This is a genomic window from Micromonospora palomenae, from assembly GCF_007829925.1.
In the GTDB taxonomy this organism is placed as follows: domain Bacteria; phylum Actinomycetota; class Actinomycetes; order Mycobacteriales; family Micromonosporaceae; genus Micromonospora; species Micromonospora purpureochromogenes.
Genome location: NZ_VIXA01000002.1, coordinates 567,088 through 623,363, shown reverse-complemented (window position 1 = coordinate 623,363; position 56,276 = coordinate 567,088). Strand labels below are relative to the sequence as shown.

The 56,276-nt window shown below is 73.6% G+C and carries 54 protein-coding genes and 1 riboswitch (2 of these 55 only partly in view); of the genes, 36 read left to right on the top strand and 18 right to left on the bottom strand.

The genetic code is table 11. The features are described 5' to 3' along the window. The 6 genes from FHX75_RS13900 to FHX75_RS13875 all read left to right on the top strand — a co-directional run. Nucleotides 1-272 carry the 3' portion of an MFS transporter gene (locus FHX75_RS13900; RefSeq protein WP_154940076.1) on the top strand. 1,024 nt of this gene lie to the left of the window's left edge, so 272 of the gene's 1,296 nt are visible here — the last part of the coding sequence; the start codon falls outside the window, past its left edge; it ends in the stop codon at nt 270-272. Nucleotides 273-381: 109 nt separating this feature from the next. After that, on the top strand, nt 382-1,311 hold the full coding sequence (locus FHX75_RS13895) for an aldose 1-epimerase family protein (RefSeq protein WP_154940074.1): 930 nt from the start codon (nt 382-384) through the stop codon (nt 1,309-1,311). An 11-nt stretch (nt 1,312-1,322) separates the two neighbouring features. Continuing rightward, nucleotides 1,323-1,925 (top strand): nitroreductase family protein, encoded by a 603-nt coding sequence (locus tag FHX75_RS13890; RefSeq protein ID WP_154940072.1) that lies wholly within the window; start codon nt 1,323-1,325, stop codon nt 1,923-1,925. Between the two features lie 179 nt (nt 1,926-2,104). Continuing rightward, nucleotides 2,105-2,410: a type II toxin-antitoxin system VapB family antitoxin gene (locus FHX75_RS13885; protein ID WP_154940070.1), complete on the top strand. Its 306-nt coding sequence runs from the start codon at nt 2,105-2,107 to the stop codon at nt 2,408-2,410. Nucleotides 2,411-2,442: 32 nt separating this feature from the next. Next, entirely contained in the window at nt 2,443-3,606 is a 1,164-nt protein-coding gene (locus FHX75_RS13880; RefSeq protein WP_154940068.1) for an acyl-CoA dehydrogenase family protein, read from the top strand. Between the two features lie 98 nt (nt 3,607-3,704). Then, nucleotides 3,705-4,469 (top strand): DUF4230 domain-containing protein, encoded by a 765-nt coding sequence (locus FHX75_RS13875; RefSeq protein ID WP_154940066.1) that lies wholly within the window; start codon nt 3,705-3,707, stop codon nt 4,467-4,469. Between the two features lie 59 nt (nt 4,470-4,528). Here FHX75_RS13875 and FHX75_RS13870 read toward each other — a convergent pair whose 3' ends face one another. After that, nucleotides 4,529-4,732 (bottom strand): PspC domain-containing protein, encoded by a 204-nt coding sequence (locus tag FHX75_RS13870; RefSeq protein ID WP_154940064.1) that lies wholly within the window; start codon nt 4,730-4,732, stop codon nt 4,529-4,531. 454 nt (nt 4,733-5,186) lie between these two features. On the opposite strand from FHX75_RS13870, the gene FHX75_RS13865 reads away from it, so the two are divergent. From FHX75_RS13865 to FHX75_RS13820, 10 genes are all read left to right on the top strand, one after another. After that, entirely contained in the window at nt 5,187-6,557 is a 1,371-nt protein-coding gene (locus FHX75_RS13865; RefSeq protein ID WP_154940062.1) for an L-serine ammonia-lyase, read from the top strand. 58 nt (nt 6,558-6,615) lie between these two features. After that, complete coding sequence (locus tag FHX75_RS13860) at nt 6,616-7,443, top strand: ABC transporter permease (protein WP_154940060.1); 828 nt, start codon at nt 6,616-6,618, stop codon at nt 7,441-7,443. 1 nt (nt 7,444) lies between these two features. Continuing rightward, nucleotides 7,445-8,188 carry an ABC transporter ATP-binding protein gene (locus FHX75_RS13855; protein WP_154940058.1) on the top strand — a complete coding sequence of 248 codons (744 nt, stop codon included), beginning with the start codon at nt 7,445-7,447 and terminating at the stop codon, nt 8,186-8,188. Continuing rightward, nucleotides 8,185-10,137 (top strand): DUF5941 domain-containing protein, encoded by a 1,953-nt coding sequence (locus FHX75_RS13850; protein WP_154940056.1) that lies wholly within the window; start codon nt 8,185-8,187, stop codon nt 10,135-10,137. Before FHX75_RS13855 ends, FHX75_RS13850 begins: the two co-directional genes overlap by 4 nt. A gap of 17 nt (nt 10,138-10,154) precedes the next feature. Then, a complete protein-coding gene (locus tag FHX75_RS13845; protein WP_154940054.1) occupies nt 10,155-12,332 on the top strand; it encodes a bifunctional glycosyltransferase/CDP-glycerol:glycerophosphate glycerophosphotransferase in 2,178 nt (725 codons plus the stop codon). An 85-nt stretch (nt 12,333-12,417) separates the two neighbouring features. After that, on the top strand, nt 12,418-13,779 hold the full coding sequence (locus tag FHX75_RS13840; protein WP_425463492.1) for an ABC transporter ATP-binding protein: 1,362 nt from the start codon (nt 12,418-12,420) through the stop codon (nt 13,777-13,779). A 96-nt stretch (nt 13,780-13,875) separates the two neighbouring features. Beyond that, nucleotides 13,876-14,928 (top strand): hypothetical protein, encoded by a 1,053-nt coding sequence (locus FHX75_RS13835; RefSeq protein WP_154940052.1) that lies wholly within the window; start codon nt 13,876-13,878, stop codon nt 14,926-14,928. A 211-nt stretch (nt 14,929-15,139) separates the two neighbouring features. After that, nucleotides 15,140-15,607 carry a DUF4442 domain-containing protein gene (locus tag FHX75_RS13830; protein WP_154940050.1) on the top strand — a complete coding sequence of 156 codons (468 nt, stop codon included), beginning with the start codon at nt 15,140-15,142 and terminating at the stop codon, nt 15,605-15,607. Between the two features lie 59 nt (nt 15,608-15,666). After that, nucleotides 15,667-16,416 (top strand): beta-phosphoglucomutase family hydrolase, encoded by a 750-nt coding sequence (locus tag FHX75_RS13825; RefSeq protein ID WP_154940048.1) that lies wholly within the window; start codon nt 15,667-15,669, stop codon nt 16,414-16,416. Then, entirely contained in the window at nt 16,413-18,782 is a 2,370-nt protein-coding gene (locus tag FHX75_RS13820) for a glycoside hydrolase family 65 protein (protein ID WP_154940046.1), read from the top strand. Before FHX75_RS13825 ends, FHX75_RS13820 begins: the two co-directional genes overlap by 4 nt. Nucleotides 18,783-18,839: 57 nt before the next feature. On the opposite strand, the gene FHX75_RS13815 is transcribed toward FHX75_RS13820, so the two are convergent. Continuing rightward, a complete protein-coding gene (locus tag FHX75_RS13815) occupies nt 18,840-19,019 on the bottom strand; it encodes a hypothetical protein (RefSeq protein WP_154940044.1) in 180 nt (59 codons plus the stop codon). 193 nt (nt 19,020-19,212) lie between these two features. On the opposite strand from FHX75_RS13815, the gene FHX75_RS13810 reads away from it, so the two are divergent. Continuing rightward, nucleotides 19,213-19,872 (top strand): dienelactone hydrolase family protein, encoded by a 660-nt coding sequence (locus FHX75_RS13810; protein WP_154940042.1) that lies wholly within the window; start codon nt 19,213-19,215, stop codon nt 19,870-19,872. Between the two features lie 236 nt (nt 19,873-20,108). Here FHX75_RS13810 and FHX75_RS13805 read toward each other — a convergent pair whose 3' ends face one another. Next, a complete protein-coding gene (locus FHX75_RS13805; protein ID WP_246158030.1) occupies nt 20,109-21,257 on the bottom strand; it encodes an AI-2E family transporter in 1,149 nt (382 codons plus the stop codon). Between the two features lie 267 nt (nt 21,258-21,524). Here FHX75_RS13805 and FHX75_RS13800 point away from each other — a divergent pair, with 267 nt between their 5' ends. From FHX75_RS13800 to FHX75_RS13790, 3 genes are all read left to right on the top strand, one after another. After that, entirely contained in the window at nt 21,525-21,707 is a 183-nt protein-coding gene (locus FHX75_RS13800) for an antitoxin (RefSeq protein WP_154940040.1), read from the top strand. Between the two features lie 189 nt (nt 21,708-21,896). Next, a complete protein-coding gene (locus tag FHX75_RS13795; protein ID WP_246158027.1) occupies nt 21,897-23,105 on the top strand; it encodes a cytochrome P450 in 1,209 nt (402 codons plus the stop codon). A 43-nt stretch (nt 23,106-23,148) separates the two neighbouring features. Then, entirely contained in the window at nt 23,149-23,397 is a 249-nt protein-coding gene (locus tag FHX75_RS13790; RefSeq protein ID WP_154940036.1) for a ferredoxin, read from the top strand. 51 nt (nt 23,398-23,448) lie between these two features. On the opposite strand, the gene FHX75_RS13785 is transcribed toward FHX75_RS13790, so the two are convergent. After that, a complete protein-coding gene (locus FHX75_RS13785) occupies nt 23,449-24,351 on the bottom strand; it encodes an SMP-30/gluconolactonase/LRE family protein (protein WP_154940034.1) in 903 nt (300 codons plus the stop codon). Nucleotides 24,352-24,451: 100 nt separating this feature from the next. Between FHX75_RS13785 and FHX75_RS13780 the strand changes: the two genes are divergently transcribed. Then, complete coding sequence (locus FHX75_RS13780; RefSeq protein ID WP_246158025.1) at nt 24,452-24,913, top strand: Lrp/AsnC family transcriptional regulator; 462 nt, start codon at nt 24,452-24,454, stop codon at nt 24,911-24,913. A gap of 51 nt (nt 24,914-24,964) precedes the next feature. Here FHX75_RS13780 and FHX75_RS13775 read toward each other — a convergent pair whose 3' ends face one another. Beyond that, a complete protein-coding gene (locus tag FHX75_RS13775) occupies nt 24,965-25,564 on the bottom strand; it encodes a hemerythrin domain-containing protein (protein WP_154940030.1) in 600 nt (199 codons plus the stop codon). A 167-nt stretch (nt 25,565-25,731) separates the two neighbouring features. Between FHX75_RS13775 and FHX75_RS13770 the strand changes: the two genes are divergently transcribed. The 7 genes from FHX75_RS13770 (at nt 25,732) to FHX75_RS13740 (ending at nt 33,548) form a co-directional block, all read left to right on the top strand. Then, entirely contained in the window at nt 25,732-26,991 is a 1,260-nt protein-coding gene (locus FHX75_RS13770; RefSeq protein ID WP_154940028.1) for a cyanophycinase, read from the top strand. A 211-nt stretch (nt 26,992-27,202) separates the two neighbouring features. Then, nucleotides 27,203-28,630 carry a hypothetical protein gene (locus FHX75_RS13765; RefSeq protein WP_154940026.1) on the top strand — a complete coding sequence of 476 codons (1,428 nt, stop codon included), beginning with the start codon at nt 27,203-27,205 and terminating at the stop codon, nt 28,628-28,630. A 64-nt stretch (nt 28,631-28,694) separates the two neighbouring features. Next, a complete protein-coding gene (locus FHX75_RS13760; protein ID WP_154940024.1) occupies nt 28,695-29,573 on the top strand; it encodes a MurR/RpiR family transcriptional regulator in 879 nt (292 codons plus the stop codon). A gap of 91 nt (nt 29,574-29,664) precedes the next feature. Then, nucleotides 29,665-30,612 (top strand): transporter substrate-binding domain-containing protein, encoded by a 948-nt coding sequence (locus FHX75_RS13755; RefSeq protein WP_154940022.1) that lies wholly within the window; start codon nt 29,665-29,667, stop codon nt 30,610-30,612. A 118-nt stretch (nt 30,613-30,730) separates the two neighbouring features. Next, nucleotides 30,731-31,585 carry an amino acid ABC transporter permease gene (locus tag FHX75_RS13750; RefSeq protein ID WP_154940020.1) on the top strand — a complete coding sequence of 285 codons (855 nt, stop codon included), beginning with the start codon at nt 30,731-30,733 and terminating at the stop codon, nt 31,583-31,585. Then, nucleotides 31,582-32,388 carry an amino acid ABC transporter ATP-binding protein gene (locus FHX75_RS13745; protein WP_154940018.1) on the top strand — a complete coding sequence of 269 codons (807 nt, stop codon included), beginning with the start codon at nt 31,582-31,584 and terminating at the stop codon, nt 32,386-32,388. Before FHX75_RS13750 ends, FHX75_RS13745 begins: the two co-directional genes overlap by 4 nt. Then, a complete protein-coding gene (locus tag FHX75_RS13740; protein WP_154940016.1) occupies nt 32,388-33,548 on the top strand; it encodes a M20 family metallopeptidase in 1,161 nt (386 codons plus the stop codon). The genes FHX75_RS13745 and FHX75_RS13740 overlap by 1 nt, the downstream gene beginning before the upstream one ends. A 61-nt stretch (nt 33,549-33,609) precedes the next feature. On the opposite strand, the gene FHX75_RS13735 is transcribed toward FHX75_RS13740, so the two are convergent. The 8 genes from FHX75_RS13735 to eccB form a co-directional block, all read right to left on the bottom strand. Further along, nucleotides 33,610-34,263, bottom strand: a complete 654-nt coding sequence (locus FHX75_RS13735; RefSeq protein WP_154940013.1) for a C39 family peptidase — start codon at nt 34,261-34,263, stop codon at nt 33,610-33,612. Nucleotides 34,264-34,620: 357 nt separating this feature from the next. Then, nucleotides 34,621-35,040, bottom strand: coding sequence for a pyridoxamine 5'-phosphate oxidase family protein (locus FHX75_RS13730; protein ID WP_154940011.1), 420 nt, complete (start codon nt 35,038-35,040; stop codon nt 34,621-34,623). A 41-nt stretch (nt 35,041-35,081) separates the two neighbouring features. After that, nucleotides 35,082-35,423 (bottom strand): YkvA family protein, encoded by a 342-nt coding sequence (locus FHX75_RS13725; RefSeq protein WP_154940009.1) that lies wholly within the window; start codon nt 35,421-35,423, stop codon nt 35,082-35,084. Between the two features lie 85 nt (nt 35,424-35,508). Beyond that, complete coding sequence (locus FHX75_RS13720) at nt 35,509-36,306, bottom strand: hypothetical protein (protein ID WP_154940007.1); 798 nt, start codon at nt 36,304-36,306, stop codon at nt 35,509-35,511. Between the two features lie 133 nt (nt 36,307-36,439). Further along, nucleotides 36,440-36,784, bottom strand: a complete 345-nt coding sequence (locus FHX75_RS13715; RefSeq protein WP_154940005.1) for a hypothetical protein — start codon at nt 36,782-36,784, stop codon at nt 36,440-36,442. A 231-nt stretch (nt 36,785-37,015) separates the two neighbouring features. Then, nucleotides 37,016-38,293, bottom strand: coding sequence for a WXG100 family type VII secretion target (locus FHX75_RS13710; RefSeq protein ID WP_154940003.1), 1,278 nt, complete (start codon nt 38,291-38,293; stop codon nt 37,016-37,018). Then, nucleotides 38,286-38,600 (bottom strand): hypothetical protein, encoded by a 315-nt coding sequence (locus FHX75_RS13705; RefSeq protein ID WP_246158024.1) that lies wholly within the window; start codon nt 38,598-38,600, stop codon nt 38,286-38,288. The genes FHX75_RS13710 and FHX75_RS13705 overlap by 8 nt, the downstream gene beginning before the upstream one ends. A gap of 152 nt (nt 38,601-38,752) precedes the next feature. Next, nucleotides 38,753-40,225: a type VII secretion protein EccB gene (eccB, locus tag FHX75_RS13700; protein ID WP_154939999.1), complete on the bottom strand. Its 1,473-nt coding sequence runs from the start codon at nt 40,223-40,225 to the stop codon at nt 38,753-38,755. A 162-nt stretch (nt 40,226-40,387) separates the two neighbouring features. Between eccB and FHX75_RS13695 the strand changes: the two genes are divergently transcribed. Next, nucleotides 40,388-41,569 (top strand): type VII secretion protein EccE, encoded by a 1,182-nt coding sequence (locus tag FHX75_RS13695; protein ID WP_154939997.1) that lies wholly within the window; start codon nt 40,388-40,390, stop codon nt 41,567-41,569. On the opposite strand, the gene eccD is transcribed toward FHX75_RS13695, so the two are convergent. Next, entirely contained in the window at nt 41,553-42,950 is a 1,398-nt protein-coding gene (gene eccD / locus FHX75_RS13690; RefSeq protein ID WP_154939995.1) for a type VII secretion integral membrane protein EccD, read from the bottom strand. The genes FHX75_RS13695 and eccD overlap by 17 nt on opposite strands. A gap of 169 nt (nt 42,951-43,119) precedes the next feature. Here eccD and eccCa point away from each other — a divergent pair, with 169 nt between their 5' ends. The 6 genes from eccCa to FHX75_RS30760 all read left to right on the top strand — a co-directional run bounded on the left by eccCa (nt 43,120) and on the right by FHX75_RS30760 (nt 51,416). After that, complete coding sequence (gene eccCa / locus FHX75_RS13685) at nt 43,120-47,082, top strand: type VII secretion protein EccCa (protein WP_154939993.1); 3,963 nt, start codon at nt 43,120-43,122, stop codon at nt 47,080-47,082. A gap of 257 nt (nt 47,083-47,339) precedes the next feature. Continuing rightward, complete coding sequence (locus FHX75_RS13680) at nt 47,340-47,648, top strand: WXG100 family type VII secretion target (protein WP_154939991.1); 309 nt, start codon at nt 47,340-47,342, stop codon at nt 47,646-47,648. Between the two features lie 28 nt (nt 47,649-47,676). Then, nucleotides 47,677-47,955, top strand: a complete 279-nt coding sequence (locus FHX75_RS13675) for a WXG100 family type VII secretion target (protein ID WP_154939989.1) — start codon at nt 47,677-47,679, stop codon at nt 47,953-47,955. A 111-nt stretch (nt 47,956-48,066) separates the two neighbouring features. Next, on the top strand, nt 48,067-49,509 hold the full coding sequence (locus FHX75_RS31985; RefSeq protein WP_281290811.1) for a S8 family serine peptidase: 1,443 nt from the start codon (nt 48,067-48,069) through the stop codon (nt 49,507-49,509). Nucleotides 49,510-49,542: 33 nt separating this feature from the next. Continuing rightward, on the top strand, nt 49,543-50,100 hold the full coding sequence (locus FHX75_RS13665) for a hypothetical protein (RefSeq protein ID WP_154939985.1): 558 nt from the start codon (nt 49,543-49,545) through the stop codon (nt 50,098-50,100). A 17-nt stretch (nt 50,101-50,117) separates the two neighbouring features. Continuing rightward, nucleotides 50,118-51,416 (top strand): WXG100 family type VII secretion target, encoded by a 1,299-nt coding sequence (locus tag FHX75_RS30760; protein WP_170285369.1) that lies wholly within the window; start codon nt 50,118-50,120, stop codon nt 51,414-51,416. A 124-nt stretch (nt 51,417-51,540) separates the two neighbouring features. Here FHX75_RS30760 and mycP read toward each other — a convergent pair whose 3' ends face one another. Together mycP and FHX75_RS13650 are read right to left on the bottom strand one after the other, a co-directional pair. Then, nucleotides 51,541-52,779, bottom strand: a complete 1,239-nt coding sequence (gene mycP, locus FHX75_RS13655; RefSeq protein WP_246158022.1) for a type VII secretion-associated serine protease mycosin — start codon at nt 52,777-52,779, stop codon at nt 51,541-51,543. A gap of 247 nt (nt 52,780-53,026) precedes the next feature. Further along, the gene (locus tag FHX75_RS13650; protein ID WP_154939983.1) at nt 53,027-53,356 is read right to left on the bottom strand and encodes a helix-turn-helix transcriptional regulator; all 330 of its coding nucleotides are present in this window, start codon (nt 53,354-53,356) and stop codon (nt 53,027-53,029) included. Nucleotides 53,357-53,585: 229 nt separating this feature from the next. On the opposite strand from FHX75_RS13650, the gene FHX75_RS13645 reads away from it, so the two are divergent. After that, nucleotides 53,586-54,239: a carbonic anhydrase gene (locus tag FHX75_RS13645; protein ID WP_154939981.1), complete on the top strand. Its 654-nt coding sequence runs from the start codon at nt 53,586-53,588 to the stop codon at nt 54,237-54,239. A 65-nt stretch (nt 54,240-54,304) separates the two neighbouring features. On the opposite strand, the gene FHX75_RS13640 is transcribed toward FHX75_RS13645, so the two are convergent. Together FHX75_RS13640 and FHX75_RS13635 are read right to left on the bottom strand one after the other, a co-directional pair. After that, a complete protein-coding gene (locus FHX75_RS13640; RefSeq protein ID WP_154939979.1) occupies nt 54,305-55,324 on the bottom strand; it encodes a coiled-coil domain-containing protein in 1,020 nt (339 codons plus the stop codon). 4 nt (nt 55,325-55,328) lie between these two features. Beyond that, nucleotides 55,329-55,459: riboswitch (cyclic di-AMP (ydaO/yuaA leader) on the bottom strand. Between the two features lie 166 nt (nt 55,460-55,625). Continuing rightward, nucleotides 55,626-56,276 carry the end of a YibE/F family protein gene (locus tag FHX75_RS13635; RefSeq protein WP_154939977.1) on the bottom strand. It continues 687 nt past the right edge of the window, so only the last 651 of its 1,338 coding nucleotides appear in the window; its start codon lies off the right edge, out of view; its stop codon occupies nt 55,626-55,628.

The following is a 56,276-nucleotide window of genomic DNA, read 5'->3' as shown; positions in this document are numbered from 1 at the left end:
CCGACCTGGTCAGCGCGGTGCTGCGGCAGTCGATGCTGCTGGTCTACGCGCCGGACCGGATGCGCGGCCGGCTCCAGGGCGTCAACACGGTGGTCATCGCCGGCGGGCCGCGCCTGGGCGACCTGCGCGCCGGCGCGGTGGCGGCCGGGTTCGGCACCGGCGTGGCCTGGGTGGGCGGGGGCCTGGTCTCGGCGGTGCTCGCCATCGCGCTGGTGGTGGTCTTCCCGGCGCTGCTGCGCTACCGGGCCACCCCGGCCGCCGACCGGGAGTGAACCGTCCGGCGGGCGGGTCGCGGCCGACCGGGCGACCGGGCGACCGCTGGGCGGGAAGCGGCTCGGCGGGTCCGACGGGGGCGGGGGCGGGCGACTAAGGTCGCCAGACATGGAGAAGGCCGGAACCCGCCCGCCGTCCGGGACACAGTGGACCATTGCCGCCGACGGCCACGAGGCGGTCATCGTCGAGGTCGGCGGTGGGCTGCGGTCGTACCGGCACGACGGCGTGGACTACGTCGACGGGTACGCCGCCGACGAGATCTGCCCCGGCTCGGCCGGGCACGTGCTGGCGCCCTGGCCGAACCGGATCCGCGACGGGCAGTACACCTTCGGGGAGCGCTCGTTGCAGCTCGACCTGAGCGAGCCGGCCCGGCGCAACGCGATCCACGGCCTGGTCAACTGGGTGTCGTGGCACCTGGTCGAGCAGTCCGCCGACGCGGTCACCGTCGGGTACGACCTGCCGCCCAGCCCGGGCTACCCGTGGGCACTGCGGCTGCGGAACCGGTGGAGCGTCGGCGCGGACGGCCTGCGGGTCGAGCACGAGGTGACGAACCTCGGCGCGGAGGACGCCCCGTACGGCTACTCGATGCACCCCTACCTGCGGCTGCCCGGCGTACCGGTGGACGAGGTGTCGCTGCGCGTACCGGGGCGGATCCGGGTGCTGCTGGACGGCCGCCTGCTCCCCATCGCCGCCGCGCCGGTGGCCGGCACCGAGTACGACTTCACCGAGCCCCGCCCGATCGGCGACGCGGTGCTCGACGTGGCCTTCGGTGACCTGGTACGGGACGCCGACGGGGGCTCGGCGGTGACCCTGGCCGCCCCGGACGGCTCCGCCGCGGTGCACATCTGGGCGGACCGGGAGTTCGGTTGGTGGCAGGTCTTCACCGGGGACACGCTGACCGGGGAGCGGCACCGGCGGTCGGTGGCGGTGGAGCCGATGACCTGCCCGGCGGACGCGTTCCGCTCCGGCAAGGACCTGATCACGCTGAAGCCCGGCGGCACCTGGCAGGGCGCCTGGGGCCTGCGGCCCGGCGTCTGAGCGGCGGGGGCATGGAGTTCGGCGAGGTCGTCCGGCGACGGCGGATGGTGCGCAACTACGACCCGGACCGTCCCGTCCCGCCCGACGTGGTGGACCGGCTGCTCGACCACGCGGTGCGGGCGCCGTCGGCCGGGTTCGCGCAGGGCTGGGGCTTCCTGGTGCTGGAGACCCCGGAGGACCGGGAGTTGTTCTGGACGGCGGCCACCCCGGGCGGCGGCGGCCGGGAGCGCTGGCTGGCCGGGATGCGGCGGGCTCCGCTGATCGTGGTGCCGCACGCCAACCGCTCCGCCTACCTGGAGCGCTACGCCGAGCCGGACAAGGGCTGGGCGGACCGGGCGGCGGAACGCTGGCCGGTGCCCTACTGGTACGTCGACACCGGCTTCGCCGCGCTGCTCATGCTGCTCACCGCCGTCGACGAGGGGCTGGGGGCCTGCTTCTTCGGCATCCCGCCGCAGCGGCTGGACGCGTACCGGGAGGCGTTCGGGGTGCCCGAGGAGTACCAGCCGATCGGCGCGGTGACCGTGGGTTACCGAGCGCCCGACCACCGGTCACCGTCACTGCGTCGGGGGCGTCGCCCGGTCGGCGAGGTGGTCCGGCGCGGCCGGTGGAGTTGAGCGTGGTTCGTGGGGTCCCGGGTGGGTATCGGCGGTAGCGAAACCGACATGAGGGAGTAAAACGCAGTGTGGCGGAGGCGGTTAGGCTGGCACGGTCATCGGTGCCGCACCCCGCGGCACCACGGCGTGACCCGGCTCCGCGCCGTCGGTCGGCCCGGCCACGGGGAGGGGAGCGTGCCGTGATCTTCAGAGCGGTCCGGGACGGGCGTCCGTACCCGGAGCACAACTTCACGCTCAAGCAGTGGGCGGAGATTCCGCCGCGCCCGCTGCGGCTGGACCAGCTCATCACCACCAAGCGGGAGCTGGCGCTGGACAAGCTCCTCGCCGAGGACTCGACCTTCTACGGCGACCTCTTCCCGCACGTCGTGCAGTGGAACGGCGGGCTCTACCTGGAGGACGGGCTGCACCGCGCGCTGCGCGCGGCGTTGCAGCAGCGCAACCAGATCCACGCCCGGGTGCTGGTGCTCGGCGGCCAGGAGGGATGACGCCCTCCTGACGACTCGTTAAGGTGGCCCCCATGACCGCACCCCTGGACCTGCTCGACGTGGATGCCTCGCTCAGCGAGGAGGAGCGGCAGATCCGCGCCGTCGTGCGCCAGCTCATCGACGACCGGGTCCGCCCGCACGTCGCCGACTGGTACGAGCAGGGCCAGGTGCCGGCCCGCGAGCTGGCCCGGGAGTTCGGCAAGCTCGGCCTGCTCGGCATGCACCTGACCGGGTACGGCTGCGCCGGCGCCTCGGCGGTCGCGTACGGGCTGGCCTGCCTGGAGCTGGAGGCCGGCGACTCCGGCATCCGCTCGCTGGTCTCGGTGCAGGGCTCGCTCGCCATGTACGCCATCTGGCGCTACGGCAGCGAGGAGCAGAAGCAGCGTTGGCTGCCGGCGATGGCGGCCGGCGAGGCGATCGGCTGCTTCGGCCTGACCGAGCCCGACCACGGCTCCGACCCGGCCTCGATGGCCACCCGGGCCCGCCGCGACGGCGACGACTGGGTGCTCAACGGCGCCAAGATGTGGATCACCAACGCGCCGATCGCCGAGGTCGGCGTGATCTGGGCGCGCACCGACGAGGGGGTACGCGGTTTCGCCGTACCCATGGACACGCCGGGGGTGACGGCGCGTGAGATCCGGCAGAAGATGTCGCTGCGCGCCTCGCTGACCGGCGAGATCGCCCTCGACGACGTCCGGCTGCCGGCGGACGCCCAGCTGCCCGGGGCGATCGGGCTGAAGGCCCCGCTGAGCTGCCTGACCGAGGCCCGGCACGGCATCGTCTGGGGCGCGCTCGGCGCGGCCCGCGACTGCCTGTCGACGGCGCTGGACTACGCGACCACCCGGACCCAGTTCGGCCGGCCGCTGGCCGGCTTCCAGCTCACCCAGGCCAAGCTCGCCGACATGGCCGTCGAGTGGAACAAGGGCTACCTGCTGGCGCTGCACCTGGGCCGGCTCGCCGACGCCGGAAAGCTGCGCCCGGAGCAGGTCAGCGTGGGCAAGCTGAACAACGTGCGGGAGGCGTTGGCGATCGCCCGCCAGTGCCGGACGATCCTCGGCGCGAACGGCGTCTCGGGCGAGTACCCGGTGATGCGGCACGCCAACAACCTGGAGAGCGTGCTGACCTACGAGGGCACCTCGGAGATCCACCAGCTGGTCATCGGGCAGAAGCTGACCGGGGTCTCCGCCTTCGCCTGAGCGGCGCTTCACCCGATCGGGTCGCTCGACGGGCGGGTGTCGTATCCGGCACGTACCGTCATCGCTAGACGACGTGTCTGACGAGGACGGTGAGGGCCATGGCCCGCGACGGTGACATCAACGAGCCCACCAGGGAGTTCCCCGGCTACCCGACCGCCGACACCCTTCCGGCCCGGTCGGACGACACCGCCCCGCCGCGACCGGGCGGGTCGGCACCCTCCGGCGCGCCCGCCCGGGGGCTGCTCATGGTGCTGGGCGCGGCGGCGCTGGCGGTGGTGGTGCTGCTCGGCGCCCAGGCGACCGGGATCTTCCCCGACTTCCGCAATCCCTTCGCCAAGGAGCAGACCGACCGCAGCCAGCCGCCGCTGCTCAAGTCGATCCAGGACCTCAGCCGCTACGTCGCCGCCGAGGGCAACTTCCAGGTCGTGGTCGACCTCCAGAACGACCGCAACAACGTGCCCGATTTCCTGCTCAACCAGCGGACCCTCTTCGTCGGGGCGGGCAGCGTGGAGGCGTACGTCGACTTCACCAAGATCTCCGAGGGGGCGGTGGTCGAGTCCGCCGACGGCAAGTCCGTCGAGATCAAGCTGCCGGCCCCGCAGCTCGGCAAGACCAACCTCGACCTGCAGAAGAGCTACGTCTTCGCCGAGGAGCGCGGCCTGCTCAACCGGCTCGGCGAGCTGGTCAACGGCGACCCCAACCGGCAGCAGCAGGTCTACCAGCTCGCCGAGGAACGGATCACCGCGGCGGCGCGCGACAGCGGGCTGACCCAGCGTGCCGAGGAGAACACCCGCAAGATGCTGGAGGGCCTGCTCCGCTCGCTCGGCTACGAGAAGGTCACCGTCACCTACGCCGCTCCCTGACTCTGAAACCGGCAGCGCCCGCCCCGAGATGTCGGGGCGGGCGCTGCCGTGCGGGGAGGTCAGTAGCGGGTGGCGGCGCGGTCCTCGTTCGGCATCAGCACCCAGAGGACCAGGTAGACGATCACCTGGGTGCCGGGCAGCAGCAGCGACAGCAGGAACAGCAGCCGGATCATGAACGCCGAGGTGTTGAACCGGCGGGCCAGGCCGGCGCAGACGCCGGCGAGCATGCGCCCCTCGCGGGGCCGGACCAGTTTGCGACTCATCGTCGTACTCCCACTCTGCGGCGATCCGCCGCTCTGCAACCAACGGTAGGAAGGGGTGGCCACCGCGCCCTCCGTCCGAAGACGGATCCGGCGGCCCCGTACCCGTAGGTGGTTACCCGCGCCGCCCCCGCCCGACGCAGCACCGCGCCCGCGTCCCGCCGCGCCGCCGAGGCCGGCCCGCGGCTCGTCTCACCGTTTGGGGCGTGTCGGGGTGTCCCGGCCGGCGGTCACCGCGACTCGCCGCAAACCGCGCCGCGTCCCGGTGAGGGCGGCGGAGGTGGCGGGATGTGTCGTCACCTGCGGCGGAAGGGCGGGAGGTGCGGCGGGCGGGTAGGCTCGCCGGTCGGATGCCGCCCACCACCCCGGGCGGTGCCGACGGCCGCCGGAGACCCCGGCGGGCGGAACCCGGGTCGGACCCGGCACCACCGGGCGCGACGGCGAGGAAAGTGCAGCCATGATCAGTGTTTTCGACCTCTTCAGCGTCGGCATCGGGCCGTCCAGCTCGCACACCGTGGGCCCGATGCGGGCCGCGCGGACGTTCGTCGCCGGGTTGAAGGGTGACGGGCTGCTCGCCGACGTCGTCCGGGTCCAGGCCGAGCTGTTCGGGTCGCTGGGCGCCACCGGGCACGGCCACGGCAGCGACCGGGCCGTGCTGCTCGGGCTGGAGGGCGAGGCGCCGGAGACGGTCGACACCGGCACTGTCGGCCCCCGGGTCGCCGCGATCCGCGCCGAGGGCCGGCTGCACCTGCTCGGCGTGCAGGAGATCGACTTCGACCCGGACCGCGACCTGGTGCTGCACCGCCGCCGGTCGCTGCCGTACCACCCGAACGGGATGACCTTCGCGGCCTACGACGCCGCCGGAGCGCAGGTCAGGGCCCGTACCTACTACTCCGTGGGCGGCGGCTTCGTGGTGGACGAGGCGGCCGCCGGGGCGGACCGGATCAAGCCCGACACGACCCGGGTGCGCTACCCCTTCTACACCGGCGCCGAGCTGCTCGACGTGACCGCCGCGACCGGGCTGTCGATCAGCGAGGTGATGCTGGCCAACGAGTGCTCCTGGCGCAGCGAGGCCGACGTGCGGGCCGGCCTACTGGAGATCTGGCGGGTGATGCGGGAGTGCGTGGCGGCCGGCTGCGAGCACGACGGCGTCCTCCCCGGCGGGCTGAAGGTCCGCCGCCGCGCCGCCGAGCTGCGCCGGAGCCTGGAGGCGGAGACCGACACCACCGACCCGCTGCGCGCGATGGACTGGGTGACGCTCTTCGCCCTCGCCGTCAACGAGGAGAACGCCGCCGGCGGTCGGGTGGTGACCGCCCCCACCAACGGCGCGGCCGGCATCATCCCGGCGGTGCTGCACTACTACACCCGGTTCACCCCGGACGCCGACGAGGACGGGGTGGTCCGCTTCCTGCTGGCCGCCGGCGCGATCGGCGTGCTGTTCAAGGAGAACGCCTCGATCTCCGGCGCCGAGGTCGGCTGCCAGGGTGAGGTCGGCTCGGCCTGCTCGATGGCCGCCGCCGGGCTGGCCGAGGCCCTCGGTGGCACGCCGGCGCAGGTGGAGAACGCCGCCGAGATCGGCATGGAGCACAACCTCGGGCTGACCTGCGACCCGGTCGGTGGGCTGGTGCAGATCCCGTGCATCGAGCGGAACGCGGTGGCTAGCATCAAGGCGATCACCGCCGCCCGGTTGGCGCTGCGTGGGGACGGGGTGCACGCCGTCTCGCTCGACAAGGTCATCAAGACCATGCGGGAGACGGGTGCCGACATGAAGGTCAAGTACAAGGAGACGGCGCGCGGCGGCCTGGCCGTCAACGTGATCGAGTGCTGAGGGGCGTTCGTTCACCGACTGCTAACCTGTCGTCCGTCCTGGGAGGCGGGAGGCGACGGTGACCGCTGGCGTCGCGGCGTTGTGGTCGCACCGCAACTCGCTGCGCATCCTGGTCAAGCGGGACCTCGCGGTGAAGTACCAGCAGTCGGTGCTCGGTTACTTCTGGTCGCTGATCGAGCCGCTGGGCATGGGGGCGATCTACTTCTTCGTCTTCGGCGTGCTCTACTCCGGCGACACCGAGCGGCACCTCGGGCAGGCCGCCGAGTCGTACCCGCTCTTCCTGATCACCGGCATCTTCGCCTGGATGTGGACCAGTTCGGCGCTGAGCGAGGCGACCAACGCGCTGACCGGCCAGTCCCGCCTGATCACCACGATGAACGTGCCCCGGCAGGTCTTCCCGATCGGCCGGGTCACCGGCCGGTTCGCCGAGTACGCCGCCGGCCTGCCCATCCTCTTCGCCGTCGCCGCCGTCTACGCCGCGCACGGCAAGATCCACCCCGGCTGGTCGCTGCTCGCCCTGCCGCTCGCCGTGCTGGTGCAGGCCACCCTGCTGGTCGGGCTGTCGCTGCTGCTCTCGGCGGTCAACGTGCTGATGCGCGACGTCGAGCGCTTCATGCGGCTGATCATCCGGGTGCTCTTCTACGCCACGCCGATCATCTACCCGCTGAGCCTGGTCCGGGAGTCCGGGATGCCGGGCTGGGTGAAGGTCGTCTACGAGCTCAACCCGCTGGTCGGCATCTTCCAGCTCCAGCACGCGATCTGGTACCCGGACGAGTTCCCCGACGCCCGGCTGCTGGCCACCACGGTCGCCGGCAGCCTGCTGCTGCTGGTCGCCGGCTGGTGGGCGTTCCGCCGGCTCGAACCCGCCGTGCTCAAGGAGCTGTGAGGTGGCGCCGATCATCGAGGCCGAGGGCCTCGGTATCCGCTTCGTCCGCAACCGCCGGCGGCAGCTGCGGCTGCGTGAGCTGTTCATCCACCGGGGCGGGCGGGGTGCCGCGTCCGGGCAGTTCTGGCCGCTGCGGGACGTCTCCTTCACCGTCGAGCCCGGCGAGACGGTCGGGGTGATCGGGCGCAACGGCACCGGCAAGAGCACCCTCCTGCGGCTGATCGCCGGGGTGCTCATCCCCGACGAGGGGCGGATCCGGGTGCGCGGCGACGTCGCGCCGCTGCTGGAGCTCTCCGCCGGTTTCTCCAACGACCTCACCGGGCGGGAGAACCTCTACCTCGTCGGCGGCCTGCACGGGCTGTCGTCGGCGTACCTGAAGCGGAACTTCGACGACATCGTCTCGTTCGCCGGCGAGCAGGTGGAGCGGGCCATCGACACCTCGGTCCGGCACTACTCGTCCGGGATGAAGGTCCGGCTCGGGTTCGCCATCATCTCCCACCTGCCGCACCCGATCCTGCTGATGGACGAGGTGACCGCGGTGGGCGACGCGGAGTTCCGCAAGAAGTGCTATTCGACGATCGACCGACTGCTCGCGGAGGGGCGCACCTTGGTGCTCGTGTCACACAACGAGAAGGACCTGACCCGGTTCTGTCGTCGGGGGCTCTACCTCGACGGCGGGCGGCTGACCGTGGACGGCACGGTCGCCGAGGCGCTCGACGCGTACCACGCCGCGGTCCCGCGGTGACGCTCGCGATCGTGCTCGCCGCCGGTGCGCCGGCCGCGGGCCTGCCCACCGGCGCCGGGGAGACGCTCGCCGACCGGCTGGCCGCCCAGTGGCGCCGGGCCGGGGCGGACGAGGTGCGCGCCGCCGCCAACCTGGAAGAACTGGCCGCCCTGGTGGGCGCCGCCACCGGCCCGGTGATCGTCAGCGGGGCCGACCTGGTCGCGCACACCGCCGTACTGAAGCACCTGGCGACCAGCCCGGTCGGCCCGACGGTGGCCCTGGTGCTCACCGACCCGCCGGCCCCCGGCCGCACGGCCGTGCGCGAGGAGCGCGGCCAGGTGGTCGAGGCCGCGCCGGAGCTGGCCGACGCCACCGGCGTCTTCGGCGGCGCGCTGCGGGTCGGCGTGGAGGACCTGCCGGCCCTGGCGGCCGCCGCCCGGGCCGCCGCCGCCCGGCCCGTGACCGGGCCCGCCGTGGACGGGCTCTTCGCCGCGCTCACCGCACTCGGCACGCTGACCTTCGCCCACCGGGTACGCCTGCTCGTGGCGCACCGGGTCGGCGACGCCGCCGGGCTGCACGCCGCCGAGGCGGCGCTGGCAGGGGTGAACGAGGACAAGGCCGAGCTGCGGCTCTCGGTCAAGGAGCGGGACGACTTCTTCACCACCTACTTCGTCAGCACCTGGTCGCCGTACGTGACGAAGGCGGCGGCCCGGATCGGCCTCGGCCCGACCGCCGTGACCATGCTGTCGGTGCTCTTCGCGGTCGCCGCGGCGGTGCTGTTCGGCGTCGGCGGCCGACCCGCGCTGGTCAGCGGAGCGGTGCTGCTCTACCTCGGCTTCGTGCTCGACTGCGTGGACGGCCAGCTGGCCCGCTACACCCGGCATTTCAGCGCCTGGGGCGGCTGGCTGGACACGATGGCCGACCGGGCGAAGGAGTACGTCGTCTACGCCGGCCTCGGCTACGGGGCGACGCACGCCGGCTTCCGGTACGGCTGGGCCCTCGCCATCGCCGCGATGACGCTGCAGACCGTGCGGCACATGACAGACACCTGGTACGGCGTGCTGCACGACGAGGCGGCCCGCCGGCCGAAGACGGCGGTGGGCGGCGGCGGTGGCGGGATCGGTGACCGGCTGAACGCCGCCTCGACCCGGGTGCAGGCCGACACCGGCTCGGTGTCGTACTGGCTGAAGCGGACGGTGGTCTTCCCGATCGGCGAGCGGTGGGCGCTGATCGCGCTGACCGTGGCGCTGTTCAACCCGCTGGTCAGCCTGGTCGCGGTGCTGGTCTGGGGGACGCTGGCGTTCGCGTACACCGGGGCGCTGCGCACCTTGCGGGCCCGCTGGATGTGGGTGCCGGTGCTGGACACGGTCGACGCCACGCTGCACCGCGACGACGGTCCGCTGGCCGCGCGGCTGCCGGTGGTCCGCCCGATGGGCCCGCTGACGCTGGCGGTGCTGGCGGCGCTGGGTCCGGCGGCGCTGCTGGTCGCGGCGCTGCTGACCGACGACGGCGGACTGCGCTGGTGGGTGCCGGCGGCGCTGCTGGTGCTGCTGGTCGGCGGGCTGGGGGCCGGTGCGGCGCACAACGGGCCGCTGGACTGGCTGGTCCCGGCTGCGCTGCGGGCCGGGGAGTACCTGTTCGCCATCGCCGTCGGGGTGGTCGGCGGCGCGCCGGCCTGGCTGGTCTTCGGCTACGTTCTCGTGCTCACCCTGCACCACTACGACCTGACCGCCCGGCTGGAGAAGCGGCAGGCGGCCCCGCCGCTGCACCGCTGGACGCTGGGCTGGGAGGGGCGGTCGGTGCTGCTGGCGCTGGCGGCGATCGCCGGAATTGTGAGTATCGGTCTGGCTACACTCGGTACGTACCTTCTCGTGGGATTCGTGGCGAGTGTCGTCCTGGCCTGGGTCGTCCTGCCGGCCCGCGCCGCGCGGATGACGGCCGTTCCGGTCGGAGGCGGTTCGCCGGGCTGACCAAGGGGGCGGCCGGGATGACCCTGATCAGCTTCGTCGTACCGGCCTACCGGGTGCAGGGCTACCTGCGCGAGTGCCTGGACTCGATCCTCGGGCAGCCCTTCGACGACCTCGAGGTGATCGGCGTCGACGACGCCTCGCCGGACGCCGTGGGCGACATCCTCGACGAGTACGCCGCCCGCGACCCCCGGGTCCGGGCGCTCCGGCTGCCCCGCAACGTCGGCCTCGGTCCGGCCCGCAACGCCGGGCTGGACCGGGCCGGCGGCGAGTACGTCTGGTTCGTCGACGGCGACGACTGGCTCGCCCCGGACTGCCTGCCCGAGGTCGCCGACCGGCTGCGGGCCGCCCGCCCGGACGTCCTCGTGGTGGACCACGTCCGGGCGCACTGGAACGACACCGCCACCCGCAGCGCCATGGCCGAGGTGTTCCCGGAGCCGCCCGGCGAGGCCACCTTCCGGCTGCGGGACCGGCCGGAGACCCTGCACCTGCTGCACACCGCCTGGAACCGGGTGGTCCGCCGGGAGTTCCTGGTCGACCTCGGCCTGCGCTTCGCCCCCGGCTGGTACGAGGACGTCTCCTTCACCTATCCGGTGCTGCTGGCCGCCGAGCGGATCGCCGTGCTCGACCGGGTCTGCGTCAACTACCGGCAGCGGCGGGCCGGGGCGATCACCCGGACCCGGGGAGACCGGCACTTCGAGGTCTTCGCGCAGTGGCACCGGGTGTTCGCGCTGATGGACCGCTGGGGGCCGGCGGTGGCCGAGCTGCGGCCGGCGGTCTTCGAGCGGATGGCCTGGCACCACCTGACCGTGCTCGGCAACGGCGAACGGATCGCCCCCGCGCTGCGCCCGGCGTTCTTCGCCCGGATGACCGCCGACCACCGGCGCTTCCGGCCGCCCGAGGGCTACCCCGCGCCGGCCGGGCTGGAAGGGCTCAAGCACCGGCTGGTCGCGGCGGGACGGTGGCGGACGTTCAGCGCGTTGCGCGCGGCGAACCAGGCCCGGGCGACGGCCCGCGGCACCGCCCGGCGCGCGCTGCCGGTGGCCCGGCGTACCGCGCGGCTGACCCGGGACGCGGTGCTGCGCGAGTACTACCGGGCCGAGCTGCGCCGGCCGATCGACCCGACGCTGGCCGTCTACGCCGCGTACTGGTACCGCGGGTACGCCTGCAACCCGGCCGCCATCCACGCCGCCGCCCGCCGGCTGGCCCCGCAGATCCGGGGGGTGTGGATCGTCCGGCGGGACCGGGTGGACACACTGCCGCCCGGCACCGAGTACGTGGTCGCCGGCACCCCCGGCTACTACCGGACGCTGGCCCGGGCCCGGTGGCTGGTGAACAACGTCAACTTCCCCGACTTCGTCCGCAAGCGACCCGGCTCGGTGCACGTGCAGACCCACCACGGCACGCCGGTGAAGGTGATGGGCCTGGACCAGCAGCGCTTCCCGCTCGGCGCGGGCGGGATGGACTTCGCCGGGCTGCTGCGCCGGGTGGACCGCTGGGACTACAGCATCACCTCGAACAGCTTCTCCACCCAGATGTGGGACCGGGCCTACCCGGCCTCGTACGCCACGTTGGAGGTCGGCTACCCGCGCAACGACCGGCTGGTCACCGCCACCGCCGGGGAGGTCCGGGAGATCCGGGACCGGCTCGGCATCGGGCCGGACGAGCGGGTGGTGCTGTACGCGCCGACGCACCGCGAACACCTGCCCCGCTACCGCCCGCCCTTCGACCCGGGGCGGCTGCTCGACGTGCTCGGGCCGTCGGGACGGCTGCTGATCCGCAGCCACTACTTCCACGACCGGGCCGGCCGGGCCCGCCGGCGTACCGGGGGCCGGGCGGTCGACGTCAGCGACCACGGCTGCGTGGAGGACCTCTATCTCGCGGCCGACGTGCTGGTCACCGACTATTCGTCGGCGATGTTCGACTACGCCGTCCTGGACCGACCGATCGTCGTGTACGCGCCGGACCGCGACGCGTACGCGCTGGCCCGGGGCGTCTACTTCGACGTGACCGCCGAACCGCCCGGCGCCGTCGCCCTCACCTTCGCCGAGCTGCTGGAACTCTTCCGCTCCGACGCGGTGACCGGGGCGGAGGCCCAGCGGGCGCGGCAGCGGTTCCGGGGGCGGTTCTGCGCCTTGGACGACGGACACGCCGCGGAGCGGGTGGTCCGTCGGGTCTTCCTCGACGATCCCGCCTGACGCGGTGGTCCCGTCCACGGGGCCGCTGCCGGTAATAGGACCGTCATGACCGCAACATCGCACGTTTACCCGATGTGCTGATCCGATGATGCTCGTCACAGTCAAGCGGGGTTCGGCCGAGCTGGGGGAGGAGACGGTGACCACCGTCGCGCTCAAGGATGTCACCAAGGTGTTCCAGGACGGGACGGTCGCGGTCGACAGCGTCAATCTGGACGTCAACGACGGCGAGTTCATGGTGCTGCTCGGTCCCTCGGGCTGCGGCAAGTCCACCGTGCTGCGGATGGTCGCCGGCCTGGAGGACCCGAGTTCCGGCGCCGTGATGCTCGACGGTGAGGTCGCCAACGACCTGCCGCCACGGGAGCGCAGGATCGCCATGGTCTTCCAGGACTTCGCGCTCTATCCGCACATGACCGTCGGGGACAACATCGCCTTCCCGCTGCGACTGGCCGGTGTGGAGCCGGCCCCGCGCGGGGAGCGGGTGCAGGACGTCGCGGGCGCGCTCGGCATCGGCGACGTCCTCGGCCGCAAGCCGAGCCAGCTCTCCGGCGGCCAGCGGCAGCGGGTGGCCATGGGGCGGGCGATAGTGCGCCGGCCGGGGCTCTTCCTGATGGACGAGCCGCTCTCCAACCTGGACAGCGGCCTGCGCGCCGAGCTGCGCGCGGAGATCTCCGGGCTGACCCGGGAGCTGGGCGTCACCACCATCTACGTCACGCACGACCAGGCCGAGGCGCTGACCATGGCCGACCGGGTCGCCATCATGCGCAAGGGCGTCCTCCAGGACGTCGGCACGCCGACCCAGGTGTACGGGCGGCCGGCCACCCTCTACGTCGCGGCGTTCCTGGGCAGCCCCCGGATGAACCTGCTGGAGGCGTCGGTCTACGTCCACCTCGACCGGTACGTCACCCTCACCCTCGGCGAGCAGGCGCTCTACCTGCCCTGGGACGACATCCGCAGCCGGGCGGTGGCGCACTACCACGGTGAGCGGATCGTGGTCGGGATGCGGGCCGAGGCGCTGACGCCGGTCGCCCCGGACACTCCCGGCGACGTGCTCCAGGGCCGGGTCCGCTACCTGGAGCACCACGGGCACGAGTCGCTGGCCTTCCTCGACATCGGCGCCACCGCGATCGTGGTGGACGAGATGGGCGCCACGGCCGACGACGCACCGGCCGGGCAGCGTGGGCTGCGCCGGTTCGGGCAGGTCATGCAGCGGCTCACCGGCCGGGCCGGCGAGCTGGAGCCGATCTCCGCCCCGACCGGCGGGGGCGGCAACCGGACCAGCGTGCTCCCCGACCCGGGGCGCCACCACCGCCGTCCCGCCGAGCTGGCGGTACGCCTCGCCCCGTACCCGGCGATCTCGGCGGGTCACCCGATGTCGGTCGCCGTACGGATGGACGCCCTGCACTTCTTCGACGAGCGCGGCGACCGGATCGACGTCGGCTGGCGCTGAGCCGCCCGGCTCGGGCGGGGCTGCGGGCGACCGCGCCCATGCCCTACGGTCAGCGCACCCATTCCATTGAGCACCGCCTGTAGAGAGGGGCCCGTCGTGTCGGGTGACCGTCCGAGCCCGCTCGTGATCGAGCGGATCCTGCGTGACCGGCAGGGCATCTGGCAGCAGATCGTCGCCGACGACGACCTGAACGCGCTGACCGGGCGGATGCTGGCCAGCTCCGCCGTCGCACTGGCCTGCTACGGGGCGGTGCTCGGCGCGTTCCACGGCGTGCTGATGGCGTTGACCTCGGCGGTCAAGCTGCCGTTGCTCTTCCTCATCACCCTGGCCATCTGCCTGCCCACGCTCTACCTGTTCAATCTGGTGTTCGGAGCCCGGCTGTCGGTACGCCAGTCGGTGGCCCTGGTGATGGTGGCGATCACGGTCACCTCGATGCTGGCGGTGGCGTTCGCCCCGATCAGCCTCTTCTTCCTGATCACGGCGCCGGACTACGGCTTCTTCAAGCTGCTGAACGTGGCGATCCTGACGCTGTCGGCGGTGGTCGGGCTGCGCTTCCTCACCGGCGGGATGCAGGTGCTCAACGCGCACGGCCTGCTCGCCCCGTCGACCGCCGCCGCCAATGGCACGCAGGCCGCCGTGGCCGCCCCGGCCGCGCAGGCCGCCGTACCCGCCCAGCCGGCGGCCGGTGAGCCGGTCGCGGAGCCGGTGGCCGTGGGGGCGAGCGCGAACGGCGCGGCGGGCGCGAACGGCACCACCACGCCGGCCGCCGAGGCGCAGCCGGTGTCCGTCGTCCCCGCGCAGCCGGCGCCCGGCGTCCCCGTGCAGCCGGCCGCCGGCGTCCCGGCGCAGCCGGTCGTGCTGGCCGGCCACCCGATGGCGGCCTTCCCGCCCGGGATGGTGCCGCCGGGGTACGCCGGTGCGGGCCGGCCGTGGGCCACCCCGCCGGTGCGGCGCGGCGAGTCGGAGCAGCGGCCGGCCAGCATGACCCTGCTGTACGTCTGGATCCTGCTCTTCGGCTTCGTCGGCACCCAGCTCGCCTGGACCCTGCGCCCGTTCGTCGGCAGCCCGGGCGAGGACTTCGCGCTGTTCCGCAGCATCGAGGGCAACTTCTACGCGGAGATCCTCCGCACCATCGGCAACCTGTTCTGACACGTCGCCGGGGCGGGCCGCCCCGGCGCGACCGGGTGACGTCCGCACCACCGTCATGCCCGACCGGGAAAGTCGCCGGTCGGGCATGACGCCTTCCGGGGCGTCGCGCCCCGGTCCACCGCCGACCAGGTGACCGAGCGCTGCCCGCACCGCTGAAATTCCTGGTCCGTCGCGTCTTGCCGGAGAAGTTACCGGCTAGTAACGTCGGGGCATGTCCATCGACTCTCGCCAGGTGGCGGCCGGGATGCTCCAGGCCGTGCCGTTCGCCCGTACCCTCGGCTTCGAGTTCGTCGAGGTCGCCCCGGAGACCCAGGGCGGGGTCCGGGCCGTGGTCCGGCTGCCCGACACGCCGGCCACCCACAACCACGTCGGCGGTCCGCACGCCGGAGCCATGTTCACCCTCGGCGAGACCGCGTCCGGCACGGTGGTGATGGCCGCCTTCGGCCACCTGCTCGACCGCGCGGTGCCGCTCGCCGTCCGGGCCGACATCGCGTACCGGAAGCTGGCCATGGGGCCGGTGCTGGCCACCGCCCGGCTCGGCCGTACGCCGGCCGAGGTGGTCGCCGAGTTGGACGCCGGACAGCGGCCGGAGTTCCCCGTGGAGGTCGAGATCGGCACCGAGGACGGCACCGTCACCGGCACGATGACCGTCGTCTGGACGCTGCGCCCCAACCGCTGACCGGACCGGCACCTGACGAAACGGGTTTGTTCGGGCGGTGGGCTGGATAGATTCGTACCGTGCTGGGCCTACCTGCTCATGTGTCCGCCTGTCTCTTCGATCTGGACGGTGTGCTGACGCAGACCGCCAAGGTGCACAACGCCGCCTGGAAGCAGACCTTCGACGCGTTCCTGGCGCGCCGGGCGGCGGCCACCGGTGAGCCGTTCAAGCCGTTCGACCCCGGGCCGGACTACAACCGGTACGTGGACGGCCGGCCCCGCGCCGACGGCGTCCGGTCCTTCCTCGCCTCCCGGGGCGTGGTGCTGCCGGAGGGCAACCCCGACGACCCGCCCGAGGCGGACACGGTCAACGGGGTCGGCAACCGCAAGAACGTCGTCCTGCTGGAGCGGATCCACCACGACGGGGTCGAGGTCTACCCGGGCTCGGTGACGTACCTGCGGGCGGCCGTCGCGGCCGGGCTGCGCCGCGCGGTGGTCTCGGCCAGCGCGAACTGCCGCGACGTGGTCGCCGCCGCCGGCCTGGAACCGCTGCTCGAGGCGCGGGTCGACGGTCTGGTGGCGCGGGCCGAGGGGCTGCGCGGCAAGCCGCACCCGGACACTTTCCTGGCCGGCGCGAAGTTGCTCGGGGTCGACCCGGTCAATGCCGCGGTCTTCGAGGACGCCCTCGCCGGGGTGGCCGCCGGGCGGGCCGGCGGCTTCGGCTACGTGGTCGGCGTCGACCGGGTCGGCCAGGCCGACGAGTTGCGCGACCAGGGCGCCGACATCGTGGTCACCGACCTCTCCGACCTGCTGAAGGGGACGGCGGCATGATCCGCGAACGCGCTTATCCGGTCGAGCCCTGGCACATCCGGGAGACCCGGCTCGACATGGACGTGCTGGCCCAGTCCGAGTCGGTCTTCGCGCTCTCCAACGGGCACGTGGGGCTGCGCGGCAACCTCGACGAGGGGGAGCCGCACGGCCTGCCCGGCACCTACCTCAACTCCTTCTACGAGCTGCGCCCGCTGCCGTACGCGGAGGCCGGCTTCGGCTTCCCCGAGTCGGGCCAGACCATCGTCAACGTCACCAACGGCAAGCTGATCCGGCTGCTGGTCGACGACGAGCCGCTCGACCTCCGGTACGGCGAGCTGCTGAGCCACGAGCGGATCCTCGACCTGCGCGCCGGCACCCTGCACCGGGAGATGCACTGGCGCTCCCCGGCCGGGCGCGAGGTCAAGGTCCGCAGCACCCGCCTGGTCTCCTTCACCCAGCGGGCGGTCGCCGCGATCAACTACGAGGTGGAGGCGGTGGACGGGCCGCTGCGCCTGATCCTCCAGTCCGAGCTGGTCGCCAACGAGACCCTGCCCGCGCAGAGCCGCGACCCGCGGGTGGCCGCCGTGCTGGAGTCGCCGTTGCAGGCCGAGGAGGAGCTGACCACCGACGACGGCGGGCTGCTCATCCACCGCACCAAGGTCAGCGGCCTGCGGGTGGCCGCCGAGATGGGCCACGACGTGTTCGCCCCGGCGAAGTTCACCGTCGAGTCCGAGGGCTACCAGGACTGGGTGCGGACCACCATCGGGTGCGTGCTCAAGCCCGGCGAGACGCTGCGGGTGGTCAAGTACCTCACGTACGGCTGGTCGAGCAAGCGGTCGCTGCCGGCACTGCGCGACCAGGTCGGCGCGGCGCTGGCCGCCGCCCGGCTGGACGGCTGGGAGGGCCTGCGCCGGGAGCAGCGGGAGTACCTCGACGAGTTCTGGGACGCCGCCGACGTGCGGGTCGAGGGCGACCCGGAGGTGCAGCAGGCGGTCCGCTTCGGGCTGTTCCACGTCCTGCAGGCCGGTGCCCGGGCCGAGCGGCGACCCATCTCGGCCAAGGGCCTGACCGGCCCCGGGTACGACGGGCACGCGTTCTGGGACACCGAGATGTTCGTGCTGCCGGTGCTCACCTACACCCAGCCGTCCGCCGTCCGGGACGCGCTCTACTGGCGGTACTCGACGCTCGGGCAGGCCCAGGAGCGGGCCCGGACGTTGAACCTCCAGGGCGCCGCCTTCCCCTGGCGGACCATCGAGGGCCCCGAGTCGTCGGCGTACTGGCCGGCCGGCACCGCCGCCTTCCACATCGCCGCCGACGTGGCCGACGCGCTGCGCCGCTACCTGCTGGTCACCGACGACGACGAGCTGGAGCGGGAGATCGGCCTGGAGCTGCTGGTGGAGACGGCCCGGCTCTGGCGCTCGCTGGGCCACCACGACCGCAGCGGTCGGTTCCACGTCGACGGGGTGACCGGGCCGGACGAGTACACCGCCGTCAAGGACGACAACATCTACACCAACCTGATGGCGCAGCGGAACCTGCTCACCGCCGCCGACTGCGCGATGCGCTACCGGGACGAGGCGATCGACCTCGGGGTGACCGAGGAGGAGGCGGCCCAGTGGCGGGACGCCGCGAACGCCATGTACATCCCGTACGACAAGGGGCTGAAGGTCCACCAGCAGGTGGAGGGCTTCACCCGGTTGCAGGAGTGGGACTTCGAGCACACCCCGCCGGAGAAGTACCCGCTGCTGCTGCACTACCCGTACTTCGACCTGTACCGCAAGCAGGTGGTCAAGCAGGCCGACCTGGTGCTGGCCATGCACTGGCGGGGTGACGCCTTCACCGCCGACGAGAAGCTGCGCAACTTCCTCTACTACGAGCGGCGTACCGTCCGGGACTCCTCGCTGTCGGCCTGCACCCAGGCGGTGATGGCGGCCGAGGTCGGGCACCCGGAGCTGGCCCACCGCTACCTGCGCGAGGCCGCGCTGATGGACCTGCACGACCTCAACGAGAACACCCGCGACGGGGTGCACATGGCCTCGCTGGCCGGCGCGTGGATCGCGTTGGTCTCGGGTTTCGGCGGCCTGCGCGACCACGACGGGACGCTGTCGTTCTCGCCGCGCCTGTCCAGTCGGCTCAGCCGGCTGGAGTTCTCGTTGCAGTGGCGCTCGCTGCGGCTGCGGGTGGACGTCCGGCCGCACCAGACCACGTACTCGCTGCGCAACGGCGGGCCGGACACGGTGCTGGAGCTGCGTCACCACGGCGAGAAGATCACCGTGACCAGTTCCCTGCCGGTCACCGTCCCGGTGCCGACGCCCGATCCGCCCGGCCCGGCGCCCGAGCAACCCCCGGGTCGGTCCCCGCTGCTGCACCTTCCCGAGGAGGGCTGACCAGACCGACCGGCCACGAGGTCGGCGGCGTACCGCCGACCTCGTGGCCGGAAAGGGTCAGAACTGGCGGCCGTTGGAGGGACGGCCCCCCGCGTCGCGCGGAGCCATCGCGGCCGGGTCGTCCGCCGTGCGGGCCCGGGCCGCCTCGTCCGCCCAGTCCCGGCCGCGCTCGGCGTCCTGTTCGCGTTCTTCCTGCTCGGCCGTCCGGGTCTGCTGCCTGGACTTCTGCTTAGCCATGGCGATCCTCGCGATCCGTCGGGGCGCCGGGCACGCCGGCGCCGTCGTGCGGTCACCCTGCGGCTTCCCGAGGCCGTCGGCGGCAAACGCCGGGGCGACCGCCGCAGCCCGTCGGGGCCGCCCCCGCTTGGGTACCGGCGGCGCGGGTAAGACCGCCGGGCCGGTGCGAATCCGACGGTACGGAGGGGTGCAGATGCGGACAGGAAGCAACGAGGTGACCATCCCGGTGGCCGGCGTCGGGCTCCCGGCCGACGTGACCGTCCCGGAGGGCGCGAACGGCGTGGTGCTCTTCGCCCACGGCAGCGGCAGCTCGCGGCACAGCCCTCGCAACACGGCGGTGGCCGGGGTGCTGCGGAGCCGGGGTGCCGCCACCGTGCTCGTCGACCTGCTCACCCCGGAGGAGGACGCGGTCGACGCCGTCACGGCCGAGCTGCGCTTCGACATCGGCCTGCTCGCCGACCGGCTCGCCGGCATCGTCGACTGGCTGGGCACCGAGCCCACGCTGGGCCGGCTGCCGGTGGGCCTGTTCGGGGCGAGCACCGGTGCGGCGGCGGCGCTGGTCGCCGCGGCGGGGCGGCCGGACCGGGTGGCGGCGGTGGTCTCCCGGGGCGGACGACCGGACCTGGCGGGCCCCGCGCTCACCGGGGTACGCGCGCCGACGCTGATGCTGGTCGGCGGCCTGGACGAGCAGGTGATCACGCTCAACGAGCTGGCCGCCGCGGCGCTCACCGCCCCGCACGAGCTGCGGATCGTGCCCGGCGCCACCCACCTCTTCGAGGAGCCCGGCGCGCTGGAGCAGGTGGCGGCCGACGCGGCCGACTGGTTCGCCGCCCACCTCCGCGTCCCCGCCTGACCCTCCCCACCCACCCCGCTCCGAAGCGCGGCCCGCTCGGCGAGCGCGCACCGCTCGGCGAGCGCGGGCCGCTCGGCGAGCGCGCCCACTGCGCGAGCGCGCACTTTCACCGAAAGCGTGGCTATCCGGCGCGCGATAGCCACGCTTTCCGTGAAAGTGCGTGCCCCGTGCCCCGTGCCCCGTGCCTCGGCCTCGGGCCCGTGCCCGCCCGTGTCCGGGCATCGGGCGGGGTGGGGTCAGGCGGGGGTTGGGGGCGACGAGGGGCGCGGGGTGGCGCGGCTGGCGGCGAGCCGTTCGCGGTGGCGCTGGACGGTGTCGATCACCCGGTAGGCGACGGCGGCGATCGGCACTGAGACGAAGGCGCCGGCGACCCCGGCGATCAGCGTGCCCGCGGTGACCACCACCAGGATCACCGCCGGGTGGAGCTGCACCTGCCGCTTCATGATCAGCGGCTCCAGCAGGTTGCCCTCGATCTGCTGCACGGCGATCACCGCGAGCAGCACCAGCAGCGCCGTCGTCGGACCCTTGGCGGCGAGCGCCACCAGCACGGCGACCGTACCGGCGACGGTGGCGCCGATGATCGGCACGAAGCCGCCGAGGAAGGTGATCAGCGCCAGCGGCAGGGCGAGCGGCACCCGCAGCAGCACCAGGGACAGCCCGATGCCGATCGCGTCGATCGCCGCGATGATCATCGTCCCCCGGCTGTACGCGCCGAGGGTGTGCCAGCCGGCCCGGCCGGCCTCGGCGGTCAGCTCGCGGTTCGGGCCGGTCGTCCGGCGCAGCACCCAGTGCCACATCGTCCGGCCGTCCTTGAGCAGGAAGAAGAGCAGCACCAGGGCGAGCAGGGCGGAACCGACCACCTCGGCTGCCGTCCGGGCCCCGCCGACCGGGTCGAAGCCCCCGCCCATGCCGGAGCGCACCTGCTGGATCAGCTTGTCCAGCTGCGCGTCGCTGACCGGCAGGGTGGAGGTGACGAAGTCCCGGCTGCGCTGGACGCCCTCGCCGAGTTCCTTGCTCAGCTCGCTGAACTGGGCGGCGGTCAGGTTCCACACCAGCACGCCGACCCCGACCAGGATGCCCAGCAGCAGCAGGAGCGACAGCAGGGCCGCCAGCGCGGACGGCACCCGCAGCCGGCGCAGGCGCAGCAGCACCGGATCGAGCAGCGCGGTGAGGAAGAGCGTGACCGCCACGGCGATCGCCAGCGGCGCCAGCAGCACCGCCACCCGACCCAACAGGTAGAGCGCGAACACCACGACCACCAGGCAGGCGCTCCACACCACCGCCGTGCGAACCAGCCAGGGCAGCGCCGCCCAGGCCTGCCGTGGCGCCGGCCGGGCACCCGCCGCCGTCACCTCGGGCGTACGCCCGGCACCGTCCTCGTCCACGTCGATCCTCCTCGGTCTCGGCGGGATCGATACCCGTACGGCCACGCTCCGACACCCGTCGGTGGATCAACGCCGTCCCGGGCAGGTGGTTCCGCTCTGGACAGTCCCGGCCCTGAGACTCGACAACCGCCGCTGGGCATCGCCAGCGAGAAACCCTCGCCCGCGCCGGCCACTGCGGCCGAGGTGACGTGGGCGTACGACAGGGGCCGGGGTGTTTGCGGCCGGGACCGGAGGGAACGCAGCAGGTACCGAGCGAGGAGGACCGTGGTGAGTGACTTCATGGACAAGGCCAAGGACACGGCCGACAAGCACGACAAGCAGGTCGACCAGGGCCTGGACAAGGCCGGCGAGGCCGCCGACCAGCGCACCGGCGGCAAGTACGACGAGCAGACCGACAAGGCCGTCGACATGGCGCAGGCGCGCACGGGTGAGGGCGACCAGAGCCGCTGACCTCGCGTTTCCGCTGCCGGACCGCCCTCGGGTGGTCCGGCAGCGGTGTGTCCGGGGAGGGGCACGGTCTGGTCAGCATCGACCGGGCTCGCTACGATCCGCAGTCGTGGCATGACTCACCGTGGAGTCGTGCGGAGCGGACGGCCCCGCCCGGCGCGGCGGGCCGCGGACCAGAGGGAGCCACCCCCGGTGACCGAGACTGCCCAGCCGACCATCCCGCAGCCCTACCCGTTCAGCGACCCCCACCGGCTCGACATCGACCCCCGCTACGCCCGGCTGCGTCAGGAGCAGCCGTTGACCCGGATCCGGATGCCGTTCGGCGAGCCCGCCTGGCTGGCCACCCGGCACGCCGACGTCCGGACCGTGCTCGGTGACCCCCGGTTCAGCCGGGCCGCCTCGGTGGGCCGCGACGAGCCCCGCAACAGTCCACGACAGACCGACACGGGCATCCTCCAGATGGACCCGCCGGAACACACCCGGCTGCGCCGGCTGGTGGCGAAGGCGTTCACCGCCCGCCGGGTGGAGGAGCTGCGCCCGCGTACCCGGGCGGTCGCCGAGGAGCTGGTCGAGGCCATGGTCGCCGCCGGGCCGCCGGCCGACCTCGTCGCCCATCTGGCCACCCCGCTGCCGATCCGGGTGATCTGCGACCTGCTCGGGGTGCCGGTCACCGACCAGGACCGCTTCCACACCTGGTCGGAGGCGATCGTGTCGACCACCTCGCTGCCGCCCGAGGTGGCCGAGAGCTACGTCGAGCAGCTGCTGGGGTACATGGCCGGGCTGATCGCCCAGCGGCGGGCCGCGCCGACGGACGACCTGATCGGCGCGATGGTCCGGGCCCGGGACGAGCACGCCGACCGGCTCAGCGAGGAGGAGGTCGTCCGGCTGGCCGCCGGCCTGCTCGCCGCCGGCCACGAGACCACCGTGACCCAGATCCCCAACATGGTGTACGTCCTGCTGACCGAGCCGGACGGCTGGGAGCGGCTACGGGCCGACCAGGCTCTGGTGCCGACGGCGGTCGAGGAGCTGATGCGTTTCATCCCGCTCGGCGCGACCGCCGCCTTCCCCCGGTACGCCTTGGAGGACGTCGAACTCGGCGGCGAACTGGTCCGGGCCGGCGAGCCGGTGGTCGTGTCGATCCACTCGGCCAACCGGGACGAGCGGGTCTTCGCCGACCCCGACCGGCTGGACCTGGGCCGGGAGGTCAATCCGCACGTCGGGTTCGGCCACGGCGTGCACCACTGCGTCGGCGCGCAACTGGCCCGGATGGAACTCCAGGTGGTGCTGGAGACCCTGCTGCGGCGTACCCCCGGCCTGCGGCTCGCGGTGCCGGAGTCGGAGCTGACGTGGAAGAGCGGCCTGCTGGTCCGGGGCCTGACCGCGATGCCGGTGTCCTGGTGAGCGCGGAGCGGGGTCCGGCGGTGGCGGCCGGCGGGTGGCGTTGGTGAGCGCCGGGCGCGCGGCGGGCGACGCCGCCCGCTGGCGGGTCTTCGTCGACCCGACCCGGTGCATCGGGTCGGGGATCTGCGCGGGAGCCGCGCCCGCCCACTTCGTGCTGGTGGACGGGCTCTCCCGCCCGCTCGGCGAGCGGATCACCCCGGCGGATGAGGTGCTGGACGCCGCCGAGTCCTGCCCGATGGAGGCCATCATCGTGTCCGACGCCGAGGGGAGCCGGATCGCGCCGGAGCCGTGAGCGCGGCGCGCCCGGGTGGCCGGCGGCACCGACCACCCGGACGCCGACCGGTCACCAGCCCGGGTAGCGGACGCCGCTGATGTTGACCCGCAGCGTGTAGAGCGAGCTGGAGGCGCAGAGGTAGAGGTGGTTGCGCTTCGGGCCGGCGAAGGTGAAGTTGGCGACCACCTCCGGCATGTGCAGCTTGCCGAGGAGGGTGCCGTCCGGGTCGAAGCAGTGCAGGCCGTCGTGCGCGGCCACCCAGACCCGGCCGGCCTCGTCCAGGCGTACGCCGTCGAAGGAGCCGGCGTCGCAGGTGGCGAAGACCTCGCCCCCGGCGAGCGTGCCGTCGTCGCGGACGGCGAAGCGGCGCAGGTGCTTGTGTCGGGTGTCGACCACGTACAGGGTGGACTCGTCGGCGCTGAAGGCCAGGCCGTTGGGTTGCCCGAAGTCGTCGGCGACCCGGCGCACCTCGCCGCTGGTCGGGTCGACGCGGTAGACGTGGTTGCCGCCGATCTCCGACTCGCCCCGGTTGCCCTCGTAGTCGCTGTCGATGCCGTAGCTCGGGTCGGTGAACCAGATCGACCCGTCGGAGTGCTCGACCACGTCGTTCGGGCTGTTCAGCCGCTTGCCACGCCACCGGTCGGCCAGCACGGTGTCGGAGCCGTCCGGCTCGGTGCGGGTGATCCGGCGGTTGCCCTGCTCGCAGCTGAGCAGCCGGCCGCGCCGGTCGACGGTGTGCCCGTTGGCGTACCCGGCGCTGTGCCGGAACACGCCCACCGCGCCGGTGGTCTCGTCCCAACGCAGCACCCGGTCGTTGGGGATGTCGCTGAAGAGCAGGTACCGGCCGGCGGGGAACCAGGCCGGCCCCTCCAGCCACCGCCCGCCGGTCCACAGGCACTCGACCCACTCGTCGCCGTTGACCCGCCGGAACCGCTCGTCGCACACCTCGAACCGGGTCCTGAACCTGTCCACCGCCTGCCACCCCCTGTGATCGTGTTCGGCTTGACGCTAACATGACCGAACCACAATCGGTCAGACCATGACGTGGCCGGATGGCATTCGAGGAGGCTCGGTGGACGACATCGACCGCGCGTTGCTGGCGGCCCTGCAACGGGACGCCACCCAGTCGTACGCCGCGCTCGCCGCGACGGTCGGTCTCTCCACCGGGGCGGCGCACGAGCGGGTCCGCAAGCTGCGGGAGCAGGGGGTCATCCGGCGTACGACGGTGGACGTCGACCCGGCGGCGGTGGGGCGGGGCGTGCTGGCCTTCGTGATGGTCGAGGCGAACGCCTGGATGGGGGACTCGCCCACCCACGAGGCCCTTTCCGCCCTGCCCGAGGTGGAGGAGGCGCACGTGGTGGCCGGCCCCGCCTCGGTGCTCGTGAAGATCCGCGTGGGCACCCCGGAACAGCTCCAGGCCAGCCTCCGCCGGCTGTTCGGCGTCGAGGGGGTCACCGGCACCCGGACCATCGTCGTGCTGGAGACGTTCTTCGAGCGCCCGCTCGATCCCCGCCCGCCGACGGCCGCCCCCTGAACGACGCGACGGCCAGGCCCGGTCGGGCCTGGCCGTCGCGAGACGATCGGGTCAGTGCTGCTTCTCGCGCAGCTCCGCCATCGAGGTCGGCCGGCCGCTGAGCGCGTCGCGCATCCGGTCCACCAGGCCGGCGCCGGGGGCGAGCAGCTTGTTCGCCGGCGGGCGGTCCGGGGCGGCCGGGTGCGGGCGGGTCGGCGCCGACTTCTTCGCGGCCTGCACCTTGCCGGCGAGCTCGACCAGTTCCTCGCGCGCCACCGCGGCCCGCAGGCGCGGGAAGAGGTCGGCCTCCTCGTCCTTGATGTGGTGCCGGATCGTGCCGGTCAGGTGGGCGAGCAGCTCGTCGAAGCGGGGGTCGGAGGGGTCGACGGACTCCAGGTCTTTCATGGTCCGCTCGGCGTCGGCGTGCTCGGAGATCTCGTGCTCGGCCACCCGGTCGCCGTCCGGCAGCGTCTTGCGGGCGGTCGGGTAGACGTACGCCTCCTCGGCGACGGAGTGCCGGACCAGCTCGGCGATCACCACGTCGGCCAGCTGGCGGCGGTGCTCCGGCGTGCCCCGGCGGCTCTCCAGCTCGACGAAGATCGACTCGACCTCGCGGTGGTCGGCGATCAGCACGTCCACGACGTCCTGGTGGCTCTTCTCGTGATGGCTCATCTGGTGCCCCTTACCGGTTGCGGACGGTCGGTTGTGGGGCTGGTACCCCTTTGCCGCCGACCGAATCTCCTCCGGCGGATCCGGTACGGATCGGCCGTTGTCGCGCCGGCACCGCGGGCGTACGCTTCTCCCCGGCCCGCCCTCACGGTCTCCAGTGAGGAGCAGTCATGCCCTTGAACCGCCTGCTGACCATCGGGGTCAGCGCAGGCGCGGCGGTCGTGCTGAGCGTGCCGGCCGTCGCCGCACCGGCCTCGGCCACCCCGTCCCACCACCGCGCCGGTGGCAGTCTGGTGCTGGTCGGCGGTGGTCTCGCCGACGACAACGCCACCATCTACGGCGACATCGTCCGGCTGGCCGGCGGGGCCGGCAAGGCCCGGATCGGCATTTTCACCGCCGCCGCCCCGGTGCCCTCGGAGGACCCGGACGCCGACACCCCGGACTGCAACAACAGCGTCTGCAACGGCGACTACTACGCGAAGCTGTTCACCTCCTACGGCGCGGCCGACGCGCAGTGGATCCCGATCGACCTGGACCACCCGCAGGCCGCCGACGACCCGGCGGTGGCGAAGCAGATCGAGTCGATGACCGGCTTCTTCTTCGGCGGCGGCGACCAGTACCGCTACGTCACCACGATGACCCGGGGCGCCGCCCAGCGGGACTCGGCCGCCCTGGCCGCCGTGCGGCGCAAGCTGCGTTCCGGCGCGGTCGTCGCCGGCACCAGCGCGGGCGCCCAGATCATGGCCGGCAAGGACATGATCACCGGCGGCTCCACCGAGCCGGGTCTGCGCGACGGCGCCAAGCCGGGCTACTTCGAGGATCCGGGCGTCCTGGGCTACCTGCCCAAGGGTGGCTTCGGCTTCTTCACCGAGGGTCTGCTGGACACCCACTTCTCCCGGCGTGGCCGGGAGGCCCGCTCGATCCGGCTCGCCGCCGACACCGGCAACGACCGGGTCTTCGGGCTGGACGAGAACACCGCGTTGGAGGTGACCGGGGTCGGCGGCCGGCACCGCTCGCTGCGGGTGATCGGCCAGCGCGGGGTCAGTGTGCTGGACCTGCGCCGGGCGCGGGTTACCGACACCGGCGGGGTGTGGGGCGTCGAGGGCGTCCGGTGGAGCCGGCTCACCGAGGGCGACCGCTACCGGGCCGAGCGCTGGCAGCCGGTGATTGCGGCGGGCAAGGAGAGGGTGATTCCGGCCGCCGGGCCGTGCACCGTGCCGCCGTCGGACGACGTCTTCTACGACTACGCCCTGGTGAGGCTGGCTGAGGGCCTGGTGGACCAGGCGGGTTGCGGCGCGGCCTCCGGCACCTCGTACGAGAAGGACCCGCAGTTCGCCGCCGAGGTGACCCGGGGCCGCGGCTTCGCCGGGTACCGGGCGGGGTCGACGACCTCGTTCGTCAACGCGGTGATCGGGATCCGGCCCGCCTGACGGGTCCGGGCCGCCCGGCCCGGCTGTCATCGCGAGCGTGATGACTCTGAGGTATCACAATGCCCCGGAGTCATCACGCTCGTTCCGGCGTGCGGCACCTCAGCGGTACCGGCGGGGACGTCACTGGTGTGTAACAGAAGTTACGTATTGAGCAACGAACTTAATGGATGTAACTTCTGTTTCATCGATCCGTGGCCCCTCGGAGGTGCCCATGTCCCCTTCCCGCAACCCCCGCCGGCTCTCGGTGGTGGCCGCCACCGCCGTCCTGATCACCCTGGCCCCGATCGGCGTGGCCGCCGCCCAGGCCCAGGTCACCCGGATCCGCCAGGGCAGCAGCACGGACGTCAGCCGGACCGCCTGGTCCGGTCCGGCGTACACGATGAACGGTTCGGGCGGCATCGTGACCGCGACGATGACCCAGGCCGTCAACGCCATCCGCGGCGGCACCGGCTCCATCGACGTGGTGGTCCTCGCCGGTTCGGGCACCACCACCCCGGAGTGCGACGTCATCACCGGCCTGGCCGGGGTGAACTCGTGCACCACGCTCACCCTCACGGCGGCCCGCGACGGCGACAACGCGCAGGTCAACACCGACATCCGTAACGCGGAGTTCGTCTACTTCGCCGGCGGCGACCAGTGCCGGTACGTGGCCTGGAAGGGCACCGCGCTGGAGGCGTCCGTCGAGTCCGTCGTGGCCAAGGGCGGCGGCGTCGGCGGCGGCAGCGCCGGGCACCACGTCAACAGCGACATCGTGTACGACGCCTGCGCGGCCAGCACCACCTCGGCGATCGCCCTCGACGACCCGTACGACCGGTCGCTGACCTTCACCACCGGCATGTTCCGCTGGCCGAACTACGCCAACACCATCAACGACTCGCACTTCGTCACCCGGGACCGGATGGGGCGCACGATGGCCTTCGTGGCTCGGGCGATCAAGGACGGCCGGACCAGCGGCGGCAAGGCGTGGGGCGTCGGGGTCGAGGAGGGCGCCTCGCTCTACATCGACCGCAACGGGCTGGCCACGCTCAGCGGGCCGAGCGCGTACGTCGTCCTCGGCGACCACCAGCCGGAGATCGCGGTGGCCGGCCAACCGCTGACCTACTCCAACTTCAAGATCTGGAAGCTGACCAGCGGCCAGACCTACCATTTCGCGAACCGTCCCACCTGCGGCTACTACCTCCGGAGCGTGAACGCCGGCGTGCCGAGCAGCAGCCTCTACAGTGGCACCCCGGTCACCGACTGCTCGACCACGCCGCCCCCGTCGGGCGGGAGCAGCTTCGCCGAGGTGGAGCCGAACGACTCGCGCAGCGCCGCCAACGACGTCTCCGGCAACACGTACCCGCTGACCGTCACCGGCGACATGAAGAGCTCCACCGACCGGGACTACTTCGCGCTCACCCTGAACAGCCAGCAGACCCTGTCGGTGAGCTGCGCGGTGCCGACCGCGTACGACGCCGACATCTACCTGCTGGACTCGGCCGGCAGCACGGTGACCCGCTCGGTCAACGACGGCGCGGGCGCCGACGAGTCGGCCAGCCTGACCCGCAGCGCCTCCGGCGCCGCGACCTACTACCTGGACGTGGAGGCGTACTCCGGCTCGGGCACCGCCGACTACACCTGCACCGTCACCAAGTCCTGACCCGCACCCCCCATCGGGCGCGGAGCGGGGAAACCCCCGCTCCGCGCCCGGCTACGCTCAGCGCGTGTCGAACCCCGATGAAGAGCCGCACGGTGTCGGCGTCGCCGCGCTGATCCGCCAGCGGCTCGGCGAGTGCAGTCCCGCCGAGCGCCGGGTGGCCCGGGCGTTGCTCGCCTCGTACCCCGCCGCCGGTCTGGGCACCGTCGCCTCGCTCGCCGAGCGCGCCGAGGTGAGCGCCCCGACCGTGCTGCGCTTCCTGGCCCGGCTCGGCTTCGGCGGGTACCCGGAGTTCCAGCGGGCGCTGCGGGAGGAACTGGCCGAGCGGGAGACCTCGCCGCTGTCGGCGTACCGGGCGGCGGAACGCACCGGCGCGCCGCCGGAGGGCGCGCTGCCGCGCGCCGCGGCCAGCCTGCCGGAGGCCGTCGCCGGCACCCTGGCCGAGCTGCCGCAGGGCGAGCTGGACGGGGCGGTCCGCCTGGTCGCCGACCAGCAGCTCCGGGTCACCGTGGCCGGCGGGCGCTTCTCCGGACTGCTCGCCCACTACCTGGTGCTGCACCTGATGCAGGTGCGCGGCGGCAGTCGGCTGCTCCCGGCCACGCCGGTCGAGCGCACCGACATGCTGGTCGACGTCGGGCGCAAGGACCTGTTCGTGCTCTTCGACTTCCGCCGGTACGAGGAGCCGACCCTCGCGCTGGCCCGGGAGGTGACCGCCCGGGGCGCCAAGGTGGTCCTCTTCACCGACCGGTGGCTCTCGCCGGTCGCCGGCCTGGCGGAGGTGGTGCTGCCCAGCCGGGTCGAGTCGCCGTCGGCGTACGACAGCTTCGTGCCCGCGTTGGCCCTGGTGGAGACGCTGGTCGCGGCCGTGATCGACCGGCTGGGGCCGGTGGCCGGCTCCCGGCTCAAGGCGATGGAGGCGGCGCAGCAGACGTTCGGGGGCGCCTGACCCGCGTTACAGAAAATTGTAACCTCGCCGAGATCGTAACGTGCGTTACAGTCCGAGGGCTGGTTCGTTCTGGCCCCCGGAAGGACACCTCATGCGCATCCGTCAGTTCGCCCTGGTCGGCGCGACCACGGCCCTCCTTGCCGCCACCGCCGCCTGTGGCGGCAACAGCACCACCGCCGCGGGCTCCGGCGACGAGGTCACCAAGGTCTCGGTGACCATCGACGGCGTCGGCGCGGTCGACACCGACCCGGCCCTGGCCAGGAAGGTCCCCGTCGACCTGCGCGGCAAGGGCACGATCACGGTGGCGACCAACGCCCCCTACCAGCCGTTCATCGACTTCAAGGTCGAGGGCAAGAACGACGAGTTCAAGGGCCTCGACTACGACCTCTTCCAGGCCGCCTCGGCCCGGCTCGGGCTGAAGGCCACCTTCAACCAGCAGCCCTTCGACGGCCTCGTCCCCGGCCTGCAGGCCGGCAAGTACGACGCCATCGCCGGCGGCATCACCGACAAGAAGGAGCGCCAGCAGGTCGCCACCTTCGTCGACTACTCCGCCTCCGGCACCGGCTTCCTGGTCAGGACCGGCAACCCGCTCGGGGTGAAGACCGTGGCCGACCTCTGCGGCCGCAAGGTGGCCGTGCAGAAGGCCAGCAACCAGGCGAAGAACCTCGCCAGCTACTCCAAGGACAACTGCGCCGGCAAGGCCGTCGAGGTCAAGGAGTACCCGGAGAACCCGCAGGCGGTGCAGGCCCTGATCGCCGGCAACGTCGAGGTGGTGGCCGCCACCAAGGTCAACCTGGTGGACACCGCCGCCTCGCTCACCGGCAAGGCCGAGCTGGTCGACGACCCGACCGCGCCCAACGGCTGGCTCGCCAGCCCGAACGGCTTCGGCTTCCTCAAGGCCGACAAGGATCTGGCCGAGGCGTACCGGGCGGCCGTGCAGTCCCTGATCGACGACGGCACCTACGGCAAGATCCTCGCCCACTGGAAGCAGACCCCGATCGCGCTCAAGCAGGCCACGGTCGACCAGGCCATCGACTGACCCTGGCGGACCACCACCCCTTGGACCGCGGTCGCCGGGCGCCCTCCGACTCCGTGAGGGCGGGCCCGGAGTGGCGCCCGGCGACCGCCGCACCATCGCCTGATCGGGAGGCACCGCAATGACGAGCGACACCGAGACCGTACGGGTGGTCCCCGTACGCCACTACGGGCGCTGGGTGACCGCGCTGCTGGTGGTCGGGCTGACCGTCCTGTTCGCCCGGGCCCTGCTGGACAGCCCCAACCTCGAACCCGGCACGATCCGCGAGTACCTGTTCAAGGACTACGTCCTCGACGGCGTGGTCACCACGCTCTGGCTGACCCTGCTGGCGATGGTGCTCGGCACCGTCGGCGGGGTGCTGCTCGCCGTGATGCGGCTGTCGGCCAACCCCGTGCTGCGCGGCGTCTCCTGGGCCTTCATCTGGGTCTTCCGGGGCACCCCGCTGCTCGTGCAGATCATCTTCTTCGGGTTCCTGGGGGCGCTCTTCCCCCGGCTCACCCTGACCGTGCCGTTCACCGGCACCGTCCTGTTCGACCAGCCGACCAGCGTCGTGGTGACCGGCACGGTCGCCGCCGTGCTGGCCCTGTCGCTCAACGAGATGGCGTACGCCGCCGAGGTGATCCGGGGCGGCATCCTCGCCGTCGACGCCGGCCAGACCGAGGCCGCCGCCGCTCTGGGGATGAGCCCCACGCTCACCCTGCGCCGGGTGGTGCTCCCGCAGGCGATGCGGGTGATCATCCCGCCGATGGGCAACGAGACCATCACCATGCTCAAGTCCACCGCCCTGGTGTCGATCATCGCCGGTCGTGACCTGATGACCGCCGTACAGACCGTCTACCAGAACAACTACAAGGTCATCCCGCTGCTGGTGGTGGCCGCCATCTGGTACCTCGCCCTGGTCAGCCTGCTCTCGGGCGGCCAGTGGCTGATCGAGCGGCGGTTCGGCCGCGGTTTCGCCCGGGGAGGCGTCCGATGACGGTGACGGAGAAGGCGGCCGCGCCGGCTGCGGAGCGGGCCGGCAGGCCCATGGTGCGCGCCGAGGGCGTCACCAAGCGGTACGGCCCAATCGAGGTGCTCAAGGGCATCGACCTGACCGTGGCCCCCGGCGAGGTGACCTGCCTGCTCGGCCCCTCCGGCTCGGGCAAGTCCACCTTCCTGCGCTGTATCAACCACCTGGAACGCATCGACGGCGGCCAGCTCTGGGTGGACGGCGACCTGGTCGGCTACCGCCGCCAGGGCGACCGGCTGCACGAACTCAAGGCCCGCGAGGTGGCCCGCCGCCGCCGGGACATCGGCATGGTGTTCCAGCGGTTCAACCTCTTCCCGCACCTCACCGCCCTCGGCAACATCATCGAGGCACCGGTGCGGGTGCTCGGCACCCCTCGCGAGGCGGCCCGCGCCGAGGCGATGCGCCTGCTGGAGCGGGTCGGGCTGGCCGAGAAGGCCGGCAGCTATCCCGGCCAGCTCTCCGGCGGCCAGCAGCAGCGGGTGGCGATCGCCCGCGCGCTGGCCATGCACCCCAAGCTGATGCTCTTCGACGAGCCGACCTCCGCGCTCGACCCGGAGCTGGTCGGTGACGTGCTCGACGTGATGAAGGGGCTCGCCGCGGACGGGATGACCATGGTGGTGGTGACCCACGAGATGGGCTTCGCCCGCGAGGTCGCCGACAGCGTCGCCTTCCTGGACGGGGGCGTCGTGGTGGAGTCGGGGACGCCGGCCGACGTGCTGGGCGACCCCCGCCACGAGCGCACCCGCGCCTTCCTGGAGAAGGTGCTCTGATGGAGGCACTGCTCGCCACCGCCGGGGACCGGCTCGGGGCGTACCACGAGCGGTTGGCCCAACTCGTCGCCGTCGACTCCGGCTCCGGCCAGGTCGACGGGTTGCGCGAGGCGGCCGACCTGGTGCAGACCTGGTGCCTGGCGGCGGGGCTCGCGGTCGAGCGGGAACCCGTCGCCGACCCGTCCGGCACGCCGCTCGGTGACGTGCTCGTCGCCCGGCGGCGCGGCCGGGGAGAGCGCCGGATCCTGCTCGCCGGCCACCTCGACACCGTCTTCCCGCCCGGCACGGCCGCCATCCGGCCGTTCCGGGTGCACGACGGCCGGGCGTACGGGCCGGGAGTCTGCGACGACAAGGGGGGCCTGCTCGCCGGGCTCGCCGCCGTCGAGGTGCTGGTCGCGCTGGGCCGCGAGGAGTACGGCGAGCTGGTGCTGGTCTGCACCCCGGACGAGGAGATCGGCTCGCCGGGGAGCCGACCGCTGCTGCGTACCCTCGGATCCGAGGCCGACGTGGCCCTCTGCCTGGAATGCGCGCGCGACAACGGCGACCTGGTGTCGGCGCGCAAGGGCGTCGCGGACCTGGAGATCGTGCTGCGTGGCCGGGCCGCGCACGCCGGCATCGAGCCGGAGCGCGGGGCGAACGCGCTGCTCGCCGCCGCCCGGCTGACCGTCGCGCTGGACGCGTTGAACGGCCGCTGGCCCGGGGTCACGGTCAACGTCGGCGTGCTGGACGCCGGCGGCCGGCCCAACGTGGTCGCCGACCGGGCCCGGATGCTGGTCGACCTGCGCGCCTGGCACACCGGGGAGTACGCCGCCGCGCTCGCCGAGATCCGCCGGCTGGTCGCCGAGCCGGCCGTCCCCGGGGTACGCGCCGAGCTGGCCGTGCACGCGCCCACCCCGCCGTGGGAGCCCGGGCCCGAGGAGCGCTGGCTGGCCGAGCTGGCCGGGAAGGTCGGCGCGGGTCTCGGCCTGCCCGTGTCGCACACCGCCACCGGCGGCTGCGCCGACGCGAACCTGCTGGCCGAGGCGGGCGCGACCGTGCTGGACGGGCTCGGCCCGGTCGGCGGCGACGACCACAGCCCTGCCGAGTGGCTGGACCTGGACTCCGTGGTGCCCCGGGTGGCGCTGCTGGCCGGGCTGATCGACGAGGTGGCCCGCCGCTGAGCAACGACGAGGGCCGGCCGCCCCTGTCGGGGAGACCGGCCCTCGGTCGATCAGGTCGGGATCAGGAGCTGTAACCGCGGCCCGCGATCCAGTTGGCCAGCTCGGCCACGTCCATCCAGTACTCCTGGACGTCCGGCGCGGCCGGGTCGGCGATCTTGACCGTGTTGCCGTCGTCCTTGTACTCCACCACGGTCAGGTAGTGACCGGGGTAGTAGTGCTCGACGCCGTCGACGTCGACCGCACCGCCGAGGATGTTGGCCACCACCGGGTCACCGGCGTCCACCGCGGCCTTGACGTCGGCCCGGAGCCGCTCGATCTGCTCCTTGGACGCGACGTCGTCGCTGATCTCGGTGGTCTTGTACCTGCCGCCGGTGTACTCGTTGAGCACCCGGGTGACGTCGATGGCCGAGTCCGTGCCGTTCTCGGTGGTGCCGAGCTTCTCGGCCAGCTCGTCCTGGCTGACCGCCTTGCCGTCGGCCGACAGCGCCATCCGGGTCGACGCCGGGCCGCAGTAGAAGAAGTTCGGCTGCGCCTGGTACTCGTAGCCGGCGCGGCGCTCGCCCTTGCCCTTGCCCTTGCCCTTCTCGGACACGACGGACGCGGACGCCTTCTCGGCCGGCGCGGCCTGCGCGGCCACGGCGGGGCCGACGACGGTGCCACCGGTCATGACCAGGCCGGCGACGGAGAGCATGCCGTTACGGAAAATCGTCTTCATGGTCGAAGCTCCATTCGGGGGGTTTGCCGCCCGGTCGTGGAGACCCGGACGCAAGCACCGGGAAAGGCGCTCGGATCATCAGGACGCGGACCCACTCGGCCCGCGCTCACCAGCAACGCAACGACCGACGGCCCGGACCCATTCCGGCCCGGCCACGGTCGTACGCAGAATCCAACGACCCGCCCCACCACCCTGATTCCGCCGCCCCCCTGGCCCCCTCAACCCGAACCCGACACCCGGGCGCACACCTCACACCGCCCAAGATCCGCGCACTTTCACGGAATGAGTGGCTATTGGGCGCGGAATAGGCACGCATTCCGTGAAAGTGCGGACCGTGGAGGGCGGGAGGGTGGGGGGTCAGGTGGGTGGGGGGAGGCTGCCGAGGAGGCGGGTGACGGCGATCTCGATGACGACGCGTTCGGGGTTGGGACGGGGCTGGCGGTAGCGCTCGGCGTAACGGCGCTCGGCCTCGGCCACCGACGCGGGGTCGGTGCGGAGGGTCGCCCGGCCCTCGATGGTCAGCCACCACCGCCCGTCGAGGTGGCACACCGCGACGGGCGTGCCCTCGGGGCCGGCGGCGGCGACGTGCCGGGCCTTGGCGGAGCCGCCGGAGGTGATCACCCGGGCCAGCCCGGCGTCCGGGTCGAAGGTGACCCCCACCGGCACCACGTGCGGGGTGCCGTCGGCGCGCAGGGTGGTCAGCGTGGCGAGGTGCCGCTCCCGGCAGAACGCGACGACCCGCTCGTCGTGCGGGTCCAACCGATGGTCGCCGGCCATGTCCGTCCCCTTCCGGCCCGCTGCTCGGCCGGCCCGCACGATCATGGCACGGGACGGCGTACCCGGTCCTGACCAGGTGGAGTGTCCGGCTGACCCGGCAACCGGCGGGCCTGCGCCCGGCGCTGGTGGGCCAACCGGGTCAGGTAGATCAGCGCCCCGGCGAGGATCCCCATGTCGTCCAGGTAGATCGGGTCGGGCAGCACGTCCACCGGGAGGATCGTGTAGATCAGCGCGCCGTAGAAGGCCACCTTGCCGCCGACGCCGAGCGTGCCGAGCAGCCGGCGGGTGCGGACCACCCGGATCGCCAGCAGCACCGCGCCGACCAACGTCGCCAGCGCCAGGATGCCGCCGATGACGACGAGGACCAACGTCTCGCGGGACATGCCGTCACGCTAGCCGAACCCCGCATCCACCGCCGACGAGCGCGGCGGTCAGAGCCGGCGACTGCTATCGCCGAGCCCGCTCGCGTCAGTAGGCGGCGACGGCGGCCCGACCCCGGGCCACACCCGCCGACTCCCGGGCCGGCTCGGCCACCGGCCGCCGGGTCTCCGGCATCGGCACCACCGACTCGACCTCCTCCGGCCTGCGGTCCAGCGCGGCGAACGCCTCCTCGCGCAGGCTGCGCGCCGCCGCCACGGTCAGCTCGGCCGCCCGCCACGCCGCCCGCTCCCGCTCCGACGCGGCCCGGTGCCGGGCGGCCAGGTTGTCCCGGATGGCCCGGCGCAGCACCAGCTCCTGCTCGACCGGGTGCCGCCGCGGGTCCCAGCCGTCGCGGTGGGCGAAGACGTCACTGAGCTGCTCCACCGAGAGCTCCTTGCGCCAGTACGCGTCCAGCGCGGCCCGGTGCAGGTACCGCTCCCGGTCGGCGTACTCGGCCGGGGTGCGGACCGTGCCGGGCAGTGGCATCGCGGCGGCGGCGGACAGCCGGCGGACGTCCGCCTCGGCCGCCTCGTACGCCGCCCAGGCCGCCTCGACCTCGTCCTGGGCGGCCAGCCACTCGGCGCGCCGCCGCCCGGCGGTGGCCGACGCGCGCTCGGCGGCGACCGCCACCTCGCCGGCGTACCGGGTGCGCTCCCGTTCCTCCTCGGCCCGCTCCATGGTGCTGGGCAGCGCGGCCTGCCGGATCCGGCCGGCGACGGCGGAGCGCAGCCAACCCGGACGGGCGACCAGCGCGCCGAAGGCGACGGCCGCGACGGCGAGCAGAACCAGCCAGATCACGGCGGCGGCGGGAACGTCGGGCAGGACGGAGGAGAAGACGGTCTGCATCACCAGCACCTCACGGCGGGGATCGATGTGGACGGGCGGGCCGGGCGAGCGGAACGGCGGGCGTACCCGGGGTGGACCGCGCGGCGCGACGGGTCGCGCGGCGGTGTCCGGCGCCGGGCGGGCGCCGCGTGGCTCAGCGCCGGGGCGGGCCGCGCCGGCCGGTGGCCTCCCGGACCGGGTCCGTCGTCGCCGCCGGCGCCGCGAGCGGCCGGTCGGTCGAGGCGGCGTCACGCCGGGCCGGGATCGGCCGGGCGGGGGAGTCGGCGGGCTGCTCGTCGGTCGGCCGGGCGGTGGCCGGCGACTCGGCCACCCGGGCGGCCGACACGGCGGGCCGGGCCGGCGCGGCGGCAGCCGGGCCGGTCGCCGGGGCGAAGACGCCGCCGAGACCGACCGCGAGCACGAGGGCGGTCAGCGCCAGCCGGGTCAGGTCGCGCAGCGTCGCCCGCCGAAAGGGGCGGGTGGACGCTACGGGCAGCACATCTCCAACCTATCGCCACCCAGGGGCCGGTGCAGCGGACCAACGGCGTTCATCGGCGTGACCCGAACCACTCGTCCTACGTAGACAGACCACCCGACGGGACGACGGGGCCGCGGTGGCCGGTGGCTTCCGTGAGCACGGGTGGGCCGGGCTACTACTGCCGACCCGACGCCCGGAACGAGAAGCGGCCCACCCGGCAACTCCCGGGCGGGCCACTCGTCGTGCGTCAGGTCAGCGGTCGCCGCCGAGCACCGGCGGAGCGGTGTCGGCGCCGTCGTGCCACACCATCTCGTCCTCGGTGAGCCAGGTCAGCCGCTCGTCGCTCTCGTCCTCGCCGTGCTGACCACGCCCGCCGATCACGCCGTTACGCCCGGCGCCGCCGGCCGTGGCCGCCCGGTTGGCCGGCGCCCCGCCCGTGCCCGGCCGGCCGCCGCCGTTGGCGCTGCCCATCTGTCCCGAGGCCAGCCGGCCGGTGCCGGCGGCGGACCGGTTCTCCATGCCGGTGGCGCCGGTGGCCGGCCGGACCGGCGACGGGGCGGACGCCCGACCCGAGGAGGCCAGCGCGCCGGTGCCGAGCACCCCGCCGGCCGCGATGCCGGCGGCCGCGCCGAACGCCATGCCCGACCCGCCGCCCGAGGCACCGCCCCCCGCGCCGGCCAGGCCGGCGCCCCCCGGGAGCGCGCCGCCGGTGAGCGGTTCGGCGCCCGCGAGCGAGGTGCCGGTGCCGACGAGCCCACCGCCGGTGACCGGCGTGGTCGTCGTACCCGTGCCGTTGCCGCCCGCGCCGCTGCCGGTGTCGCCGGAACCGGTCGTCGGACCGTGCGCCGGGCTGCTGGGGGTGGACACCGTGGCGCCGCCACCCGGACCGGCGATCCCGGTGCCGGGCGCGGACGCCGGGCTGCCCACCGACGGGCCGGCCTTGGTCGTGGCGCCGCTGCGGTCGGCCTCACCCGGCAGTCGCGGCGGCGGGGCCGGCGGGTCGACGACCCGGCCGTACGAGGCGACCTCGTAGCCCGCGGCCAGGTCGGCCACCACCTGCACCATCCGCTGGTGGGCCTTCTCCTGCTCGGCCTTGTCCTGCTGGTGGCCCAGGATGCCGCCGACGATCATGCCCGGCACGCCGAGGACCAGGCCCTTGGTCGCCCCGTCCACCGCCTTGTCGTGGTCGTCGGTGGCCTCCGGGCTCTCCGCGTTGCGCTGGGCGGTGCGCAGCTGGCCGGCCATCAGCGAGAGCGCCTGCCGCACGTCGGCCGTGCCCTCGGCCAGGTCGGACGAGTAGCGCACGACCAGGGAGAGCCGGTCGTGGAACTCCCGCGCGGCGTCGCCCGTCCAGGCCGGGGCCAACTTGTCCAGGTCGGCGCCGAGATCCCGGGCGAGGTTGTCGAGCGTGTCCCGCAGCGAACTCCACTGGCTGGCCAGGTTGTCGATCTGCTGCGGGTCGCCGGCGTGCACCGCGTCGTACAGCTCGCGGTGGCTGACATGCTGGTAGCGCTGGGTGTACTCAGACACGACGGTCCCCCCGCTCGTTGAGCGCCTCGTCCACCCCGTTGAGCGCGGCCTCGATGTCGGCGGCGTTCGCCGCGTTGCGCGCCTCGGTGGTGCGGTAGTTCGTCATGATCGTGTGGGCCGCCGTCCGGGACGCCTCGACCGCGCGGCGCAGCCGGGCGACCTGCTCGGCGTAGCTCGCCTGCATCTCGCTGTAGCGGCGGGCGTTGCTGCTGGCGTCGGTGAAGGAGCCGAGCGCGGGCGGGCGGCACTGGAGCTCGGTGTTGAGCTTCTTCAGCGCCGCCTCCGCCTGGGCGAGCCGGTCCGCCATACGCTGGTGAAAGTCCTCCAGGGACAGAACGTCGACTGTCGTACGCCCGGTCATGGCAGCATCCCCGTTGTCCATAGTCGATACGTCGGCCACGCCCAGGTTAGTCGACCGGCGCCAGCCGGGGCGACCCGTGGATCGGCCGTCGGCACCCCTCAACCGCCCTGGGCCGGCGCTCCGGTGGCCGCCTTCGGCTGCGCTGACGGGGTGCCGGGGACGTCGCCCGGGGCGAAGTAGGACAACGCGTCCCGCCGCTCCAGGGTCGGGCCGGTCGGGATCAGCGAGAGCAGCGATGCCGGCACGACCAGGGGCTTCACCCCGCCGTACCCGAGCGCGGTGGCCGCATCGCCGGAGCGCTTCCCCAGCGGGTAGCGCACCCCCTGCGGGCTGATCAGGTAGACCGTCGCGCCGGCCGCCGCCTCGGTGCCCTCACCGGCGCCGGGGGCGGCCTGGGCCAGCACGCCCTTGCCGCCCGGCAGCAGCACCTCCTCGGCCGTCTCGACGGCGTCGCGGGAGCCCTGCCGCACCGCCGTCGCGCCGTCGGCGCCGGCCAGCTCGGGCGGCGTCCGGTCGAAGACCTCCAGGGTGGTGGTCGGCGCACCGCCGGTCGGACCGGACCGGTAGCTGGCGCAGACCACCGTCTGCCCCGGGCGCACCGGGTGCAGCGCGGGCAGCGCCTGCGGCATGCCGTCGGGCTCCACCCGCCGGTCGGACAGCTCGCCCACCTGGTCCGGGCTGATGTCGGTGACCTGACCGCCGTCGCTCTGCAGGAGCAGGGCGCTCACCTCGCCGATGGAGACCAGGCCGTCGCGGGTCAGCACGTAGTGCTCGCCGGCGGCCCGGAACACCTGGCCGATCCGGGCCGGGCGGCCCCCGACCGAGCGGCTGCTCGGCGTACCGTCGCCGTCGATGCCCAGCTCCCGCAGCGCCGGCCCGGCCGGCACCGCGTTGAGCAGCTGCGCGCCGACGTCGAGCGCGGTGGCGTTGGCCATCCGCAGCGCGGCCAGCGCCGGGTCCCCGCCGACGATCTGGAGCCGGGAGCCGCCGGTGAGCAGGAAGCGCTGGCCGTCACCGCGGACCAGCACCGCCCGGTCCGCCAGCGGCGTGCCGCCGGTCAGCGGCCGGTCGATCACCACCCGGGTGGTCGACCGGCGGGAGTCGCCCGGGTCCGGCACGTCGCAGACCGACCAGGGGAGGCCGACCAGCGACCTGCGGTCCGGCAACGCGTCCGGGGCGCCGACGATGCCGACGGTACGACCCCGGGGCCGGTCCTCGATCGACGCGCGCGACATCGTCCGGGTCGGCGGGTCGGCCTCGTTGAGGATCAGCCGCGCCGAGGCGTAGTTCAACGTCGGGTGCAGCACCCCGTCGGCGAAGACGTAGGTGGCGCCGGTCTCCCGCTCGATGACCAGCGTGTTCGCCTCCAGCGGCGCGGTGTTCCCGGTGAACTGGCCGTACGCGCCGGCCCCGCCGAGCACGATCGCGGCGGTGAGCACGCTGCCGATCACGGCCATGCCCAGTCGCCGCATCGGCAGGTTGGTGGTCTCGGGGTCGCCGGAGAGCAGCGCGGAGACGATGCGGCGGGTGACGAAGCGGTACGCCTGCACCTGATCGCGGCGGGTCCGCATGATTGACCTCCGGCGGGGGTGGGTCCGCGACGATCAGGTCCGAACTCCGCCGCGGGCTTCCCTACGATAAGGGGCCACGGGCGGGTCATCGGGACCCCCGCCCGTCCTCCGGCACCGCACCGCCCGCCGGATGCCCATGATGTCCAGAAGGGACGCTCACCGATGACGCAGCTCCAGGCGCCACCCGGTCGTACCCCCGCCGCCCCCGACGCCGTGGCCGACCGGCCGGTGGTGCCGGCCGACCGGCGCGGACGCGGCCGGATCGGGCCGGTCGCCGTCGGTCAGCTCGTCGTGCTGGAACTCTGCGCGCTCGCCGTTTGGGCCGCGCTGGGCGGGCCCGGCTGGGTGGTTGGTGTGGTCGGTGGCCTGGCCCTGTTCGCGACGGTGGCGGCGTTCGCCCGGCGCGGCGGCCGCTGGTGGTACGAGGACCTGCTGCTGCGCCGCCGGTTGGGGCGCCGCCGCGAGCAGGCCCGGGCGGCGGTCGCCCAGGGCGCCGTGGTGGACCCCCGGCTGGCGGCGCTCACCCCCGAACTCAACGTGATCGAACTCACCGAGCGGGGTACCCGGCTCGGCATCGGCCAGGACGGGCGCGGCTGGTTCGCCGCCGTGGCGCTGACCGGGCGGCCCGGCGCGCCGGCCGGTTCGATCGAGGCGTCCGTAGTGGACCGTGCCCTGCAGGTGCTCACCGACTTCGCCGGCCCGGTCACCCTCACCCAGGTCGTCTCGCACACCCTGGTCTGGTACCCGGCCCCGGGCGCGCCACCGGCCGCCCACCGGACGGTCTGGGTGGCGCTGCGTCTGTCGGTGCCGGACGCCCGCACCGAGACGGTGACCCGCGGCGGCGGGATGCGCGGCGTGCACCGCACGGTCGCGGCCGGCGTCGGGCGGCTGGGCAAGGCGCTGAACGCGGCCGGGCTGAGCCACCGCGTGCTGGGCCGGGACGAGCTACGGGCCGCGGTGGTCTCCGCGGCGGGCCTCGACCTCGCCCCGGCGGCGCCCGCGGAGACCTGGACGGGCCTGCGCGGTGGCGGCTGGACGCAGCTCTGCCTGACCCTGCGCAAGCGGCCCGAGGCGTCGCTGGGCACCCTGGTGGACGCGATCACCTCCACCTCGGCCCCGTCGCACACGGTGGCGGCGGTGGTGGTGCCGGGCGGGCGGCCGGTGCCGCCCCTGCTGCGCGTCGCCGCCATGGACGGCCACGTCGAAGCCCTGGTCAAGGTGGTCCGCGACATGGCCCGCCGGTGTGGCATCCCGGCCCGGCCGCTGGACGGCCAGCACGGGCCCGGGGTCTACGCCACCACGCCGGTCGCCACCGCGGCCGGCACGTTCAGGGTCGGAGATTGACGATCCAGCCGTAGAGCCCGCACACCCAGAAGGCCAGCGGCACCAGCGAGACGATCAGCAGGATCTCGACGATGTCCAGGGTCCGGCCCCAGACCGGCGAGATCCGCTTGCCCGCCACGCTCAGGCCGTAGATCAGGCTGACCACGGCGGTCAGCAGCAGGCCGCCGAGGACCAGCCCGAGCCGGGTCACCAGCGAGCCGCCGGCGAAGGTGGCCGCCGCGGTCAGCGCCAGCCCGGCGGTGCCGGTGACGAGCACCGGGGTGCGCTGGGCGCGTCCGATGAACGGCCGGGCCCGCAGCAGCGACAGCAGCGCCAGCACCAGGCAGAGCAGCACCGCCGGCAGCCGGCCGTTGCCGGCGAGCACCACCTGGCTGCCCAGCACGAGCAGCGACACCGTCCACAGCAGCCCGGTGAGGAACGCGTCGGCGCGCTCGCTGAGCCGCAGCACCCGGCGACCGTCGACCGTCTCGGTGTCGGTCTTCAGGTCGTCCGGGCCGGTGGGGATGGACGGCACGGGCAGCCGGGCCAGCCGGTAGGCGGCCATCGGCAGCGCCGGCAGGGTCGCGAACGCGACGGTGGCGACGATCGCGGCGGCGGCCGCCGCGCCGATGCCGAAGGCCAGCGCGAGCAGCGCACCGAGGGCCACCGCCGCGCCGACCGCGACGGCCCCGAAGAACAGCGGCATCCGGTCGCCGACCGCCAGCGCGGCGACCGCGGCGAAGAGCACCACGGCGGTACCGGCCAGCAGCACGTGCGGACTTGCCAGCTCGGTCAGGGTCCGGTCGCCGGCCAGCACCAGCAGGCCACCCACGGCGGCGTAGCCGAGGCCGGCCATGGCGAGCACCGAGCCGGTCCGGCTGTCACCGGCCGCCCGGGACAACACCGCCGCGCCCACCACCAGCACGACCGCCATCAGCAGGGCGGCCACCGCGCCGGGCAGCTGCGGCGGGCCGGCGAGCAGCGTGACGACCGCGCCGACCCCCAGCGTCACCGCCGCCAGCAGCACCGAGAACGTGCGGGTGGTGCCGACCTGCCAGGTGCCCGGGCGCTGGTTGGTCGCCGTCGCGACCGCGTCCACCACGTCGTCGAAGACGATCTCCGGGGCCGCCGCCGCGCGCGGGTTGAAGTAGAGCACTTCGCCGTCGCGGACCCCGAGCTGCGCGGCGGTACGCCCACCGTCGAGCGGCTGGCCGCCGAGCCGGGCCAGGCTCCAGCCACCGTGCCGTACGCCCTCGTCGGCGAGGTCCTCGCCGGCGTACCGCAGCAGGGTGGGCAGCAGGTCCGCCAGGGGCACGTCGGACGGCAGTGCCAGATCCATCCTCGTCCGGGGTGCCACGATGGTGATCCGGCTCAACCCGCCGGTCGCCGACTTCGTCGCCACTGTGGCCTCCTCGTGCTCTCTCAGATCCACCTCGGCCGGCGGCCTCGCCCCCGTGGGTCCACGACGCCCACGGGAGATTACCTACGATGGCGGGCACGTACGATGCCCACCCGACGACTCAGGTCGGTCGCGAAACCGCATCAGGGCCGCTTCTGGGGAGGAGACAGCCGTGAGCACGGTGGTGTTCCGCCGGCTTCCGCGTCAACCGGGGCCCGCGCTGCCGCGCGGCGAAGTGCTGCTGGAGTCCCCTCCGGAGCTGCCCGAACAGACGCCCCGAGGCATGGGCCAGCTGTTGATGATCCTGCCGATGGTGTGTGGGGTCGGCGCGATGGCGTTCCTCTACGCCGGTCGGGGCGGCGGCATGATGACGTACGTCGCCGGTGGCCTCTTCGGCGTGTCCATGTTGGGCATGGCGATCGGTTCGCTCGGCAACGGCGGCAACGACAAGGCCGAGCTGAACGCCGAGCGACGCGACTACATGCGCTACCTGGCCCAGATGCGCAAGCGCACCCGGCGCGCCGCCGAGCAGCAGCGGGCCGCGATGACCTGGCGGCATCCGGAGCCGGACGCGCTCTGGTCGATCGCCGCGTCCCGGCGGATGTGGGAGCGGCGGATCACCGAGGACGACTTCGGCGAGGCCCGGATCGCCACCGGCCCGCAGCGCCTCGCCGTGGAGATCGTCCCGCCGGAGACCAAGCCGGTGGAGGACCTGGAGCCGATGAGCGCGATCGCGCTGCGTCGGTTCGTCCGGGCCCACTCCAGCGTGCCCGAGCTGCCCACCGCGCTCTCCCTGCGGGCGTTCAGCCGGATCGTGCTGCGCGGCGACCGCGAGCCGGTGCTGGACCTGACCCGAGCCGCGCTGGCCCAGTTGGCCACCTTCCACGCCCCCGACGACCTGATCCTCGCGGTGGTCGCCGCCCCCGACCGGCAGCAGGTGTGGGACTGGGTCAAGTGGCTGCCGCACGTTCACCACAGCGCGCGGACCGACGCCGCGGGCGCCCGCCGGCTGGTCTTCGCCAGCCTGGCCGAGGCCGAGGAGTCGCTCGCCGCCGAGCTGGCCGGGCGACCCCGCTTCGCCCCGGAGGCCAAGCCGCTGACCAGCGCCCCGCACGTGGTGGTGGTGATCGACGGCGGTGAGGTGTCGGCGACCTGCCAACTGATGGGGCCGGGCCTGCTCGGCGCCACCACCATCGACCTCTCCGGCACCATCCCGCGCGACGCCGGCCGCTGGCTGCTCTGCCTGGACGCCGGTGACGGCAGCTCGCTGGAGCTGGTCCGGGGCGCGTCCAGCTCGCGGCTCGGCACGCCGGACCGGCTCAGCGCCGAGGCCGCCGAGGGACTGGCCCGGCAGATCGCGCCGTACCGGCTCTCGCAGCAGCAGACCACCTCGGACGAGCCGTTGGCCCGCAGCATGGAGCTGCCCGACCTGCTCGGCGTCGGCGACGCGGCGGCGGTCGACGTGCAGCAGACCTGGCGGCCGCGCAGCCACCGCGACCGGCTGCGCATCCCGCTCGGCGTCGGGCCGGACGGCAACGTCGTCGAGCTGGACTTCAAGGAGTCCGCGCACGAGGGCATGGGCCCGCACGGCCTGGTGATCGGCGCGACCGGCTCCGGCAAGAGCGAGCTGCTGCGCACGATCGTCGGCGCGCTGGCGGTGACCCACTCGTCGGAGGAGCTCAACTTCGTCCTGGTCGACTTCAAGGGTGGCGCGACGTTCGCGTCGCTGGAGGCGTTGCCGCACACCAGCGCCGTGATCACCAACCTGGCCGACGAGCTGCCGCTGGTCGACCGGATGCGCGACGCGCTCGCCGGTGAGATGACCCGCCGGCAGGAGGTGCTGCGGGCCGCCGGCAACTACGTCTCCCGGTTCGACTACGAGAAGGCCCGGGCCGCCGGTGAGCCGCTCGCCCCGATGCCGAGCCTGCTCATCATCTGCGACGAGTTCAGCGAGCTGCTCGCCGCCAAGCCGGACTTCATCGACCTCTTCGTGATGATCGGCCGGCTGGGCCGGTCGCTCGGCGTGCACCTGCTGCTGGCCTCCCAGCGGCTGGAGGAGGGCAAGCTGCGCGGCCTCGACACCCACCTGTCGTACCGGATCGGTCTGCGGACCTTCTCGGCGGTGGAGAGCCGGATCGTGCTCGGCGTGCCCGACGCGTACGAGCTGCCGAACGCGCCCGGCCACGGCTACCTGAAGACCGACACCAGCACCATGCTGCGGTTCCGCGCGGCGTACGTGTCCGGGCCGTACCGGGCGCCGGGGGAGGGCCAGCGCTCGTCCCGGGCGCTGGTGCAGCGCCGGATCGTGCCGTACGGGGTGAACTTCGTGCCGGTGCAGGTCCCGCAGGCGCCGGTCGAGGTCGCCCCGGCCGAGGAGAAGCCGGCCGACGGCAAGGCCGTGGCGATGCTGGACGTGCTCATCGAGCGGCTCAAGGGCCGGGGCACCCCGGCCCACCAGGTGTGGTTGCCGCCGCTGTCCGAGCCGCCGAGCCTGTCCGAGCTGCTGCCGCCGCTGGCCGTCCACTCGACCTTCGGGCTCTGCACCGCGACCTGGCCGGGCCGGGGGCAGCTCACCGTCCCGGTCGGGGTGGTCGACCGCCCGTACGAGCAGCGGCGTGACCCGATGATGGTGGAGCTGGCCGGCGCGGGCGGCAACGTGGTCATCGTGGGCGCCTCGCTCAGCGGTAAGAGCACCCTGCTCCGCTCGATGATCGCCTCGCTCGCGCTGACCCACACCCCGCGCGAGGCGCAGTTCTTCTGCCTCGACTTCGGCGGCGGCTCGCTGCGCAGCCTGGACGGGCTGCCGCACGTCGCCGGGGTGGCCGGCCGCCGGGACACCGAGGCGGTACGCCGCACGGTGGCCGAGGTGGTGGCGATCCTGGACGACCGGGAGACCCGCTTCGCCCAGCACGGCATCGACTCGGTCGCCAGCTACCGCCGGCGTCGGGCGGCCGGCGAGTTCGCCGACGACCCGTTCGGCGACGTCTTCCTGGTGGTGGACGGCTGGAACACGCTGCGCCAGGAGTACGAGGAGCTGGAGCAGACGATCACCAACCTGGCCAACCGCGGCCTGGGCTTCGGCGTGCACGTGGTGCTGACCGCGGTCCGCTGGGCGGAGATCCGGATCAACATGCGGGACCTGCTCGGCACCAAGCTGGAGCTGCGCCTGGGCGACGCCAACGAGTCGGAGATCGACCGGCGGGCCGCGGCGAACGTGCCGACCGGCGCGCCGGGGCGTGGCCTCACCCGGGACAAGCTGCACTTCCTCACCGCGGTCTCCCGGATCGACAACCGCCGCGACATCGAGGACCTGACCGAGGCGTCGGCCAAGCTGGCCCGGCACGTCGCGGACGCCTGGCCGGGCTCGCCCGCGCCGAAGGTGCGGCTGCTGCCCCGCAAGCTGCCCTTCGACGAGCTGGTCCGGGTGGCGGACCGCTCCGCGCCCGGCCTGCCGATCGGCGTCAACGAGGCGGCGCTGGCACCGGTCCACCTCGACCTGGCCAACGAGCCGCACCTCACGGTCTTCGGCGACGCGGAGTGCGGCAAGACCAACGTGCTGCGGGTGATCGCCCGGGGCATCACCGAGCGGTACACCCCGGCGCAGGCGCGGATCGTGATCGCCGACTACCGGCGGGGCCTGCTCGGCGCGGTCGAGGGCGACCACCTGCTCGACTACGCGCCGTCCAACCAGGTGTTCAGCCAGGGCCTCGGGTCGATCCGCAGCGCCCTGCAGAACCGGCTGCCCGGGCCGGACGTCACCACCGCGCAGCTGCGCGACCGCAGCTGGTGGAAGGGGCCGGACCTCTACATCCTGGTCGACGACTACGACCTGGTCGCCTCGGGCGGCAGCAACCCGCTCAGCGCGCTGCACGAGCTGCTGCCGCAGGCCCGCGACATCGGCCTGCACCTGATCATCACCCGCCGGGTCGGCGGCATCGCCCGGGCCCTCTACGAGCCGGTGCTGCAACGCCTGCGCGAGCTGGACTCGCCGGGCCTGCTGATGTCCGGCAACCGCGAGGAGGGGGCGGTCTTCGGCACCCTGCGGCCGAGCCCGCAGCCGCCGGGTCGGGGCACCCTGGTCCGCCGTCGGGACGGTCAGCAGCTGATTCAGACCGCCTGGGTCGAGCCGGTGTGAGCGGGATGACCGGTCTCGATCCGCTCACCCGACAGGGCAAACACGTCGGTCGATAGGTGGGAAGGGCTCGACGTGGGGCGACCGGTCCGTCCACAATGAGTCATGGTGTGTGCGGTCTCCCGCCCGGGGAGGGCTGCGCGCGCTGGACACGGTGGGCTACCGTCTCCTACGGAGTGTCCGTCGGTGGGGTGTTGGCCTTGCCGCGGGGGAGGGCGCGGCAGATTCCGCCGCCACAACATGACGGAAGGGTGTGAAGCATGGCGTTCGAGGTCGAAGCAGCGACTCTGCATACCGCCGCGAGTGACGTGCGGTCCACGCGCAGCGAGGTCGACGGCGAGCTGAAGAAGCTGTGGAACGTGGTCGACGACCTGGCCATCGCCTGGAAGGGACAGGCGTCCACGGGCTTCCAGTCGCTGATGAACCGCTGGAACGAGGACACGGTCAAGCTGCTGACGGCGATGGACAGCATCGCCGACCTGCTCGACAAGTCGGGTACGACGCACCAGGTCAACGACGAAGAGCAGCAGCAGATGCTGGACAAGTTCCACTCTGCTCTCAACCCGTGATCCGCCGAGAAGAGCAGGGGAGGAAATCATGAGCATCAAGGTTGACTACGCAGTCCTCGAGAGCGCCAACCAGCAGATGCAGTCCATCTCGCGGACCATCGACGAGAAGCTGGACACGCTGCGGTCGATGCTGTCGAAGCTCCAGTGGGACGGCCAGGACCGGGCCGCCTACGAGCAGCACCAGGCGCAGTGGGACACCGCTGTGCGCGACATCAACCGCATCCTGAACGAGATCGGCGGTGCGGTCGGCGTGGCGCGCGAGAACTACGTCTCCACCGAGATGAGCAACGCCAAGGTGTGGGGCTGAGATAATCAGCCGTCGCGGCTCCGGTCCGGCTCGACCGGACCGGAGCCGCACTGCGTTGCGAGCCGTCGAGGTCCTGGGAGTGTCATGCGTACGCGGAAGAGTCTCCGGCCGGTGTTGAGGTCCACTGTGGCCGCGCTGGTCCTGGCGGTCGCCGCCGGAACGGTTCCACTGGCCGCGCCGGCCCCGGCCCGTGCCGCCGACACGGTACGTGGCCTCCAGTGGTATCTCGACGAGCTGAAGATCCCGCAGGCGCACAAAATCACCAAGGGCCGCGGCGTGGTCGTCGCCGTCCTCGACACCGGCGTCGAGCCCAACGTCCCCGACCTGCGCGGTCAGGTCCTCCCCGGGTACGCCACCGGCGCGGACGCGTCCGCGAAGGGCTGGGGCACCGACGACAAGATCGCGCACGGCACGGCCATGGCGGGCATCATCGCCGGGCGTGGCGGCGGCGACATGCGCGAACTCGGCATCGCCCCCGAGGCCAAGATCCTGCCCGTCTCCATCGGTAGCCGGCTCGACGCCGGTGACCTGGCGAAGGGCATCCGCTGGGCGACCGACAACGGCGCCGACGTGCTCAACATCTCGATGGGCGTCAAGGAGGCCGCGACCCCGGACGAGGTGGCGGCCGTCCGCTACGCCCTCGAGAAGAACGTCGTGGTCGTCGCGTCCGCCGGAAACACCAAGCAGGGCTACGCCGAGGTGGCGTCGCCCGCCGACGTCCCCGGCGTGATCGCGGTGACCGGGCTGGGCAGGAACGGTTCCTTCTTCAACGGCAGCGTGCGGGGCCCGGAGGCCGGGCTCGCCGCGCCGATGCAGGACATCATCGGACCGCTGCCCACCTCGGTGTCCGACAACGGCTACGGCGTCGGCAACGGCACCAGTGAGTCGGCGGCCATCGTCTCCGGGGCGGCGGCGCTGGTCCGGGCGAAGTACCCGGACCTGGACGCGGCCAACGTGGTCAACCGGCTCATCCGTACCGCCCAGGACCGTGGCCCCGCCGGCCGCGACGACGAGTACGGGTTCGGGGCGCTGGACCCGGTGGCGGCGCTGACCCGTTCGGTGCCGAACGTGTCGAGCAACCCGCTGCTGGCCGACGCGCCCGCCGGAGGTGACGCGGGGAACGGGTCGCAGCCCCTGCCGCAGCGGTCGAAGGACGACGGCCCGACCGTCGCGTTCGGCGTGAAGAACGGCACCGGTGCCCTGATCCAGGGTGCGCTCTGCCTGCTGGTGCCGATCGCGGTGGCGATCCTGGTGATCGTGCTGGTGCGCCGGTCCCGCCGCCGGCCGGCCGCGCCGACCGCCGGTCCCGGCTTCCCGCCGCCGCCCGGCCACCCGGTCTCCGCCGGCCACGCCGTGCCGCCGGGCGCCGTCCCGGGCGCCCGTGGCCCGTACCCGCCCGCCGCCCCGCACGGCGTACCCGGTCAGGTACCGCCGCGCGCGCCCGGCGCCTACGGCCCGCCCGGTGCGGCACCCCAGGGCGCCGCCTGGCCGCACCCGGGGGCGACGCCCCCACCGCCGCCGGCCCCGCCGGGCTCCGGCGCCCACCACCAGTAAGCCAGGAAGTCTGTCGGCGACGGGGAGGAACCGATGACGGACGACAGGACGCAGCAGTCGGACAGGGTCGAGATCGACACGCCCAACGTCCCGGTGGCACCGACCATCACGCCGTTCGTCTACTACGACGGCGTCTCGCTGGACAACGTCAACAAGGCACACCGGCCGACGAACCTGACCCCCGCTCCCGGCGGTGCGGGGGCCGAGACCGAGTGGGACGCCACCACCCTCGACAAGGCGATCAAGTGGCTGGACGACCACGCCGAGTTCCTCAACCAGCAGTCGTACAAGATGGAAGAGGACATCCGGAAGTGGATGCGCAACGCCAGCGCGGCGGCGCCGGGCGCCGGCGGTGAGAAGAGCCCGCTCGGCGGCTTCGAGCGGGCCACCGCCCTCGCCCAGAAGCACGCCGGCCTGTACGACAGCACCCAGAACCGGTTGCGGGAGCTCGCCCGTGAGCTCTGGAAGGCCGCCAACGCCCTCCGGAAGGTCAAGGAGGACTACGACACGGCGGAGGAGCGCAACCGGATGAACGCCAACCAGATGGAGAACGCCTTCAACAGCGCGTCCAGCCGCGCCGGGAAGAACTGAGTCGGGGGAGGCGGCAGATGCCGAGTTGGGAAGAGATGTGCCAGCAGATCGTCATCGACGGCAGGCCCGGTGACGTCACCAGCGCCGCCTTCGGCTGGGAGCAGCTGCTGAAGAACCTGAACACGGTCAAGCAGAACCTCGAGACGAACGTCAAGGACCTCGGCGAGACCTGGAAGGGTCCGGCGTACGAGGCGTTCAAGACGCACATCGAGGGGATCGCGAAGAGCACCGGCGAGGTGGTCGCCGACGCCGAGAGCCGGGCCGGCATCGTGAACTCGTTGAAGGACGCGGCGGACAAGCTCAGCGCCGCGCAGGCCGAGTTCCCGATCCCGGCGAGCTGCGTCAACGACGTGCTGGAGGCCCGCAACGCCCGGATCACGATCAGCGCCGGGTTCTTCGAGATGAAGGTCAAGCCGGACTTCCTCGGCCTGGCCGACCCGATCAGCTCGATGGTCGACTGGTTCAACGACAAGACCGGCGACGCCACCAAGGTCTACCAGCAGGTCAGCGGCCAGTACCTGGCGATCGACGGCGGCCTCGACGCGCCGACCAGCACCACGCCTCCCACGCTCGACGACGGCTTCACGAAGCCGGACCTCGGCGGGGGCGGCGGCGGTGGCGGCGGTGGCGGCGTGCCGGACATCGGCGGCGCGCCCTCCACCGGCGGCTTCGGCGGCAACCCCTCCCTGGGCGGCGTCGGCTCGCCCCCGGGCATCGGCACGGGCGGCCCGGGCATCGGCACCGGCACCCACCCGGACCTCTCCTCCGGCACCGGCGGCTACCCGGGCGGCGGCGGCACCGGCAGCCTCGGTGACGAGTACGGCAGCGGTCTGGCCGGCGCCGGCGGCGTCGGCACCCTGCCCAACTCGGGCCTCGGCGGCGGTGGCCTGCCCAGCACCACCGGCCTCGGCTCCGGCGGCGGTCTCGGCGGTGGCAGCGGCCTCGGCGGCGCCGGCGGCATGATCCCCGGCGGCGGATCCCTCGGCAAGGCGGTGAGCACCGGTATGCCCGGGATGATGGGCGGCGCGGGCGGTGCGGGCGCCGGCCGGGGCGCGGGTCGCGGTGCGGGCCGGCTCGGCGGCGGCATGGGCGGAATGGCCGGCGGCATGGGCGGTGCGGCCGGTCGTGGCGGCGCCGGCAAGGGCGCGGCCGGCGGCGTCCGAGGCGGTGCCGGGGTCAAGGGCGGCATGGCCGGCATGGGCGGCGGCCACGGCGCCGGCTACGGCGAGGAGGAGGCTCCCCGCAACACCTGGCTGGAGGAGGACGAGGACGTCTGGGGCGCGGACGGCGGTGCCGCGCCCGGCATCCTGCGCTGAGCGTCGACAGGGAGCGCCGTCCACGGTCACGTGGGCGGCGCTCCGCCGTTCATGGGGCCTTCGTGGGGGCGCAGCGCCGTTCGTAGGCCGCTCCGCCGTTCGTGGGGCGCGCGTAGGCCGGTGGTCAGGCGTCGACGGTCTCGGCGCGGCGGCCGGGCCGCCACTTCCGCCGGCGGCCCAGGGCCACGATCGGTCGGGCGGCCAGCAGCGCCAGGGCGAGCACTGCCGCGGCACCGGCGACCCAGAGCGCCACGGTGCGCTGCCAGCCCAGCGGGTCCTCCGCCGCGCCGGGCGGCGGCATGGCCCCGACCGGGGGGTCGGTACGGGTGCCGAGCAGGCTGGTCAGCGCCCGGTACGGGTTCACCACCCCGTACCCGAGCTCGGGGTTGTGCCCCTCGGGCGGGTTGTCGGCGGTGCGGGTGAGTCGGTAGGCGACCTGTTCCGGGGTGAGGTCGGGCCGGGCGGCGCGGATCAGCGCCGCCGCGCCCGAGACGTACGCGGCGGCGAAGCTGGTGCCGCCCTGCGGCTCGGCGAGGTAGCCCTGGCCGCCCGGGGCGGGGCCGACGATGTCCAGCCCGGGCGCGGCGATGTCCACGTAGTTGCCGCTGACCGAGCTGCCGACGTGACCGCCCTCCCGGTCGACCCCGGCGACCGCGATCACCCCCGGGTACGCGGCCGGGTACGCCGGCAGGTCCTGCTGCTCCTGCTGCCGGTTGCCGGCGGCGGCCACCACCACGACGCCCTTGCCGAGCGCGTAGTCGACGGCCCGGGCGAGCTCCGGGTGGTCCACCGTGACCAGCGACAGGTTGATCACCTGGACGTCCTGGTCGGTCGACCAGCGGATCGCGTCGGCGATCTGCAGGGGCAGGCCGGGGTCGTTGGTGCGCTGGGTGTCCGGCAGCACCCGGACCGGCAGGATCCGGGCCGCGGGCGCGATGCCGCTGTACGGCGCTCCGGTGTCGTCCCGCCCGGCGATGATCCCGGCCACGATGGTGCCGTGACCGGCCAGGTCGCAGCGGCCCTGCATCGACGGCAGGCCGTTGAAGTCGCGACCCTCGCGTACCTGCCCCTTGAGCAGCGGATGGGTGGGGGAGACGCCGGAGTCGATGACCGCCACGGTGACCCGCTCGCCCCGGGTGATCCGCCAGGCCGACGCCGGGTCGAGCCGGCGCAGCGCCCACGGTGTCTCGGCGGGGGCGACCCCGCCGGCCGGGCCGGGGCAGTTCGGGGCCGCCACGGCCGGTGCCGGCGGCACCACGAGCGAGGCGAGCAGGGCCGCCACCACTCCACCGAGGACCGTCCGGGATGGACGCCCGGAGGTCTCGGTCAGCGCCGTCCCAGTCGGCCGGAAGCTCTCGCGCACGCGCTGAGATTACCGCCGCCGCGCCCGGTGCGGGGCGACGGGCGGTCCGGACCTCCAGGCGCCCCGCGCCCGACGTGGCGCGCCGACGAGGCAGCGGAGGGGCCGGCGGTCGCGCCCTGGTCGACAGGACCGACGTCCGGGCAAGCCGGCGGTCGGCCGGGCCCGTGGTCGCGCCGTGGTCGACCGGACCGAAGCCGGGGCGGTCGGCGAGCGCCGCGCGGTCGGCGCGGAGCGGTGAGAGCGGTCGTCAGGAGGTGGACTCGGCGCGCTCGCTGGTGAAGAGGGCGAGCAGGTCACCCACCTGACGGTCGGACTCGGCCGGGTGCCGGAAGTGGCCGCGCGGGTTGACCGTGTACTCGTTGCGCCGGCCCACCCGGGTGCGGTGGAGGTAGCCGCCGGCCTCCAGGTCGGCGACGATCGCCTGCGCGGCGCGCTCGGTCACGCCGACCTCGTCGGCGACGTCCCGCAGCCGGGCGGTGGGGTTGCGGGCGATGGCGAGCAGCACGTGCGCGTGGTTGGTGAGGAACGTCCAGTTCCGGGTGCTCCCGTTCTGCGCAGTCGTCGCCATGCCCGTCATGGTATGGCCAGTCCCTCGGCTTTTCCGCCCTGGCTCCCCCGGACCCACCCCGGCGGTCGGCCCGCCGGACGCCAGGCGAAACATCACATCGACGCCGGGGCAAAGTATGAAATCCGTATCACGTATACCTTGACGTATCTTCTGCTGCGTGTGACGGTGGGCGGCGAGGCCGCCTCCGTCGCCGGCCGGGTGTGACCAGGCCGATCTCGTGAGGGACCGAGGTGAGGCAATGACCCTGACCGATCCGACGCAGGCGCTCGCCGAGCTGCACGCCGGCAACCGGCGTTTCGTGACGGGCGCGCAGCGCCACCCCAACCAGGACTCGCTGCACCGGGCGGCGGTCGCCGACGGCCAGCACCCGTTCGCGGTGATCGTCGGCTGCTCCGACTCCCGCCTCGCCGCCGAGATCATCTTCGACCGGGGCCTGGGTGACCTCTTCGTGGTGCGTACCGCCGGGCACACCGCCGGCCCCGAGGTGCTCGGCAGCGTCGAGTACGCGGTGAGCGTCCTGAACACCCCGCTGGTGGTGGTGCTCGGCCACGACTCCTGCGGGGCGGTGCAGGCCGCCCGGGACGCCGCGCGGACCGGCACGCCGCCGGCCGGGCACCTGCGGGCGGTGGTGGACGCGGTGGCGCCCAGCCTCCGGCGGGCCGCCGAGCAGGGTGTCGACGACGTCGACGGGATCGTCGACATCCACATCGCGCACACCGTCGAGGCGCTGCTGGGCAACTCCGCCGTACTGGCCGCCGCGGTCGCCGAGGGGCGGTGCGCGGTGGTCGGCATGTCGTACCGACTGGCCGCCGGTGAGGTGCGGACGGTGGCCGCGGTGCCGAGCGTCGTGCCGGCTCAGGCCGGCGATCGGGCGACCGCCGTCGCCGGCTGAGCCCCCCCGCACGCGACGAGGGCCGCCCCCACCGGGGACGGCCCTCGTTCGGTACGCGTCGCGCGCTAAAGCATCGACATGTGCACGTGGTCGGTGTGGTTCGACGGTCCGCTGTACGACTTCCACCCGGTCGCCGGGAACCAGATCTGCCGGTTCCAGATCACGTAGTAGATGCCGAGCCGGTCGGCGTTGCGGATCAGGAACGCGGCGAGGTTGTTGCCGTACATCCGGGTGTCGTTGTTGTGCCAGGGCGCGAAGCCGCTCCGCTGCAACGACCAGTCGCAGGCCTTGCCCTTCGGGTGCTCCCACGGCCCGCCGGGCCGGTAGCAGCCCGCGAACCGGGTGAAGCCGGCCCGCCGGACCTCCTTGTACGCGTGCAGGGTGCGCGGCGTGATGGTGCCGGAGGTGGTCGGGTCGTTCTCGGTGCGTGACTCCGGACGCCAGCCGCCGTCGGCAGTCCGGCCGGGGCCGATCCGGGCGACCGGCGAGGTCGCGTCGACCAGGCCGCCGGTGAAGCCCCGGCCACCGACCAGCTGGAGGGCCTTCTCGGCCTCCCGGCTCTCCCGGGCCATGTCGTTGGTGAGCTTCTGCTGCTCGCGCACCTCGGCGTCCAGCGCCAGCTTGGCCTGCTCCGCGCGGTTCTTGGCGGCGGTGACCTTGGCTAGCTTCTGCGCGTTGACCATGTTCAGCTCGTCCAGGGCGGCGGCGCGCCTGACGAACGAGTCCGGGGCGTCGCTCTCCAGCAGCATCGCCACCGCGCCGATCCGGCCGGTCCGGTACGACTGCGCCGCGATCTGCGAGACCGTCGGCTGCAACGCCGCCAGCTCGTCCTGCGCGCGCCGCACCTCCAGCGCGAGCTGCTGCTGGCGCTTCTTGGACTTCTCCAGCTGCGTCTTCGCCTTCGAGTACTCGCGGTTGCGCAGCTCGATGACGTCGGTGAGCAGCTTGGGCTCGTCGTCCTCCTCGTGCCCGGAGGGGGTGGGGGTCGAGGGCGCGGCGATCGCGGCTGTCGGCCCGCCGAGGATGGCCAGCGCGGCGAACACGGCCACCACCGGAGTCAACCAGCGGCGCAGGGGTGCCGTCACAGTGTTCCCTTCCGTCGACCGCCGACCGGGTTAGCTGACGGGTTCGGGACGGAAGTGGCCCCTACCGCTCGCGCGGATTCACCCCATGTACCTGGTTCCCCGGCTCGCCTCGCGGCGATTGGGCGGCGGCACCGCAGGCGCCGCTGCGCGCCTTCGGCGGTGACCGGCAGCGAGGTTACCCGAGAGTCGTACCGGGGATCTACGTCCAGAACCCGACTAAATGCGTTATTTCGTCGTAGCGAAGCGTGACGAGTGACGCGTTCGTCAGGTTCCGCGTCGGCGTCGGTCACGCAGCGGAGTCTCACCATGCGGTGTCCGTGCTCCTTTCCGGGTCGGGCCACCGTGCGGGGGCCGGGGTGGACGGTCCGCCGGGACGCGACGCGCTCAGCGCCTCGAGCGCCGCGTCCCGGTCGGCGGAGGGGCGGGGCGTGGGTGCCGGTCCGGTGTCCCGGGCCGGATCGTCGGCCGGGCCACGACCGGCGGTGGCGACCAGCGCGGCCAGAGCGGTGGTCAGCGGTACGGCGGCGATCAGGCCGAGCGTCGCCACCGCGCTGCGGACGATCTCCTGGGCCAGGAACTCGCTGGTGAGGATCTGGCTCACCGGCCGGCTGTCGGCGGTGAGCAGGAGCAGCAGCGGCAGCGACGCGCCCGCGTACGCGAGCACGATGGTGTTCACCGTGGAGGCGATGTGCGCCCGGCCGACCCGGGTGGCGGCCCGGTAGAGCTGGGTCCGGGACAGTCCGGGGTTGGCGTGCGCCAGCTCGGTGACGGTGGCGGCCTGGGTGACGGTGACGTCGTCGAGCACGCCGAGCGAGCCGATGATGATGCCGGCCAGCAGCAGCCCGTGCAGGTCGACGTCGCGCTGGTACATCGACAGCGTGGTGGCCTCCTCGCTGCCGAACCCGGTCAGGTGGGTGGCGGCGGTGGCCAGGCTGCCGAGCAGCCCGGTCAG

Excerpts from the sequence above, each read along its gene's own strand:
- FHX75_RS13770 (WP_154940028.1), top strand. The coding sequence starts at position 25,732 with ATGCCCTTGAACCGCCTGCTGACCATCGGGGTCAGCGCAGGCGCGGCG.
- eccB (WP_154939999.1), bottom strand. The coding sequence starts at position 40,225 with ATGCGGACCCGCCGCGATCAGGTGCAGGCGTACCGCTTCGTCACCCGC.
- FHX75_RS13705 (WP_246158024.1), bottom strand. The coding sequence starts at position 38,600 with ATGGCGGACCGGCTCGCCCAGGCGGAGGCGGCGCTGAAGAAGCTCAAC.
- FHX75_RS13890 (WP_154940072.1), top strand. The coding sequence starts at position 1,323 with ATGGAGTTCGGCGAGGTCGTCCGGCGACGGCGGATGGTGCGCAACTAC.
- FHX75_RS13665 (WP_154939985.1), top strand. The coding sequence starts at position 49,543 with ATGACGGACGACAGGACGCAGCAGTCGGACAGGGTCGAGATCGACACG.
- FHX75_RS13840 (WP_425463492.1), top strand. The coding sequence starts at position 12,418 with ATGATGCTCGTCACAGTCAAGCGGGGTTCGGCCGAGCTGGGGGAGGAG.
- FHX75_RS13865 (WP_154940062.1), top strand. The coding sequence starts at position 5,187 with ATGATCAGTGTTTTCGACCTCTTCAGCGTCGGCATCGGGCCGTCCAGC.
- FHX75_RS13775 (WP_154940030.1), bottom strand. The coding sequence starts at position 25,564 with ATGAGCCATCACGAGAAGAGCCACCAGGACGTCGTGGACGTGCTGATC.
- FHX75_RS13695 (WP_154939997.1), top strand. The coding sequence starts at position 40,388 with ATGACGCAGCTCCAGGCGCCACCCGGTCGTACCCCCGCCGCCCCCGAC.
- FHX75_RS13735 (WP_154940013.1), bottom strand. The coding sequence starts at position 34,263 with ATGAAGACGATTTTCCGTAACGGCATGCTCTCCGTCGCCGGCCTGGTC.
- FHX75_RS13875 (WP_154940066.1), top strand. The coding sequence starts at position 3,705 with ATGGCCCGCGACGGTGACATCAACGAGCCCACCAGGGAGTTCCCCGGC.
- FHX75_RS13765 (WP_154940026.1), top strand. The coding sequence starts at position 27,203 with ATGTCCCCTTCCCGCAACCCCCGCCGGCTCTCGGTGGTGGCCGCCACC.
- FHX75_RS13820 (WP_154940046.1), top strand. The coding sequence starts at position 16,413 with ATGATCCGCGAACGCGCTTATCCGGTCGAGCCCTGGCACATCCGGGAG.
- FHX75_RS13680 (WP_154939991.1), top strand. The coding sequence starts at position 47,340 with ATGGCGTTCGAGGTCGAAGCAGCGACTCTGCATACCGCCGCGAGTGAC.
- FHX75_RS13895 (WP_154940074.1), top strand. The coding sequence starts at position 382 with ATGGAGAAGGCCGGAACCCGCCCGCCGTCCGGGACACAGTGGACCATT.
- FHX75_RS13870 (WP_154940064.1), bottom strand. The coding sequence starts at position 4,732 with ATGAGTCGCAAACTGGTCCGGCCCCGCGAGGGGCGCATGCTCGCCGGC.
- FHX75_RS13830 (WP_154940050.1), top strand. The coding sequence starts at position 15,140 with ATGTCCATCGACTCTCGCCAGGTGGCGGCCGGGATGCTCCAGGCCGTG.
- FHX75_RS13725 (WP_154940009.1), bottom strand. The coding sequence starts at position 35,423 with ATGTCCCGCGAGACGTTGGTCCTCGTCGTCATCGGCGGCATCCTGGCG.
- FHX75_RS30760 (WP_170285369.1), top strand. The coding sequence starts at position 50,118 with ATGCCGAGTTGGGAAGAGATGTGCCAGCAGATCGTCATCGACGGCAGG.
- FHX75_RS13845 (WP_154940054.1), top strand. The coding sequence starts at position 10,155 with ATGACCCTGATCAGCTTCGTCGTACCGGCCTACCGGGTGCAGGGCTAC.
- FHX75_RS13755 (WP_154940022.1), top strand. The coding sequence starts at position 29,665 with ATGCGCATCCGTCAGTTCGCCCTGGTCGGCGCGACCACGGCCCTCCTT.
- FHX75_RS13815 (WP_154940044.1), bottom strand. The coding sequence starts at position 19,019 with ATGGCTAAGCAGAAGTCCAGGCAGCAGACCCGGACGGCCGAGCAGGAA.
- FHX75_RS13730 (WP_154940011.1), bottom strand. The coding sequence starts at position 35,040 with ATGGCCGGCGACCATCGGTTGGACCCGCACGACGAGCGGGTCGTCGCG.
- FHX75_RS13675 (WP_154939989.1), top strand. The coding sequence starts at position 47,677 with ATGAGCATCAAGGTTGACTACGCAGTCCTCGAGAGCGCCAACCAGCAG.
- FHX75_RS13645 (WP_154939981.1), top strand. The coding sequence starts at position 53,586 with ATGACCCTGACCGATCCGACGCAGGCGCTCGCCGAGCTGCACGCCGGC.
- FHX75_RS13745 (WP_154940018.1), top strand. The coding sequence starts at position 31,582 with ATGACGGTGACGGAGAAGGCGGCCGCGCCGGCTGCGGAGCGGGCCGGC.
- FHX75_RS13740 (WP_154940016.1), top strand. The coding sequence starts at position 32,388 with ATGGAGGCACTGCTCGCCACCGCCGGGGACCGGCTCGGGGCGTACCAC.
- FHX75_RS13810 (WP_154940042.1), top strand. The coding sequence starts at position 19,213 with ATGCGGACAGGAAGCAACGAGGTGACCATCCCGGTGGCCGGCGTCGGG.
- FHX75_RS13650 (WP_154939983.1), bottom strand. The coding sequence starts at position 53,356 with ATGACGGGCATGGCGACGACTGCGCAGAACGGGAGCACCCGGAACTGG.
- FHX75_RS13880 (WP_154940068.1), top strand. The coding sequence starts at position 2,443 with ATGACCGCACCCCTGGACCTGCTCGACGTGGATGCCTCGCTCAGCGAG.
- FHX75_RS13720 (WP_154940007.1), bottom strand. The coding sequence starts at position 36,306 with ATGCAGACCGTCTTCTCCTCCGTCCTGCCCGACGTTCCCGCCGCCGCC.
- FHX75_RS13750 (WP_154940020.1), top strand. The coding sequence starts at position 30,731 with ATGACGAGCGACACCGAGACCGTACGGGTGGTCCCCGTACGCCACTAC.